Below are 57,671 nucleotides of genomic sequence, written 5' to 3'. Positions count from 1 at the left end.
AAAGCCCGTCAGTCGCCGGTTAAGCCGCACGATGGAGAGCAGTTCCGGGGCCAACGCTGGGTCGGGGGCGTCTGGAACGTCGGCCTGGACGTCCTCGATCATTGCGTCCGCTTGCTGCTGGATGCGGTGGCGTCGCTGGTTGATATACGGCGAGCCCATGAGCAGGAAGAGCGGCAGGCCCACGAACGGGAGCAAGAGAATGGCCAGCAGCCACGCGGTGGAGCTGGAGGGGCGGCGGCCTTCCGGCACGAAGCCCACGGCGATGACCTTGATCAAAAAGTCCAGCGCGCCGAGGAAGAACTGCCACCATGTGACATCCACCGAGAAGATCATGGGGTCCTACCGCACGGAGTCGAAGTCAAAGACGTTGTAGTCAGCCACCAGGGGAGCATGGTCCGAGGTTTTCTCGCCGCCGCGTTCGGTGAGATCGATGAACGCCCCCGTCGCCTGCGCTGCCAGTGGTGCGGAGGCGAGCTGGAAGTCAATGCGCATGCCCTGGCCCTTGTTGAAGCGGAAGCCTTTGTAGTCGAAGTAGGTGTATTGCTGGTCGGCGGTGAATTGCCGCGTGACCTCCCGCAATCCGGACTCCTCCAGCATCTGGAATGCCGCGCGCTCTGGCTCGGTGACGTGCGTCTTGCCCTCGAAGAAGCCACGGTCCCACACGTCCTCGTCGCGCGGTGCGATGTTGAAATCGCCGGTGATGAGGAATTTGTCCTGCGCGCGGGTCTCGGCATAGCGCGCCAGGGCGTAGAGGTACTGCAACTTGTAGTCGTAGTGGCGGTCGGTGATCTCGCGGCCGTTGGGGATGTAGAGTGACCAGATTTCCACGCCGGAGATCTCAGCACCGATGGCGCGGGATTCCAACGCCTGCTCTGCCTCGGGGTCTTTGGCAAAGCCGGGCTGTTCCGGGAAGGACGTCCGCACGTTGTCCGGCTCCACTGTGGACACGATGGCCACGCCGTTCCACTGGTTCGTGCCGTTGTGCGCCACGTGGTAGCCGGCCGCCTCAAACTCGGCGTAGGGGAACTTCGCGTCGGCGGTTTTGGTTTCCTGCAGGCACAGTACGTCGATGTCGTGGGCCTTGAGCAGGTCGATGACGCGGTGGACGCGGGTGCGTACGGAGTTGATGTTCCAGCAGGCGATGCGCATGGGCAATACAGTACTACTTTCCACTCGCGTTCGGGTTGTCACCTGCGGCGTCGCTGTGTCCGGCCTCGGGCACGGCGCCGACAAAGGTTAAGATAACCCGGCGGTGGTGCTCGAGGAAGTCGGCGAGCGCTCCGGTGAGCAGCTCGGGTGTTGCGTCATGCTTGTCGACGACCCGGGCCTCCGGCTCTGCTTCACCGCTGTCGGGCGCCGCGTGGGGTGCGGCGCGCTCGCCCACGTGGTCTGCGGGGACGAAGACCAGCTGTTCTCTTCCGGCTTGCCAGCGCCCGGAGTTTAGCAGCCGCTCGGCGGGCTTGCCGATGCGCTCCGGCATGACGAGCGCCGGCGTGAGGCCCTGTGCTACGTAGTGGGCGATGATTTCGTCCTCGGGCACGGGCTCGAAGCCCGCGGCCCGGCCGAGCGGAACCGCGGCGTGCGGGCCGAGCAGCCATTGGCCGTTGGCGGTCCACTCCGCCGCGTCCACACCATCGGCCGCGGCGGGCACGCCGGACTCCCGCACGGCGGCGTCGGCAAGCGCCTGCTCCACACGTCGGATATCGGAGTTGCGGATCATGCGCGGGCTGAGCTTTTTGATGATCTGCACCTGCTCGGCGGGGATGGCCACCTCCTCGAGTGCGGAGGGGTAGCCGCCGACTTCCTGCGGACGGATGGTCAGTGGCGCGAGCGCGGTGACGTGGCCGATGACGTCGGAATGCGTGACGTTGGGTGGGGCGCCGAAGCTGCGGCGGCACACCACGCGGTCGCCGATGGCCACCTCGTCGGAGCGGAAAATGCGGCTCATGGTGCGACGCTATTCGGCGGCGGAGGCGTCGTCGTGGCCGAAGGGATCGGCGGTGTCGCCCGGTAACCAGGTCAGGCCTGCCTCGGTCCACCCGTTGGCTTTGATGGTCTTCTTGGCCTGGCGCTTGTAGCGGCCGATGAGCGTGTCGGTGTAGACGAAGCCGTCGAGGTGGCCCACCTCGTGCTGGAGCATACGGGCGAAGAAGCCGTAGCCTTCGATGGTGATCTCGTTGCCCTCTTCGTCCAGGCCGGTCACGCGCGCCCAGTCGGCGCGGCCGGTGGGGAAGCCCTCGCCCGGTACAGAGAGGCAGCCCTCGTCCTCGGTGCCGTCGTCCGCCGGCATGGTTTCCGGGATCTCACTGGTCTCCAGTACCGGGTTGATGACGCAGCCGCGACGCATGCCGCCGTCTTCCTTGTCGGTGCCGCCGGGGCCGTCGGTGTCGGGGCAGTGGTAGACGAAGAGTCGTTTGCTCACTCCTACCTGGTTGGCGGCGAGGCCGACGCCGTGGGCGGCCTCCATCGTCTCGTACATATCCGCGATGAGCGTGTGCAGCTCGTGGGAGTCGATGGGCTCGGTGACGACGTCGGTGGGGTTGTGCAGCACGGGGTCGCCGTGGATCACGATGGGGCGAATGGTCATGGCCTACAGTGTAGTTATGTCCGAGCTGAGTGAAGAAGATGCCCGCATTTTGGATGTGGAATCCACCCCGGTGCGCTCGGTGGCGGCGAAGGAGGAGCTCATTAGGGCGCGGTTGCAAATGACTCCGGTGCGTTATTACCAGCGCCTCAATCAGCTTCTGGACGTTCCGGCGGCCCAGGCAGCCTATCCGGTTCTGGTGGGGCGCCTGCGGCGGATTCGGGATTCGCGCGAGGCGGAACGCCACGCCGGGAGGGCGCTGCGCCGATCCGAGTAGCGGACACATTAGAGTGACCGTTGTGACTAATGTGAATCCTGATAAACCGAACCGTACCTCGTCCTCGGGCTCCGGCGCCCACGCCGTCCGGGGCTCCGGCGCCGCCGGTGCCTCCGGCCTCCCGTTGCGCGGTTTTGCCCTGGTCCTGCTTGCCGTCGCGGTGGGCTTCGGTCTCTGGGCCCTGTATTCCTTTACCCAGGGCGACAAGGCGGGCAACGACGCTATTAACGCCGCTAATAACTCTTCCGAGCAGGCCCAGGCGCAGGACGCCGCCAACGGTAGCGACGGCGCGCCGGCCAACGATGCCGCCGGCCAGGGCGATGACGCTCAGGGCAGTGGTGCCGACGGCGCGGCATCCGGCGCGAACGGCGGTGCCAAGGCCTCAGGCGGCGCCGACGCTGCCGCCGCCCCGGCGGAGGCCGGCGCCCCAGAGGCCGCGCCGGGCGAGTCCGGTGGTGCTTCTGCCGGTGCCGGCAGTGCAGCTGCAGGTGTGGCGGGCGCGGACGCTGCGTCCGTGGCCGATTACAAGCTCATCGTGTTGAACAACTCCACCGTCAAGGGGCTGGCGGCCAAGAAAGCCGATGAGTTCATGGATAAGGGCTACAAGGTCACCGAGGTGGGCAACCTAGCCGACACCATCCTGCCGGAGACCACCGTGTTCTTCCCCGAGGGTGACTCCGCCGCAGAGTCCGCGGCCAAGACCTTGGCTTCCGAGGTGTCCGGCGTCGCGCGCTCCACCGCTGACGAGCTGCCAGAAGGAGTGGAGGAGACCGACGGCCTCATTGTCGTACTCACCGCGCAGTAGAGCCGTAGCTCGACGCTGTAGCTCGACCACGACGGGCGGAAAGCTTCAGGGAAGGAACCCCTGGGCTTTCCGCTCCTTTTTTATTCAGTGACAACGTGCCCGGGGATTCAAGCTCAGCTCGCTTTGCTAGGTAATTCTATGCATTTTCCCTTTATTTTTGCAGCGTGCACGCAATAGACTTTCCTTGTGAAATCAGTAGACCTCGACTTTGACCGTTCCCCTGAGCCCACCCTCGGGGTGGAATGGGAGGTCGCCCTAGTAGATCCTGAAAACTGGAACTTGGTGTCGCGCGCAGAGGAGGTCATCGACGAGGTCCGAACGCGGCACCCCGAAATCCACGTGGACAAAGAATTCCTGCGCAACACCGTGGAGATGGTCACCGACGTCTGCACCACAGTTCCGGAAGCCATTTCCCAACTGGAGGTCGCCCACCACGCGATCAAGGAGGTCGCGGAGGAAAAGGGGATGCGCTTGTGGTCCGCAGGGGCGCACCCGTTCGCGGACTTCCGCGAGGACCTGGTGGCGGACAAGGAAAGCTACCGCGAAATCATTGAACGCACCCAGATCTGGGGCAAGCACATGCTGATCTGGGGCACCCATGTCCACGTCGGCATCAGCCACGAGGATCGGGTCTGGCCCATCATCAACGCCCTGATGACCAAATTCCCGCACCTACTGGCACTGTCCGCGAGTTCGCCGGGCTGGGATGGGATGGACACCGGCTATGCGTCGCAACGCACGATGCTCTACCAACAGCTGCCCACCGCGGGCATGCCGTACCAGTTTGAGACGTGGGAGCAGTGGCAGGGGTTTTTGAAAGATCAAGCCACCTCCGGAGTCATCAACCACACTGGCTCGATGCACTTGGACATCCGCCCGGCGGCCACATTAGGCACCATCGAGGTGCGCGTATGCGATTCCAGTTCGAACTTGCGGGAAATCTCCGCGCTCGTCGCCTTGGTGCACTGCCTGGTGGTGTATTTCGACCGCATGGTGGACGCCGGCGAGGAGCTCCCTATTCTGCAGCAGTGGCACGTGGCGGAAAACAAGTGGCGGGCCGCGCGCTACGGTCTGGATGCGCTGATCATCACCACCCGCGACACCGAGGAACGGTGGGTGACCGACGAGATTCGGGATCTGGTGGCCACGCTTGCCGACGTCGCGGGGGACATCGGTTGTGCGCGCGAGCTCGCGCTCGTGGAGGAAATCCTCGACCGCGGCGCCAGCTACCAACGGCAGCGCGAGTGGTTCGCAGACAACGGTGGGGATTGGTGCGACGTTGTGGCGCGTACCGCTGCCGAGATGGACGAGCTGCGCCCGCTGGACGCCGAATAACGGGGCGCGTCCGCGGCGGCCTGCAGCTAGTGCCTAGCTTGCCGACGTCCCGGCAGCTCGCCGCTTCCGGGATGTGGTGAGGTACGACAACCCGCCGCCGAGGCCATAGGCGGCGATAAATGCCACACCAGCGCCTGTAAACAGCAACTCGCCCCATGGAGCGAGGGCATCAATTTTGTGCAGTTCTGAATAAGACAGGCTCTCAAACACCGGCTCGGAGACGAAGGGGAACAGCACCGCGGCCGATGCCAGCAGCGAGAGTGCTCCCGCCACCTGGCTGCCCAAGACACCGTGCAGACGGGCGCCGAGCCTTCGGTTGAGCTCGATGAGCACCACGAGCGCCAGAGGCATGACCCACACCCAGTGGTGGTACCAGGAAAACGGCGAGATCAAGCAGGATGAAATGCCCGTCAGCGCCATGGCCAGCGAACGGTTGCCGCGGCGCTGCGCCACGTACACCGCCAGGACCGTCAGCACCACCACGACGCCCGCGCACACAATCCACACGGGGCCGGACGTGATACCGAGAACGCGCTCCAGCACGGAGCGGAGGTCCTGCGCGCCGGGATTGGTGTGTTCGCCCACGCGGGAGGAATTGAAAATCGCGTCAGTCCAAAAGCTGCTGGCGTCTTTGACCACGAGGAAGCCGATGCCCACCGTCACCGCGAAGGTGAGGGCTGCGCCAAGTACCGCGGACCACCGGCGCTCAGCGAGAAAAGCGAGCCCCAGGTACGCCGGGGTCAGCTTTAACCCAGCGGCCACACCGACGCCGATGCCGGGCAGGCGCCGCTTGGCCGGCAGGAAGTCCAGGGCTACCAGCAGCATGAGGAAGACATTAATTTGCCCGAAGTACAAGGTGCCGTGGGCGGGTTCGGTGGCCAGCATGGCCACAGTGAACAGGGCAGTGAGCAGGACGGAGCCGACGCCGCGGAGGCCGTGCTCGCGGGCCACCATGAGCAGCACCGCCCACAGCGCCACGGCCATGCCGCACTGCCACACGACGATGAGCCAGTTCTTGCTCAAGTAGGTCAGCCCCTGGAATACCGCGCCGGCGAACGGCGGGTAAGTAAACGGCAGACGACCGTAGAGCGAGTCATCGTATAAGGCTTCGCCGCGGCGCACCTCTGCCCCGCCGAGTTGGTAGATCTTTAAATCGATGGGGACCCGCCAGCCTAGGGCGCTGTGGCCGTCGAAGATGGAGAAGCGGTAGAACACGACGACCAGGAAGGCGCACAGCAGCACCAGGATTGTAGGCGTGCCGGCTAGTTTCTTCACGAGGCTAAAGTGTACGCCCAGTGCCTTAAAATTATCGAGAATTACCCCTGCGCATAGACTTGCCCGCCGGGCGGTCGTTGCGGCTCATGTTCTCATCTGCGGCGTAGAGACCCTCGCGGCGGGCAATACGGGACAGGCGTTGCGCCGTCACTGGCGTGGTCATGGCCGCGAAGATGCCCAAGACCACCAGAATTCCTAGGTCGCTGCGGTGGGAGACCTCGAATTCTGGTGACCCCACGACGCGGATGAAGGAGCCGACGAGGGTCAGCAGCAGGCCGGTGGTCTGTGGCTTGGTGACCGCGTGGACGCGCGACATGGTGTCTTTGAAACGCACCACGCCAACCGCCGCGGAGAAGATCAACAGCGAGCCCACCAGGATCAAGGTCAGCGAGGTGATGTCTGCGATGAGGTTCCAGTTCACTGGTTATCCCTCCTGCGGAAGCGAGTGACGGAGACGGTGGAGATAAATCCCAGCAGGGCCACCACCAGCATGGCGTTGACCACCGTGGTCTCCAGCGTCCAGCAGATATAGGTGGCCAGGGCACACTGGAAGATGGCCACGAAACCGTCCATGCCCACCATGCGATCCAGCGAGTTGGGGCCCACGATGATGCGCCACGCCATCACAAAGATGGAGATGGTGATGAGCGCCGCGGCAATCGTCAGCCCCAGGTTGTAGATGTCCGGGTTCATACTCCACGCTTCCTTTCAAAGATCTCGATCATGCGGCGCTCCAGCGTGGCGACGGCCGCGATCTCGCGCTCGATGGCGTCCTCGTTGGGGGCATCAAGCACGTGGATGGTAAGCATGCGGTTGGCGATGTCGATGTCTGTGACCGAGCCTCCGGGCTGGAGGTTGTACAACAAGACCGCGTAGCTGAGCACCAGCTCGCTTTCCACGCGCATCGGCACGGCCAGGATGGCGGTCTTCGGCGGTGCCTCCGGGCGCAGCGCCAGCCACGCCACCTTGACGGAGGCCTGCAGCAGCTCGACCACCCACACCACCTGGTGCAGAACCAGCTTGCCCCAACTGATGTGGGTTTCGGTCACCGGCATGGCGGGCAGGGGCAAGAACAGCACGATAGCCAGCGCCACCGCGAGGCCGCCGACGACGTTCGCCACGGAGATCTCGCCCATGAGCAATAACCAAAGCAGGGTGATCCACACGACGAAGCTCGGGTGCAGGCGGTTACGCGCGCCGTCGATGCGGCGCCCGATGTGGCTGTTACTCATCGCTGCTCCTCTCCGACGTCCCCGACGGCTCCGACGCGTACTGCGGCGCAGTCGTCTCCGGCGCAGTCGTCTCCGGTGCAGTTGTCGCCGGGGCGGAGGTCGCCGGGGCGTCGTCACGCACCTCGCGGGAGTCGGCGCCGCCGTGGTAGCGCAACTTCTGATCCAGGTGGCGGGTGGGGTTGTCCGAATGGATGCCCAGCACCGCATACTGGTAAATGGAATTATCCTGGGCGGACTCCGCCGCGCGGCTGGTCACACCCGAGATAGGGCCAGCCAGGAAAGTGATGGAAACCGAGGCTGCGACCAGAGCAGCGGTGGAGGCCACCATGCCGAAGGGCAAACGGCCCACGTCCTCGCGTTCGGAGAATTCAACGGTGTCCGTAACCTCCGTGAGCGGCGCCGGGCGAGCCATGGCCACGTGCCCCTCCGGGGCGTCCTTACGGTCGCGCAGGAAGCCCTTAGACCACACCAGAACCATGACATAGAGGGTGAGCAGTGAAGTGATCACCGCGCCGCCGGCCAAGACCCAGCTGAGCCAGGAATCCTCATTGGCCGCGGCCTCCAGCAAGATGATCTTGCCCAGGAACCCGGAGAACGGCGGGATGCCGCCCAGGTTGATGGCGGGGATGAAGTACAGCAGCGCGATGACCGGCGCGGTGTACAGCAGCGAACCCAGGCGGCGCAGCGAGGACGTGCCCGCCTGGCGTTCGATGAGGCCGACCACAAGGAACAGTGCGGTCTGCACCAGAATGTGGTGCACCGCGTAGAAGATGGCGCCGCTCAAGCCCTGGGACGTACCCAACGCCACGCCAAAGATCATGTAGCCGATGTGGCTGACCAGAGTAAAGGACAGCAGACGCTTGATGTCCGACTGCGCCATCGCTCCCAAAATACCCACGAGCATCGTGGCCAACGCCACCCACATGAGCATCCCGTCGAGTGAGCCATCAGTGAACACCGAGGTGCGCATGCGGATGATGGAGTACACGCCCACCTTGGTAAGCAAGCCCGCGAACACGGCAGTGACCAGCGACGGCGCGGTGGGGTAGGAGTCTGGCAGCCAGGCGTCCAGCGGCACCACGGCCGCCTTGATGCCGAAGGCCACCAGCAGCGTGCCAAAAATCGCGGTTCGGGTGCCCTCGGGCACGTCGGCCATGCGGATGCCGATGTGCGCCATATTCATTGTGCCCACCGAGGCGTACACCATGGCCAAGCCAAAGAGGAACACCATGGACGAGGCCATGGACACCATGACGTAGCCCACGCCTGCGCGCACACGCGCCGGGGATGCTCCCAGGGTCAACAGCACGTAGGAGGCCACGAGGAAGATCTCAAAGCCCACGTAGAGGTTAAACAGGTCGCCGGCCAAGAAGGAGACGTTCACGCCCATGGTCAGCAGCATGTAGTTCGGGGAGAACACCGCCACCGGTTCGTCCTTCGAGCCGTCGCGTACGCCCTGCGAGATGGCGTACCACATCACGCAGAACAACACCACGGAGGAAGTGAAGAGCATGACTGTGGATAGCCGGTCGGCCACCAGAGTGATGCCCACCGGGGCGTCCCAACCGCCGACCTGGAGGGTCTGAATGCCCTCGATGTCGGCGACGATAACCAAGCAGGCGTCGACAAGCGCCACCAGCAGCAGCGACGTGATGGCCAGGAGGCGCTGCATCTCCGGGCGCCGGGCGAACAGCAGCGACGACGCCGCGCCGATAGCCGGGATGAGCACAGGCAGTGCAATGAGGTAGTTGATGTACGGGAGCAGCGCTGCGGACAGTGGGCCAAAGAACTCACTCATTGGCTGCTCCCTTCACTGGTTCCTCGAAAGATTCTGGGCCGAAGGCGTCACCCTTCGGCGTGGCCCGACCGGTGTCCGGGTCATCGGAGGCGTCGTGGTCCGGCTGCGCCGACGCGGTGGTCGGGCGCGCCGCCACTGCTGCGTCCTCGATGTCGTCCTCGATGACGTCATCGGTGCGGTAGCGGTACTGCCGGTACGCCAGGGTGAGGATGAAACCGGTCATGGCCATCGAAATCACGATGGCAGTGAGGATCATGCCCTGGGAGAGCGGGTCCGCTATTTGTTCGCCGTATTGCTGCGACTCACGGCCGTCAATCGGCGGTGAGCCGGAGCGCCCGCCGGACAGGAGGATGAGCAGGTTCGCGCCGTTGCCCAACAGCAGCGTGCCCAGCAGGATCTTGGTCATCGCGCGGTCCAGCATGAGGTACACGCCCGCGGCGATGAGCGTGCCGGCGGCTAAGAGGAGGAAGAGGTTGGCTTCCATGACTATTTCTCGCCTCCCTTGCTGGCGGTGTTGGCTGTGCTCGTCGTGCTGGCTGCGGTGGACGTGCTGGTCGCCGCAGCCTTGCTCCTGCGCAGGGCGTCGCGGCGCTTCTTCTGGCGCGCCAGGTTGCGGGCGCGGTCGCGAGCGCGCTGCTTACGCATCTCCTCCTCGCGGTCCAACTGGCCGCCCAAGGACGTAAGAATCAACAACGTCAGGCCCACGACGATGAGGTAGACGCCCAGGTCAAAGACCAACGCCGACGGCAACGAGACGTCGCCGATGAGTGGCACAGAAACCTTCTCGTAGGCCGTCGACAACACGGGGCGTTCGAAGAACAGCGGGATGACCGCCATGGACGTGGAGATGAACAGCCCGGCGCCGAGGATCCGCGAGGCGTCGATAGGCAATGCCTCCTCCAGCTCCGCGCGTCCGCCCGCCAGGTAGCGCAGGGTAAACGCCAGGGAGGCTACGAGTCCGCCCGCGAAGCCGCCGCCGGGGGCGTTGTGCCCGGCGAAGAAGAAGTAGGCGCTCAGCGCCATCATGCAGGGGAAGAGCAGTCGGGTGGCCACGTCCACCATGAGGGAGCGGTTCTGCGCCGTCTCTGATTCCACGCCGGTGGCCAGCCAGCGGCGGCCCGTGACCCGGAGGGTCGGGCGGCGCGAGGACCGGCTGAAGGACTGGGTGCGGTAGATGAGCGACGCGATGCCGGTGGCGGCGATGACGAGCACGGAAATCTCGCCGAGGGTATCCCAGGCGCGCAGGTCCACGAGTAACACGTTGACGGCGTTGTCGCCGTGGCCGATGTTCTTGGCCAGCTCCGGCATGTGCTCAGAGATAGGGGAGGCCGAGCGCGCGTTCATCGCGAACATCGCCACCGTGGTGACCGACAACCCCACGCCGATGCTGAGCCAGGCGCGGAGCCGCTTGAGCTTCGGGTCTTGGCGCCATTCGGTATTCGCCGGCATTTTGCGGAGCACGAGCATGAACAGCACCATGATGATGGTCTCCACCAGTAGCTGCGTCAGCGCGAGATCCGTGGCACCGTACAGCGCGAAGATGAAGGCCAGGCTGTAGCCGGTGATGCCCACCACGATGACGGCGGACAGGCGGTTATCCAGCACCGTGGAGGCGATCGCGGCGGCGATGATGACCAGGGCCGCGATGGCCTGCCAGGGGTTGTCCGCCAGGATCATGCGGATGTCATTGCGCTGCCCGGAGATGAGCGCGATCGTCGGCAGCAGGATGAGCACGCCGAAGATGATGGCCAGGTTGACCTGCAGCGAACCGCGCTGCGTCGACGCGGTGATGCGCAGCGACAGGTTGCGCAGGTGCATGAGCACCGCGTCGTAGGCATCGTCCGCGGAGCCGAGCGCTGGGTAGTCGAACTGCGCCTTGTATACCAGGTGGCGCTGCCAGTGCATGAGGACACCGGCGGCGATGATGATGGCGCTGAGCCCCAGTGGAATGGTGAAACCGTGCCAGAGTGCGAGTTCGGCGACCTTCTCGGAAGCATCCTGCCCCGCGCCGTCGACGCCGCGAGCCAAAGGGAATGTGGCGTTGAGGTGCTGGGTAATCCCGGCGGACAGTAATTCGGGGAAGATGCCGAAGAACACCGTCAGTGCGGTGGCCACGCCCGGCGGGAGCCAGAGCAGCGGGCTCACGCGGTGCATGGCTTGCACGGCGGGGGAGACCCCGCCGCCGGAGACGTGCTCAGGCTTCTTCACGGAAAACGCGCCCCACATGAAGCGCAGGGAATAGGCCATGGTGAGGATAGAGCCCACCACGATGGCCACCGTCATCATGGCACGCGGCATGCCCACCAGCAGGTCCTCGTGCAGCACCGCTTCCAGCACCGCCTCCTTGGACACGAAGCCAAACAGTGGCGGCACGCCGGCCATCGATGCGGTGGACAGTGCGGCGATGATAAACAGCAATGGCTCCTTCCGGCGCAGACCAGAGAGCTTGTCGATGTCGCGGGTGCCAGTCGAGTGGTCGATGGCGCCGGTGACCATGAACAGCGCGGACTTAAACAGCGCGTGCGCGAAGGTCATGGCTAGCCCCGCCTGCATCGCCTCCCGGGAGCCGATGGCCATGACGGAAGTAATGAAACCCAGCTGGGACACCGTGCCGTAGGCGAGGATGAGCTTGAGGTCCTTTTGCTTGAGCGCCATCCAGCCACCCAGCAGCATCGTGAACAGACCCAGCGGAATGACCACGAGGTGCCAGCTGGTGACCACCTGGAAGTACGGCGCCAGCACGGCGACGAGGAAGATGCCAGCTTTAACCATGGCGGCGGAGTGCAGGTATGCGGACACCGGGGTGGGCGCGGCCATCGCACCCGGCAGCCAGAAGTGCGCCGGTGCGATGGCGGACTTGGACAGCGCGCCCGCCAGGATAAGGATGATGGCGATGGTGACGTACGGGGTCTGCGCCACGTTGGTAAACGAGTCCACCTGGGAGAAATCCCAGATGCCCGATTGCCGGCCGAACAAGATGATACCCAGCAGCATGGCCAGGCCACCCAGGGTGGTGACCATGAGCGCCTGCCCGGCAGAGCGGCGAGAAGAGGCGCGCTCACCGTAGTAGCTCACCAACAAGAAAGACAGTACTGAGGTGATCTCCCAGAACACGTACATGAGCAGGAGGTTGTCGGAAATCACCAGGCCGTACATGGCGGTGGCAAATCCCGCCATCTCCGCGGCGAAGGCACCGGATCGGTTGCGCAGGGAGGAGAAGTAGCCCCAGCAGTACACCATCACCAGCGTGCCGATACCTAGGATGATGAGGCTGAACAGGCCCGCGAGTGGATCCAGGCGGAAGTTGAGGGCCAGGTGTGCAGACGGCATCCATTCAATCTTCTCGGACAGGTACTGGCCGTCCTTAAATGCTCCGGTGGTAAACAGCTGCAGCACCCAGAAGAACCCCACTGCGTTGGGGATGGCCAACGCGCCGAAGGCGGGTCTGCCCAGGACCTTAATGAGTAGTGGGGCGAGGCAGGTGGCAGCAATAAGCACACCGAGCAGGATCAGCACGAGCTAGGAAGCACACTCCTTAAGGTCTTGGCCATATACCGTTTTCAACCACGTGTATTCGTGGCTATTTTAGCGACTCACTCACAGTGGTGTGGACAACTATTCGCCAACTAGCGCCCGAACCGCGCCAAGAACTCCGCTTCTGCTGCGGCGATGTGCACGATCTCCGATGGATCCACGGACTCGGTGGGGGAATGAATATCCGCCGCCGCGTCTTGGACACCAAACAAAGCAATGTCCGCTCCCGGATAAGCCTGGCTCAGTTCCACCGTGAGCGGGATGGAACCGCCCGTGCCTACCAGCCCGGTCTCTCTGCCATAGGAATTAGTCAGCGTTTCCTCAAGCAAGGTCAGGGCGTCACCATGAACGTCCGCGGTGAAGAACTGGCTCGCGCTGAGGATGTCCGCTGTCACACGTGCTCCCCAGGGTACGTGATTTTCGATGTGTCGTACCAGCACTTCTGCGGCTTCCCTGGTATTAAGGCCAAGTTCTGGGGGCACCCGGAGATTAAGTTGTGCTTCTGCGTGCGCGGGCACGGCGTTGACGGCCCGCTCCACTGGTGCGGAGCTAAACCCCGTCACAGTCACCGCGGGGCGCGCCCACACCAGATCTGCCACGGAGTCCTCGTCCCCGCCAAGCGTTTCGACGCCCCCGAGTACCCCGGCGTCGGCACGGAAGCGCTCCTTGGGGTAGGGCTGGCCTGTCCATTGCGCGCGGCAGTCCAGGCCGTCGATAGTGGTGCGCCCTTCCTCATCACGCAGGGAGTCCAGCGCCCGGATGAGCGCGGCCACCGCGTCCGGGGCGGCGCCGCCGAACTTTCCGGAGTGGGCCGGGGAGTGCAGGGTCTCCACCCGCACGCGCACCTGCGCCGAGCCGCGCAGCATGGTGATCAGGGAGGGCTGGCCCACCTCGGCGTTGCCCGTATCCGCGATGAAGATGGCGTCTGCCTCCAGCAGGTCCGGCTGTTCGCGCACCAGTTCCCGCAGGCCGGCGCCCCCGTTTTCCTCCGAACCTTCCACGATCACTTTGATGCCGCAGGCATGCTCGCTTTCCGACGTCCCCAGGTCCCTCAGCGCCCGCAGGGCCGCCAGGTGCATGACCACCGCGCCTTTGCAGTCCGCGGCGCCGCGCGCCGCCCAGCGCCCGTCTACCTCGGTGAGCTGGAAGGGCGGGTGATCCCACTCGGTCTCGTCGCCGGGCGAGACGACGTCGAAGTGGCTATAGAGCAGCACTGTGGGCGCGCCAGTAGCGCCGAGCTTTTCCGCGAACACCGCCTGGGATTTGTCCGCGCAGTGGATGGTCTTGGCGTCAAACCCGAGCTCGGTGAGCTTTCCTTCCACCCACGCCGCCGCGGCGTCGTAAGACTCCACGTACTCCTTGTGCTTCGGGTGCGCAGCGTGACCCTCTTGGGTCTTGGCGAGCACCTCCGCGTGTACGGAGCGGAAGGAGACCAGCTCGCTGAGGTCGGCGAAGATCTGCTCGCGCTGCGCGTGCACCGCCGCGGCGCAGCGAGCGGCGAGGGAGTCGGGAGAAACAGAAAAGGCGGGGCGCATGGATTCCATGCGCCCCACCTTAGCGTGGGGTAGGCGGTGCTACTTGGTGTAGCGCTGGAGGAACAGGGCCTCCGCGATGGCGATGTGCTCGATCTCTGTAGGATCCACGGACTCGTTGGCGGAGTGGATGGTGCACAGCGGTTCTTCCACGCCGAACAGTGCGATCTCGGCGTTCGGGTGTGCCTCCTGCAGCTCCACGGTCAGCGGGATGGATCCGCCCATGCCGGACTGGATAGTCTCCTTACCGTAGGCCTCGGCCAGGCAGTCGCCCAGAGTCTTGGCGGCCGGCTTGTTCGGATCGGTGGAGAAGCCGCGGTTGACCTCCAAGATGGTCACCTTGATATGGGCGTTCCACGGCACGTGGTTCTCCAGGTGCGCCTTGACGGCCTCCGCGACCTCGGCGGAGTCCATGTCCGCAGGGACGCGGACGTTCAGGTTGGCCTGCGCGGTGTGCGCCACGGCATTGACGGCCTCGGCCACTGGGGTCGAGGTGAAACCGGTGACGGACACGGCTGGGCGGGACCACACCATGTCCGCGATGGCGTCGTCCTCGGTGCCCATGATGTCCACGCCGTCGAGAAGCAAAGCATCGCCGCGGAAGTCCTCGCGTGGGTACGGTGCGCCGTCCCACGTGCGGGCGCAGTCCACGCCGTCGATCACGGTGCGGCCGTACTCATCGGTAAGGGAATCCAGGGTGCGCATGAGCGCCTTCGCCGCGTCCGGGGCGGCGCCGCCGAAGCTGCCGGAGTGCACGCCTGCAGCCAGGGTGTCCACCTGGACGTTGATTTGCGCGCCGCCGCGCAGTGAGGTCAGCAGCGTGGGCTGGCCCACCTTGGTGTTTCCGCCATCGGCGATGAGGATGGCGTCCGCCGCGAAGAGCTCCGGGCGGTCCTCGATGAGCTGGGACAGGCCGTTGCCGCCGCGCTCCTCGGAGCCCTCGATGAGCACCTTGAGGTTGAGGTCGGTACCGCCGGCCTGCTCCAGGGCGCGCAGGGCGGCCAGGTGCATCACCACGTTGCCCTTGCAGTCCGCGGCGCCGCGGCCGTACCAGCGGCCGTTGCGCTCGGTCAGGGTCAGTGGGTCGGACTCCCATGCTTCAACGTTGCCCACGGGAACCACGTCATAGTGGGAGTACAGCAGAACGGTGGGCTTCGCGGCGTCGCCAGGCTTGCTGCCCACAATCGCGGTGGAGCCGTCCGCGGTCTCGATGGCCTTGATGTCGAAGCCCGCTTCGGTAAACGCGGCCTGCACCCACTGGGCGGCCTTCTTCGGTTCTTCTTCCAAGCCGGGCTCGTTGTGTACGGAGTTGAAAGCAACGAGTTCGCTCAGCTGGGAGAAGATGCGGTCACGATCGTTGGAGATGAAGTCAGAAATTGTGGTCATGCTTACCAATCTACTCGGGTTGTGGCCTGGATATTTTTAGCGCCATTATGTCTCATGCACACGGGAGGTTTAGAATTTAAAAACAATCTGCCCATATTACTGACATTTTTTAAGAAAGGACCTGACATGGCGGACACAACGACCCGCGCCACAGGTTCCGCCACCCCGTTGCGCGAGCTCACGCTTCGCGGCATCATCATCGGTGGCCTTATCACCCTGATCTTCACCGCAGCAAACGTCTACCTCGGTCTCAAAGTGGGCCTGACCTTTGCCACCTCTATTCCTGCTGCTGTCATCTCGATGGCCGTGCTGCGCCGCTTCGCAGGCCACAACATTAAGGAAAACAACATCGTGCAGACCATCGCGTCTGCTGCGGGTACGTTGTCCGCCATCATCTTCGTTCTGCCTGGTCTGGTCATGGTGGGCTACTGGTCCGGCTTCCCGTTCTGGACCACCACGGCCGTCACCGCCATCGGCGGCATCCTCGGCGTGATGTACTCCATCCCGCTGCGCCGTGCGCTGATCACCGGCTCTGACCTGCCGTACCCGGAGGGCGTCGCTGCCGCCGAGGTGCTCAAGGTAGGCGACGATAACAAGGACGCCGCGGGCCATGAGGAAAACTCCAAGGGCTTGCGCGTGATCGTAGGTGGCGCGCTGAGCTCTGCCGGCCTGGCACTGCTGGCCGCCACGAAGGGTATTGCCTCGTCCGTGTCCACCACGTTCCGCTTGGGTGCCGGCGGCACCATGCTGGGCACCTCCCTGTCCGCTGCGCTCATCGGCGTGGGCCACTTGGTGGGCATCTCGGTGGGCATCGCGATGCTCGTGGGCGTGTTCATCTCCTTCATCGTCCTGTTGCCGATGCGCACCGCGGGGCAGCTGGACGGCTTGGCCGACATCTCAGAGATTGTGCAGACCACCTTCTCCGACGAGATCCGCTTCATCGGTGTGGGTGCCATGTCCGTCGCTGCACTGTGGACCTTGGTCAAGATCATCGGCCCCGTGATCAAGGGCGTCGCAGAGTCCCTCGCTGCTTCCCGTAAGCGCAAGTCCGGCGAGACCATGGACGTCACCGAGCAGGACATCCCGTTCAACGTGGTGGCCGGCGTCATCGTGGCGCTGATGCTGCCAGTGGGCCTGCTGCTGTACTCCTTCCTCTCGCAGTCCACCATCCACGAGCACATGGTGCTGCTGATTACCGTCTCCGTGGTGTTCATCCTCGTCGTCGGCCTGGTCATCGCGTCCGTCTGTGGTTACATGGCGGGTCTGATTGGCGCGTCGAACTCGCCGATTTCCTCTGTGGGCATCATCGCCATCATCTCCGCCTCTCTGTTGATCGCGGCGCTGACCGCCTCCACGGACGCGGACCCGGCCTCGCTGATCGCCTACACGCTGTTTACCACCGCCATCGTCTTCGGTATTGCGACGATTTCCAACGACAACCTGCAGGATCTTAAGACCGGTCAGCTTGTGGGCGCGACCCCGTGGAAGCAGCAGGTGGCGCTGGTTATCGGTGTTATCTTCGGTTCGATCGTCATCCCGCCAATCCTGCAGCTGATGCTCACCGCCTTCGGCTTCCAGGGTATGGAGGGCGCCGGCCCGGACGCGCTGGCCGCTCCGCAGGCTGCACTGATGTCCTCGGTGGCTACCGGCATCTTCGACAGCACCCTTGATTGGTCCCTCATTTGGCTTGGCGCTGGCATTGGTGTGGCAGTCATCATCGTGGACGAGGTCCTCAAAGCCACGACGAAGAAGCTGTCGCTCCCGCCGCTGGCCGTGGGTATGGGCATGTACCTGCCGTCGACCCTCACCATCATCATTTCGATTGGTGGCTGCCTGGGTTTGTTCTACGACAAGTGGGCAGAAAAGCAGGCCAACGGCGAAGCGAAGAAGCGCCTTGGTGTCCTCCTGTCCACCGGCCTCATCGTGGGCGAGTCCCTGTTCGGCGTGCTCAACGCCGCCATCATCGCGGCCTCCGGCGGCGACTCCCCGCTGGAGATCTTCGAGGGCGGCATCACCGCCAACATCCTGGGCATCATCCTGGTCGTGGCTGTGGTGGCAGGTCTGTACACCTGGGTGAAGTCCGTGGCAAAGAAGGCAGCTCTGGATCCGGCCGAACCCGCCACGGTCACCGACGCCAAATAATAAGGTGGCTCCATAGTCCTTTAAAGGCTTTTCGACGCCAACGACGCCCCGTGCGCCCGTCCTCACAACGCTGAGGGTGGTGCGAGCGGGGCTTTCGCGTCACTTCTTGCACTCGCGGGCGTCGAGTGCCAGAATGGTGCCTAGCACTTTCACAACCCGAGTGCTAGATAAACGATCAGTGTCGTGGGTGAGGTTGGTTTACACTCGCCAGCCGTGCCGTCGCGGGCGCCCACGATTGTCGGTGACGTGAGTGTCGTCCTCAAACAAAAATCAAGGAGCACAAACACATGGCTAAGATCATCGCGTTTGACGAGGAGGCCCGCCGCGGTCTCGAGCGCGGCCTGAACACCCTGGCTGACGCCGTCAAGGTCACCCTGGGCCCGAAGGGCCGCAACGTTGTCCTGGAGAAGTCCTGGGGCGCACCGACCATTACCAACGACGGCGTGTCGATCGCTCGCGAAATTGAGCTCGAAGATCCTTACGAGAAGATCGGCGCCGAGCTGGTCAAGGAAGTAGCGAAGAAGACTGACGACGTCGCGGGTGACGGCACCACCACCGCCACCGTTCTGGCCCAGGCGCTTGTGCGCGAGGGCCTGCGCAACGTGGCTGCCGGCTCCAACCCGATGGGCATCAAGCGCGGCATCGAGACCGCCACCAAGGCCGTCGTCGATCAGCTGCTCTCCTCCGCGAAGGAAGTGGAGACTCAGGAGCAGATCGCTACCACTGCCGGTATCTCCGCTGCAGACCCAGCCATCGGCGAAAAGATCGCCGAGGCGATGTACACCGTGGGCAACGGCTCGGTGAACAAGGACTCCGTCATCACCGTGGAAGAGTCCAACACCTTCGGCGTGGATCTCGAGGTGACCGAGGGTATGCGCTTCGACAAGGGCTACATCTCCGGCTACTTCGCCACCGACATGGAGCGCCAGGAGGCAGTCCTGGAGGATCCGTACATCCTGCTGGTGTCCTCCAAGATCTCCAACATCAAGGACCTCGTTCCTGTCCTGGAGAAGGTCATGCAGTCCGGCAAGCCGTTGCTGATCATCGCCGAGGACGTTGAGGGCGAGGCCCTGTCCACCCTGGTTGTGAACAAGATCCGCGGCACCTTCAAGTCCGTGGCCGTCAAGGCGCCGGGCTTCGGCGACCGCCGTAAGGCCACCCTGCAGGACATGGCTATCCTCACCGGCGGCCAGGTCATCTCCGAGGAGGTCGGCTTGTCCCTCGAGACCGCTGACCTGCCGATGCTGGGCCAGGCCCGCAAGGTTGTGGTGACCAAGGACGAGACCACCATCGTTCAGGGTGCCGGCTCTCAGGAACAGATCGACGGCCGCATCAAGCAGATCCGTTCCGAGATCGAGAACTCTGACTCTGACTACGACCGCGAGAAGCTGCAGGAGCGCCTGGCTAAGCTGTCCGGCGGCGTGGCCGTCCTCAAGGTCGGCGCTGCTACCGAAGTGGAGCTTAAAGAGCGCAAGCACCGCATCGAGGACGCCGTGCGTAACGCGAAGGCCGCTGTGGAAGAGGGCATCGTGGCCGGCGGCGGCGTGGCGCTGCTGCAGGCAGCTTCTGCTCTCGACGCCCTGTCTGACCTCACCGGCGACGAAGCTACCGGCGTGAAGATCGTCCGCGAGGCGCTGTCCGCACCGCTGAAGCAGATTGCGCAGAACGCGGGCCTGGAGCCGGGCGTGGTGGCCGACAAGGTTGCCTCCCTGCCTGCTGGCCAGGGCCTGAACGCTGCTACCGGCGAGTACGTGGACCTCATGGGCGCTGGCATCAACGACCCGGTCAAGGTGACCCGCTCCGCATTGCAGAACGCTGCCTCCATTGCGGCTCTGTTCCTCACCACTGAGGCGGTTGTGGCCGACAAGCCGCAGCCGGAGGGTACCCCGGACCCAGCCGCTGCTGCTGGCATGGACGGAATGGGCGGCATGGGCTTCTAAGCTCGCCCCACCCTCGTGGTTCCCCGAACCGCAATCTCAAGGCCGTGGGCCCACCAGAACTTATCTGGTGGGCCCACGGCCTTATGTATTAGTGATGCAAATTCGGAAGCACGGTGTAAGCTTTCCGCGGCTCAAACCCTTATAGCATCCTGAGAGCCTTCTTTGGGTTCAAGACACGCCCATCGTCGCCTTGAAATTGCGAGTAGTGGCACTTGAGTTTGTATCTTATTGCCGGAAGTGTACAAAGCGTTACAGACCATGTGCACCATAATGGTGTGAAGTTATCGGAATGTAATCAACCGCATGACGCGCCTCGTGGCGCCGCGGTCGAACTGCTGGGGCGTGCGAACGCCCCCGGATTGGGGTAAAAAGCACCCTCAAATTTTCCTGCATCGGATCTGGGTGTGGCCCGAAAATGCAAATTGACGCGAGTGACTAGAGTGAAAATTAGTTTTCACTTTATGCATTTGTAAAGAAACGGGCAGGTTATCGCCATAAACCGAATTGCGGGAAAAATTTAGTGACTTCGATCACAGAATATTAAGTGCTGCGAAGGCGGCAAGGCCACACAACATTTTTTGAGCATCCGGGTTGACGGGTGGGGAATCTGTGACAAAATAGTCTCCTGTGACGCCCTCGGGTGTCTGCAAACTGTACACACTCCGACGGCGTAAGAAATTACCCGCGGACTTCTCGAAGGAGAATCACAATGGATCTTTCCGTAATCCAGCTGCACCTCGACAACTTCAAGACCACCTGGGAGGGCTGGGCTGACGTATTCTTCGGCCTGAACTCCTTCTTCGACGGCCTGGCTGGCAACGACGAGACCAACGGCGGCGTTGGCAAGCTTGTCGAGGCTTTCGCAGGTTCCTCCAAGTAAACCTGTTTCGGGCTTCGGCCTGACTCAATCCATCTACATCTTTCACTTCATAGGAGATAACATGTCTGAGTTCCTGACCGGTTCTTCCGAGTTCGCTGCAAAGCTCGAGGGCTTTGAGTTCATCACCACCATCGGTGCTTTCGTTACCCCGCTCTTCGAGCTGATGAAGCCACTGGCTAAGGCTGCTGGCGGCGCTTCCGACCTGATCGGTCTGATTGCTTAAGTAAAGCCCTGCTACGCAAGTAGCTAGCTTTCTTGAAAGGCCCCAACCTTCTGGTTGGGGCCTTTTGCATGCCTGGGGTAGGTCCGTTCCATGGCCCGGAAGTGATATGGCTGTTCACCGCGCCCGAGTTCCCGGTAGGGGCTAAACTTGTAGTTATGGCTGACAAAAAAGACGACGAACTGCCGGAGATTGACCTGGCGCAAACCGACGGCTACGTAGTCGACGACTCTGATGAGGACGATCCCGCCCTGCTCAAGCCGGACGGTTCCCCTATCGAAACGTGGCGTGAGAACTACCCGTACGAGGAACGCATGACGCGCGACGAGTACGAAAAGACCAAGCGCTCCCTGCAGATTGAGCTGCTGAAGTGGCAGAACTGGACCAAGGAAACCGGCCAGCGCCACATCATCTTGTTCGAGGGCCGCGACGCCGCAGGTAAGGGCGGCACCATCAAGCGCTTCAACGAGCACCTCAACCCGCGTGGTGCCCGCACCGTGGCGTTGGAGAAGCCCTCCCCGCGCGAGTCCACCTCCTGGTACTTCCAGCGCTACATCCAGCACTTCCCGGCCGGCGGCGAGATCGTGTTCTTCGACCGCTCCTGGTACAACCGCTCCGGCGTCGAACGCGTCATGGGCTTCTGCACCGAATCCCAGCACGCCGAGTTCCTCCGTGAGGTTCCCATGCTGGAGAACATGATCCTGGGCTCCGGTATTTCTTTGACCAAGCTGTGGTTCTCCGTGACCCGCAAGGAGCAGCGCACCCGCTTCGCCATCCGCCAGATCGATCCCGTGCGCCAGTGGAAGCTTTCTCCGATGGACTTGGCCTCCCTGGACAAGTGGGATGACTACACCCGTGCCAAGGAAGAGCAGTTCCGCTACACGGACACCGAAGAGTCCCCGTGGATCACCATCAAATCCAATGACAAGAAGCGCGCCCGTATCAACGCGATGCGCTACGTCCTGTCCAAGTTTGAATACACCAACAAGGACCACGACGTCGTTGGCGAGCCGGATGACAAGATCGTCATGCGCGGCCGCGACCAAATCGGCGACTAGTTGCAGGTTTAGCTCCTAGCTTCCGTACTAAACACTGCGCGAAGCCCTCGTTGCGTGAAGCAGCGGGGGGGGCTTCTGCTGTCCCCAAACGCTAATTGTTAAACAAATCTTAATTTAACGTTGATTTGGGTTTTCCCCTTAGTGGGCAAAGTAAAACCCATGAAACATATCCCTAATTCGCGCTCGTTTGCGCTGCTCGCCTCTGCCCTTGTTGTCACCACTGCTGTTGCCCCGACGGCCGGCGCGCAGTCGTCGCTGTCCTCTTCTCTGCCAACGTCGCTTCTTGGTTCCTCTAGCGGTTCCTCGAACTCGTCCGGGTCTTCGCGTCCTGGTGACGACGCTCCAGCAGGTACCGGTGATGCGGGCGAGACGCTGTGGTCCGAGTCGTTTGATGAGGTGCCTAACCCGGTGCATTTCACCCACAAGGTTCCAGAAGGCTGGGCCAGCGAGGATACCGGCGTGACCTCCGGTGAAGCGCGGTGGAAGGGGTGGACTCTCACGGACATTCGCCACTGGACGTGGGCCGCTGGCACGGACATGCGGCACTGGTTCACCGGGGCGCACGACCAGATCGCGGTCATCGACTCCAAGCAGCAGCGACTCAACGCCACCGACTCCATGGACGCCGGACTCATCACCCCCGACATTCCCGTGGCCGCGCAAGACCGCGTGGCGCTGACATTTGACCACCACTACCGCCAAGGCTCCCCGGACCAGAAGGCCACCGTGACGGTGTCCTTCGACGGTGGGGAAGGGGACGTCGTCAAGCAGTACACCGCTGATGAATTCTCCGCCCACGAGAACCTCAACGTGGAGGTCCCCGCTGGGGCGCAGGACATGAAGGTGCGCTTTGACTATCTGGGTGGGAACGACGACTGGTGGTGGGCCATCGATAACGTTGCCGTTTCCGAGCCGTTGGGCGAGCTCCCGGGCGAGCCAGAATCAATCGTGGACGTGCTGTCCGATATTCAGGGCGATACCAAGGAATACCAGCAGGCGATTCGCCATCTCAACGCCATGGAAGACAAGGCCGACGCACTGGTGCTCAACGGCGACTTGGTGAACACGGGCGAGCAGCACTTGTGGGACGAGTTCCTGGCTGCGCACCGTGCTGAGCCGCATGATGCCGAGGCGGAACTGTGGACCATCGGTAATCATGAAATGTACGGGCCGGACGGCTCGGAGAAGAACCTGGAGCGCTTCCTCAAGTACTCCGGCCAGGACAAGCCGTACACGGAGAAGATGGCTGGCGGCGTTCCGCTCATCTCTATTAACACCGAGTACTACTCTGACGTGGACCGCGACGGCAAGGAGCCCTTCCAGCGCCTTTCCGAGGAGCAGCTCAACTGGTTGGACGAGCGCGTCGGCTACTGGACGTCCCGCGGCGTGACCCCGCTGGTGTTTACTCACCCGGTGCTGCCACAGACGGTGTCCATGACGCACTCGGCGTGGTACCAAAACGACTTTGAGGATCTTGAGGCGCTATCCAACGTACTGAACAAGTACAACAACATCGTGGCGTTTACCAGCCACACTCATTCCAGCCTGCAGCAGAACGACTGGTGGGGGATGCGCCGCTACGACGGCACCGGTGAAGCCGGCAAGAAGGGCTTCCCGGTGGTCAACACCGGCGCCATCACCAACGAGTACCGCCCGGGCGGCGACCACGATGAGACCATCGTGGACGAGGGATCGATCACGGGCTTGCGCGTGAAGACCTACTCGGACCGCGTCCGCGTAGAGGCCTGGGACTTCCGCAAGAACGAGATGATCAAGTACCAGGACTTCGCGCGCTAACGCGGCTCGATGGGGTTGCCCTGCCAGTAGGACTGGGCGGGCACTTGGTCGCCGCGCATGACCAGCGAGCCGGGGCCGACGGTGGCGGCGTCGCCGATGCGGGAGGCCGGCAGTGCGACGGAGTGCGGGGCGAGGGTCGCGCCGTCGGCAAGCGTCACCGTGTCTAGGGACATGACGCGGTCCTGGAACAGGTGGGTTTGCACCACCGTGCCCGGGCCCACCGTGGCGCCGCGGCCCACGAAGCACAGGTCTGTCTCTGGGAACCAGTAGGACTCGATCCATGCGCCGCGGCCGATGTGCACGCCCAGGGCGCGCAGACCCATGTTCAGCGCGCCGGTACCCATGGTGTGCTGGAAGAACCAGGGCCCCGCCACGGACTCGACGAAGGCGTCCTGCAGCTCATTGAGCCACACGAAGGAGCTCCACAGCGGGTGGTCGGCCGCGCGGTGGCGGCCCACACAAATCCACTTCACCGCCACCGTGATGCCCATGGCCAGCGCGCCCGCCGCCATGAGAACCACACCGGACAATGCCCACGCGACGGCTAGGCCGTAGTCCTTGTACAGCACCAGGAGGGTGCCTGCCACCAGCGCGAGCAGGATCGCGGACGTCATGGGAGCCAGCAGGCGCAGCGTCTCGACGATCGCGCGCAGCACCTTCAAGCGCAGCGGCGGGGCGTAGGTAAGGGCCTCGGCGTTGGTGGCGTCATCGCCGTCGGTGGCAGCAAACGTGGCCTCGACGCGGCGCATGCGCTCCGGCGGGGAGCCCCACCAGTTCGAGCCGGCCTTGGACTTCTTCGGAGTGGAAGACAGTACGGCCACCAGCGAGTTCTTGCCCAGCTTGCGGCCGGGGCCGGTGATGCCGGAGTTGCCCACGAAGGAGCGCTTGCCCACCTTGGACTCGCCGGTGAGCACCCAGCCGCCGCCGAGCTCGTAGCCGCCGATCATGGTGTCGTCGGCCAGGAAGGAGCCTTCCTTGATGTCCGCGAACTTCGGGATCATCACGGCCGTGGAGATCTCCGCATCCGCGCCCACCTTGGCGCCCAGCGAGCGGAACCACCACGGGGTCAGCTGCGAGGCGTACAGCGGGAAGAGCTGCGTGCGCGCATCATCCATGAGGCGTTCAATGAACCACACGCGCCAGCCGTTCAGGGAGCGGACCGGGGTCACGCCCGGCTTCAGGCCCAGCGAGAGCAGGCGCACGCCCACCCAGGTCATAGCCATGTAGGCCGCGAACGCCACCAGGGCGCCGAGCGGGGCGAAGAACAGTCCGCCCGCGAAGGCATTGCCGCCCAGGAGCTCGACCAGCGCGACCACCACGACCGCGCCCAGGCCGATGGCTACGGCCGGCTGCAGCGCGAGCGCCAGGGAGCTCAGGCCGTAGATGGGAACCCACCACGGGCGGCGCTTCGGGTGCTCGTCCGGGAAGCGGTGCTTGGAGCGACCCACCTTCTTGGCGGGGGAGCCGGACCAGCGCGAACCCTTTTTGATCTTCTTCTCGCCCGTGACGGTGGAGCCGGCCTCCACGTGCGCGTCGTTGCCCACCACGGTGCCCGGAAGCAGCGTGGTGCGGGCGCCGATGCGCGCGTTCGGGCCGATCTGAATGGCGCCCAGGTGCAGGATGTCGCCGTCGAGCCAGTAGCCCGTCAGATCCACCTCGGGCTCCACGGCGGCGTGGTCGCCCAGTGTGAGCAGGCCGGTGACCGGCGGCAGGGAGTGCAAGTCCACTCCGCGGCCCACCTTCACGCCCAACGCGCGGGCGTAGTTGTTCACCCAGGTAGCGCCAGCAATCGAGCGCGAACCAGAAGCATCTGCCCAGCGCTCCGCGGCCCAGATACGCAGGTGCACCGAGCCGCCGCGCGGGTAGTCACCCGGCGTGATACCGGCGGTGAGCAGTCGCGCGCCGAAGCCGCCAATGGGGATGCGACCCAGCGGGGTCAGGAACACCAGGAACATCGCCAGGACGATCCACCAGTTGGTCAGCGGCGCCCACTCCACGCCCGCAAGATGTGCAGCGTTGGAGCCCAGCAGCAGCCAGGTCAGCACGGACGTGCCGGACAGCGTCATGGCCGGGAGCTGCCACATAAATTGCGCCAGGCGCACCCCGGCGCCCACCGGCTTCACCACGCGCTTCTCGACGTCCCGTGGGCGCTCCTCCGCACCCGCCAACTGCTCGGCCAGGGAGCCAAGGCGGGGGTGATCGTAGAGGTCGCGCACCGCGACCGTCGGGAAGCGCTCGCGGATGCGGCCCACCAACGTGGCCGCGGCCAGCGAGGTGCCGCCCAAGGAGAAGAAGTCGGCGTTCTCGTCCTCCACGGACACGCCCAAGACGTCGACCCACAGCTCGGCGAGCCAGGACTCGGTCGGGGTCAGACCCTGTGCCTCCACGCCGACGCCGGGCAGCGGCCACGGCAGCGCCTTCTTGTCCACCTTGCCGGAGGTACGCACGGGCAGCTCGTCCATGACGCAGATGCGCGGCACGAGCGCCGCGGGCATGGTCTCCGCCATGCGCTGGTGCGCGGCCTCGTGGTCGAAGCCGCGGTCCGGGTCCTCCAAGGACACGTAGCCAACGAGCACCTTCTCGCCGCCCGCGGTGGACTGCACCGCCACGGCGGAGTTGTACACGTTATCCAGCGCGGCGACGTTCGCCTCGACCTCACCGAGCTCGATGCGGCGGCCGCCGATCTTCACCTGATCGTCCACGCGGCCCACGAAGTACAGGCCGTCTTCCTCCAAGCGCACGTGGTCGCCGGTGCGGTAAGCGTGATCCCAGCCCACGGACTCCAACGGCGCATACTTCTCGGCGTCCTTGGCCGGGTCCAGGTAGCGGGCCAAACCAACGCCGCCGATGACCAGTTCGCCCACCTCGCCGAGACCAACCGGCTGGCCCTGGCCGTCCACGACCACCAGGTCCCAGCCGTTGAGCGGCAGGCCGATGGACACCGGGCGGCCCGGGTGCAGCTGATCGGCACACGCCACGACGGTCGCCTCGGTGGGGCCGTACGTGTTCCACATTTCGCGCTCAGGGGTGGCCAGGCGATCGACGAGCTCCTGGGAGCAGGCCTCGCCGCCGACGATGAGCAGACGGATATTATCCAGCGCCTCGGCGGGCCACAGGCCGGCCAAGGTCGGCACCGTGGAGACCACGGTGATGTCCCGGCGGATCAGCCACGGGCCCAGGTCCATGCCGGAGCGCACCAGCGAACGCGGCGCGGGCACCAGGCAGGCGCCGTGGCCCCACGCCAGCCACATCTCCTCGCAGGAGGCGTCGAAGGCGACGGACAGGCCCGCGAGCACGCGGTCGTCCGGGCCGAGCGGACCGCCAGGGTGGTTGACCAGGAACAAAGCGGCCTCCGCGTCCACGAAAGCGGCCGCGGAACGGTGACTGACGGCCACGCCCTTCGGCTTGCCGGTGGAACCGGAGGTGAAGATGATCCAGGCGTCGTCCTCCGGGCGCGGGTAAAACTCATCCGGCGGCGGCCCGGCGGCCCGGCGGCCGGTGGTCTCGCGCAGCATGCGGAAGCCCTCGTCGGTGAAAAGGCCGTCGATGTCGGCCTCGCCGAAAACCATTTCGGCGCGCTCGTCAGGGTCATCCGCGTCCACGGGCACGTACGCCGCGCCGGCGGCGATGGTAGCTAGGATGGCCAGGTACAAATCGCGGGAACCCGACGACATGCGCACGCCAATGCGGTCGCCGCGGCGCACGCCGCCGCGACGGAGCTCGGCGGCCCAACTCTCGACGTCGGCAAGCAACTCGGAGTACGTCAGCACCTCGCCGTCATCGATGGCGGCGGCCTCCGGGTAGAGCTCCGCGGTGGTACGCAGGACGTCGTAGAGCGTGCGGGTGCGCGGGGCGAGGTTGCCCGCGAGGTACTGCGGGGGAACGGTCTCTAATGCGCTGCGCGCAGGCTGTGGGGCCTGCGCGCGAAGACTGTCTGGCTGGTCAGAATCCAACTCGTGGGGCATTTAAGACTCCTTCTCCGTGCCGTCGGCATCGGGTTCGACGTCGGCGGCGATGATGGACTTGGCCAGCTTGCGCAGGTGCTTGAGCTGCTTGTCAGTGGACGGATCCAGGGCCTCGTTCTCGGCGTCCAGGACGAGGGTGGCCAGTTCCTTTTGTGTCTTGGCACCACGCTTGGTGGCAGCCACGATTTGACGGCGGCGATCCTTGGGATCGCGCTCGCGCTTGGCCCAGTTGCGCTCCTCGAGGGCGTCGATGAGGCGCACCATGTCGGAGGCGTCGATGGCCAGGATTTCGGAGAGGTAAGACTGGGACGCGGCGTCGGCGTGTACGAGGCAGGTCAGGACCCAGAATTCGCGCAGGGTGGTCTTTTGGGTGGCGAGTGCGGCTTCGACGCCGTCGCGGGTGCGGCGGCGGAGGCGCTCCAGCTGGAATGACGGGGATTCCAGCAGTTCGGTGGGGATAGCGGAGTTATTGCTCAGAGACATACCACCATAGTATGCCTCCTACGGTTACAAACTCAAATGATGGGCTGAAGCCCACTATTTGTTGGTGTGTGCGGGCCGGGGTGTGGGGCGGGTCCGTGGCAAAACCCGAGAGACAAACCTCTGCTTGGCCCTGATGCGGGCCCTAGCGGCGGGTCAACCAGAGGTTTGTCGCTCGGCTTGTGGGGTGGCGCTAGTTTTCGGGCGTCTCCATCGGCAGGCCCGCTTCGCGCCACGCGTCGGTACCGCCCGCGACGTTGATGGCCTCCCAGCCGCGCGCCTGCTCCAGGTACTGCGCGGCACGCGCGCTGCGCCCGCCGGACTTGCAGATGATGTAAATGTCGCGGTCCGGGGCAATCTCGCCCGCGCGCTCCGGGACCTCGCCCAGCGGGATGTGCACGGCGCCCGCGGCGTGGTCCGCGGCCCACTCCTCGGGCTCGCGCACGTCAATCAGTTGAGCGTCGGATGGAACTTCAGAAACGTTGACTTCTTTCATGGCCGCCAGTGTACGCATGCGGCTAGCAGCGTCGTGCGCAGTTGGCAAGGGGTCCGGCGCCTCGCCGCCGAATCTGTGGATAAACCTTCCGCGGTGGAGCGGGTTCTCCACAGCCCGGTTCACTGCGCCTGGGTGCCTTTCGCGTGACTGTGCACGATAAGGGCATGAACACGACTATGACCGCTGACAATGAATACGGACTTGTCCACCTCAACCGCTTGGGCCACGATGCTCTGCATGTGTGGGAGCGCGACTACCTCAAGCTGGCAGGTTGGTGGGCCGTGCCCCGCGAACTGTATGAGAATCTCCCGCCGTGGGAGAAGGCCCGGGCGCACGCTGTGGCGCGCGGGCGGTCTGCGCGAAAAGCGGTGGTCACAGGTGTTGCCGCCGCGCGGATTTGGCGCCTGCCCGTCTTGACTCAGGACCCAACAGTTGAACTGCTCATGCCTGGAACCAAGGTGTCCGGAGCTACCAAAACCCCACCCGGGGCGGTGTTCCGTGCAGCCAAGCTCGCGGTAGATAGTCCTGAAATCCGCATCGTTGAGGGAGCTCGAGTTGTTCACCCGCTCCGCGCGATGCGTGACATCGTGGCGTACGGCGATGAGCTGGAGGCGCTAGTGGTCTGTGATGCTATGCGACGCCGCTGGCCTTCCTGCTCCCGCGACTCACTGTTGGCCCAGGTGGAAGCGATGCCGCGGTTCAGGGGGAAAGGACGTCTCCGCAAGGTGATTATGCGGTCGGTGGATTGCGCGGACTCGCCGCTGGAGACGAAAGCGCGCGTCATCCTGGAGGCGATGCTGGCGGAGGGTGAGCTGCAATCGTTGGTGCCACAGACGTTGCTGGTTGTGCGGAAGGGGGACGTGGAGCGCCGATTTCGCGTGGACTTTCTGGTCAACGGTCGGCTCGTGGTTGAGGTAGACGGTCGCGTGAAATACGACGGGCAGTCGTATGGAGAGGATGTCAACGCGGTGGTGCGCGAGGAACATGGGCGTGAGTACGCGATCCGCGGCGCGGGCTATCGGGTGCTGCGCGTGCGGGCGGAGGACCTGACGGTGGGAGGGCCGCGGTCAAGCCAGCTTGCTGAGTGGGTGCGTCGAGAGCTACGCGACCTTTAGTGTGAAAAGCCAAAGGCCGGGATCCAAAAGTCGGGAAGAGCTTCTCGAAGGGGTGTATCCGACCTTTGGATCCCGACCTTAAGTACAACGGCCGAGGATCAGGCCGCGGAACGGCCCGCAGCCGACAGCGGGCCGCGGGAAGCGCCCGGGTTAGGCCTTGTAGCGCGCGATGGCCTCGTCGAGGATGCGCTGCGCCTCAGCCTTGTCGCCCCAGCCAGAGCCGGTGACTTCCTTGTTTGGCTCGAGGTCCTTGTAGCGGGTGAAGAAGTGCTCGATCTCGTCCTTGACGTGCTGCTCCACGTCCGCGATGTCCTGGTAGCGCTCCCAGCGAACGTCGTCGACGATGCAGAGCAGCTTGTCGTCGCCGCCGGCCTCGTCGGTCATCTTGAACACGCCGAGCGGGCGCGCGTTGACGATGACGCCCGGGAAGACCGGCTCCGGCAGGATGACCAGCGCGTCCAGCGGGTCGCCGTCCTCGCCGAGGGTGTGGTCGATGAAGCCGTAGTCAGCCGGGTAGGCCATCGGGGTGAACAGGTAGCGGTCCAGGAAGACCTTGCCGGTCTCGTGGTCCACCTCGTACTTGTTACGGGAGCCCTTTGGGATCTCGATGGTCACTTCGATGCTCATGTTGCCTCCAGTTGGGTGCGCGAAATTTTTACCGCCTCCCATCTTAGCGGGCGGGGGCTTGCACCCCGCCCGGTGGCAACCGACTAGGGTATGAGGCGATGAAAGCGAAGCATGTGTGGTGGTCCGTGGCCGCGTTGCTGACCGCGGGCGCGGTGGCGGCGACGGCCGGTGTCGGCGTGGCTGTACACAACGAGTACAAGGACTTAAGCCATGGCGAGCCGCTGACCGTAGCCGAGCCCACCGCCCCGCTTGCCCCGCTGCAGGCGCCCGAGGGTGAGGCGGACGCCGCCGCCATCGCCGCGCGCCTGGATGGCGTGCTCGCCGACGCCGACCTTGGCGAGTTCAGCGCGCGGGTCACCGACACGACCACCGGCGACGTAGTCTGGGACCACGCCGCCGACCGCGCCCTGCTGCCCGCCAGCGCCACGAAGGTGCTCACCACCGCCGCCGCCACGCTAGAGCTGGGGGAGGACCACCGCATCACTACCGAGGTGGTCGCTGGGAAGGTCGAGGGCAACGTGGTCATCAAGGCCGCCGGTGACGTCTGGCTGACCGATAAGCAAATCGAGGACCTGGCCAAGGAGCTGGAAGGCCAGCAGGTCGACGGCGTCTTCGTGGACACCAGCGCGTGGGGCGGCAAGGACTTCAACCCCGGCTGGGAGCGCGCGGACATCGACGGCGGCTTTATCGCCCCGATGCAGCCGGTCATGCGCTTCGGCGCCCGCCTCGGCGAGCCGGGCCGCTCCGGCGAGCTGACCGGCGACATGCCGCGTAGTCACACCCCGGCCCTGGACGTCGCGCAGCGCCTCGCCCAGCGTCTGGGCGCGGAGTCCTCCGGCTTCGCCCCCGCGTCTGCGGACGCGAAGGTCCTGGCCAGTACCCGTTCCGCGCGCCTGGACGAGCGGACCCAGGACATGGTGAAGCACTCCGACAACATCGCCGCCGAGGCCATCGCCCGCGAGCTGGCCACCACCCGTGGCGAGGACGCGAGCTTCGAGGGTGCCACCGCCGCCACGCTCGCGGTGCTCGAGGAGCACGGTATCCCCACCGACGGCGTGCGGCTGACCGACAACTGCGGCCTGTCCAAGAACAACCGCATCCCCGCCGCCACGCTGGACGCCGTCGTCGCGGCCGCCGTCGAGCAGCCCGAGCTGCGCCCCCTGCTGGGCTACCTGCCCGTGGCCGGCGGGGAGGGCACGCTCGCGGAACGCTACGACGATCGCGCCGGGCTGGGGTATGTCCGCGCTAAGACCGGCACCCTGACCGGCACGTCCGCGCTCACGGGCACCGCGGTCGGAAAGTCGGGCCGCGTGTATTCCTTCGGCATGGTCAGCAACGATTCCGACGTCCTCGCCGCCCGGGCCGGCCTCGACGATCTGGCCAGTGCCCTGCGCGAGTTCTAGGCCGGAGCAACCTCGTGGAACCATTCTGGCCGCGCGTCTCCCCGCACTTTCTTGCTTGTCGACGCCCCGTGGCCGTCGCCCTGCGCGAGCGTCGCGGCGCGGTCGCGGTGGGGCTGTCCGGCGGCGCGGATTCGCTGGCGCTCGTGGCCGCGCTGGCCGCGGAGCTGCGCGGAAAGGACTCGAGCTTCCTCACCGTCGTGTGTGTCAACCACCAGCTCCAGCCCGGTTCCCGCGTCGTCGCGGAGCGCGCCGCCACCCACGCCCGGGCCTGGGGGTTACAGGCGACGGTGGTGGATGTGGACGTCGATAAGCACCCGGGGGAGTCCCTGGAGGCCGCCGCGCGCCGGGTGCGCTACGCCGCGCTGGCAGAACACGGCGACGAAACGTGGGTGGCGCACACCGCGGAGGACCAGGCGGAGACGTTGCTGCTGGGGTTGTTGCGCGGGCACGCCACGGCGATGCTGCCGCGTTCGGGGTCCGTGGTGCGGCCGCTGTTGCAGGTGCGCCGCGAGGACACCGCAGGCGCCTGCGCGGAGCTCGGGGTGGAGCCCTGGCAGGACCCGCACAACGACCGGGAAGATTTTCGGAGGGTGGCGCTGCGTAAGGATATTATTCCGCGGCTCGGGGAAATCATCGGCGGCGATGCCGTGGCGCCGCTGGCGCAGGCGGCCGACGCGGTCGCGGAGGACAACGCTGAGCTCGAGCCGGAGACACTGACCGCGAACTGCGCGGAGCTGGCTGCGCTGCCGGCCCCGCGGCGGCGCCGGGCCATCCGAGCGCTCCTGCACGCACACGACGCCCCGGTGACTAAAGAAGCGCTGAGAGAGATCGAGGCCCTCTGTACGCACTGGCGGGGACAAGGTGCCGTTACAATCGGCAGAAGGTTGGAAGTTGTCCGCGTTGGTGGCACACTGTCTGTACAGAATGTGAGCTAGCGGGCAGCTAGAAGCAGCACAAACACCGAAGAAAGGCTTGGCCGCGACCATGACCGAGATGTACGACAAGAAGAACACAGACGTCCCCGCACACTGCTACGACGACGGTGACGTCGAGGCGGTCCTCATTGATGAGGTGACCTTGCAAAACCGCATCCAAGAGCTGGCGGACATGGTGTCGGAGAAGTATAAGGATGCGGACGAGGACCTCGTGTTGGTCTGCGTGCTCAAGGGCGCGGTCTTCTTCCTTACTGATTTCGCACGCAAGCTGTCCATCCCGGCGCAGCTGGAGTTCATGGCGGTGTCCTCCTACGGCAACGCCACGACGTCGTCCGGCGTCGTGCGCATTTTGAAGGACCTGGACCGCGATGTGGAGGGGCGCGACGTGCTCATCGTCGAGGACATCATCGACTCCGGCCTGACCCTGTCCTGGCTGCTGCGCAACCTGAAGAACCGCCACCCGCGTTCGCTGGAGGTGGTGACCTTGCTGCGGAAGCCGGAGGTTGTCACCGCTGATATTGATCTGCTGGACGTGGGCTTTGACATCCCCAACGAATTCGTTATCGGCTACGGTCTGGACTACGCGGAGCGCTACCGCGATTTGCCGTACGTGGGTACCCTGCACCCTAATGTCTACGGCAACAACTAGAGTTACCTCCTAATGAACAACAAGAAAATCCTTCAATGGGGTGGCGCGGCGGCCGTTGTTTTGGTGACGCTGTTTGCCATCACCTTCCTGCTTGATGACACCCGCGGGATGATGCGCGTGGACACCTCGGTGGCCATGGAGCAGCTGTCTAAGAAGAACATCAAGGAAGCCCAGATCGACGACCGCGAGCAGCAGGTGCGCCTGAAGCTCAAGGAACCCATCACGGTGGAAGAGCGCGACGGCATCGAAGAGGTCATCGCGCAGTACCCGGCCCGGACCTCCCCGGAGATCTTCGACGCGGTGAAGAAGTCGAAGCCGGAGAAGTACACCACGCACGTGAGCCAGGATTCCTTCTTAGGCTCCATGCTGAGCTTCATGCTGCCCATGCTCATCATGTTCGGCTTGCTGTTCTGGCTGATGTCGCGCATGCAGACTGGCGGGATGTTCGGCTTCGGCGGCAACAAGGCCAAGGAGCTGACCAAGGACATGCCCACCAACACGTTCGCGGACGTGGCTGGTGCGGACGAGGCCGTGGACGAGCTGCAGGAAATCAAGGACTTCTTGGAAGACCCCACTCGCTACCACGAGCTGGGCGCGAAGATTCCGCGCGGCGTGCTGCTGTACGGCCCTCCGGGTACCGGTAAGACGCTGCTGGCCCGCGCCGTGGCTGGCGAGGCCGGTGTGCCGTTCTTCAGTATCTCCGGTTCGGACTTCGTGGAGATGTTCGTGGGTGTGGGCGCCTCCCGCGTGCGCGACCTGTTTAAGCAGGCGAAGGAAAACTCGCCGTGCATCATCTTCGTGGACGAGATTGACGCCGTGGGCCGCCAGCGCGGCTCCGGCATGGGCGGCGGCCACGACGAGCGCGAGCAGACGCTGAACCAGCTCCTCGTGGAGATGGACGGCTTTGGTGACCGCGAGGGCGTCATCTTGATGGCGGCCACCAACCGCCCGGACATCCTGGACCCGGCGTTGTTGCGCCCGGGCCGCTTCGACCGCCAGATCCCGGTGACCAACCCGGATCTCAAGGGCCGCGAGCAGATCCTCAAGGTGCATGCCAAGGGCAAGCCGTTGGGCCCCGACGCGGACCTGTCTATGCTGGCCAAGCGCACCGCCGGCATGTCCGGCGCGGATTTGGCCAACGTGCTCAACGAGGCCGCACTGCTCACCGCCCGTATCGGCGGCACCGTGATTACCGCGGATGCGTTGGAAGAGGCCACGGACCGCGTCATCGGCGGCCCGCGCCGCTCCTCCAAGTTGATCTCCGAGCTGGAGAAGAAGATTACCGCGTACCACGAGGGCGGCCACACCTTGGCCGCCTGGGCACAGAAGCACATTGAGCGCGTGTACAAGGTGACGATCCTGGCCCGCGGCCGCACCGGCGGCCACGCCATGACGGCGCAGGAAGACGATAAGGGCATGTACACCCGCGATGAGATGTACGCCCAGCTGGTCTTCGCCATGGGCGGCCGCGCAGCGGAGGAGCTGGTGTTCGGTTCGCCGACCACGGGCGCGTCCTCCGATATTGAGCAGGCCACCAAGATCGCGCGCGCCATGCTGACCGAGTACGGCTTCTCTCCGGAGCTGGGCACGGTGAAGTACGGCAAGGAGCAGGGCGATCCGTTCGCAGGCTACGGCGGCGGTGGTGGCAGCATCGAGTATTCGGACAAGGTGGCCGCCACCATCGACGAGCAGATGGCGTACCTGTTGGACCGCGCGCACGAGCAGGCCTACAAGATCCTGGAGTCCCACCGTGATTACCTGGACACCCTGGCTGAGCAGCTCCTGGAGAAGGAGACCCTGCGCCGCCCGGATCTGGAGGTCATCTTCGAGGGCATCGACCCGGCGGAGCCGGACGATGTGTTCCCGAACGAAAACGTGCGCTTCCCCAAGCAGGCCGGCCGGGAGCCTATCAAGACCCCGACCGAGCTTGCCATTGAGCGTGGCGAGGAGCCGCCGAAGCGTCGCACGCTTCTCGACGCCTCGAAGGAGGCCCGCGAGCGTCGCTTGGCGGAGAAGGCGCTGGAGCAGGACAAGCTCGACACCGACTCGAAGGAGTCGAAGCAGCCCGGCCAACCAAGCCAGCCGAGCCAGCGCGAGGAGCACGGGTTCAGCCTGGAAAAGCATGCCGGGGACAACGTCAGCCCCTGGGACGCGCCGCGTCCGAGCGAGGACGACACCGCGCAGATCCCGCGCGTGCGCGAGTCCGGCGGCCGCCACGCGCAGCCCGCTCCGCAGCAGCCTGCCCCGGACAACTGGAATGGCAAGCAGGAGCTGAATAACCCCTACGCGCCCAAGCCGGACAAGGCCCCCGAGCAGCCTGCGCAGCCACAGCAGCCCGAGCAGGGCGACGACGGCGGCCAGCACCCGGGCTGGAAGAACTACGGAGACAACGAATGACCGATAGCAAGGGCGCGGTAGCCCGCCGGGAGTTTGACCAGGAGCGCGCCGAGGCCGCGGTCCGCGAGCTGCTGCTGGCCGTCGGCGAAGACCCGGACCGCGAGGGTCTCAAGGATACCCCGGCCCGCGTGGCCAAGGCGTATGCCGAGGTCTTCGCCGGGCTACACGTGGACCCGCGCGAGGTGCTGCATAAGACCTTCGCGGAGGAGCACCAGGAGCTCGTCCTCGTGCGCGACATCCCGATTTATTCCACGTGCGAGCATCACCTCGTGCCGTTCTACGGCACCGCGCACATCGGCTACATCCCCGGCAAGGACGGGCACGTCACCGGCCTGTCCAAGCTCGCGCGCCTGGCTGGTATGTACGCCAAGCGCCCCCAGGTCCAAGAGCGTCTCACTACCCAGATCGCGGACGCGCTCGTGGAGGTTCTTGGCGCGCAGTCCGTCATCGTGGTCATTGAGTGCGAGCACCTGTGCATGGCCATGCGCGGCATCCGCAAGCCGGGCGCCACCACCACGACGTCTGCCGTGCGCGGCGGGTTTAAAAACAGCGCCGCCTCCCGCGCGGAGGTCTTGAGCCTCATCCGCGGCTAGTAGTATCGAGGCATGCGAGTTTCTGAGCTTTCCACTCCCGGCCGCACCCTGGTGATGGGCATCGTGAACGTCACTGAGGATTCCTTCTCCGACGGCGGGAAGTGGTTAGCCACCGACGCCGCCATCGAGCACGCGCGCGAGCTCGTGCGGCTCGGCGCCGACATGATCGACGTGGGCGGGGAGTCCACCCGCCCCGGCGCCACCCGTGTGCCTGCCGACGTCGAGGCGCAGCGCGTCGCGCCCGTCATCGCGGCTTTGCATGAGGAAGGCATCCGTACCTCCGTGGACACGATGCGTGCCGCCACCGCCCGCGCCGCCGCGGAAGCCGGCGTGGATCTCATCAACGACGTCTCCGGCGGCCTGGCCGATCCGGACATGTATCGCGTCATGGCGGAAGCCGAGCTGCCCGTGTGCCTCATGCATTGGCGCACCGTCCGCTTCGGCGATGCCGCCGGCGCGGCCGACCACGGCGGCGACGTCGTCCGCGACGTGCATGAGACCCTCGGCCGCCTGGTAGACAACGCGTTGGCCGCCGGCGTCGTCACAGACAACATCGTGCTCGACCCCGGCCTCGGCTTCGCCAAAACCCCGCAGGACAACTGGGCGCTGCTCAAGGCGCTGCCGGAGTTCATCGCGGGTGAATTCCCCGTGCTCGTCGGTGCTTCCCGTAAGCGCTTCCTCGCGGGCATCCGGGCGGACCGCGGCTTGGAAGCTGGCCCGCAGTTCGCTGATCCGGCCACCGCCGCGGTGACCGCTTTGTCCGCGCAGCAGGGCGCGTGGGGCGTGCGCGTGCACGACGTCGCCGTGTCCCGCGACGCCGTCGACGTTGCGGCCGCCACCGCGTTGGGCGCGGACTACATGAGTGCTCATGACAGCGCACAAGCAAAAGAAGAGGCTAACTAACCATGGCTGATCGCATCCACCTCACCGGCCTCGAGCTATACGGCTACCACGGCGTCTTCGCCGAGGAAAAGCGCGAGGGGCAGCCCTTCATTGTGGATCTGACGTGCTGGCTGGACTATTCCGCGGCCGCCGCGGAGGACGACCTCACCAAGACCGTAAACTACGCCGAGCTCGCCGAGGTTGCCGCCGCGGTTGTCGAGGGCCCCGCCCGGGACCTCATCGAGACCGTCGCCACCGAGATCGCCGAGTCCGCCATGGCCCAGTTCCCCGAACTGTTCGCCGTCGAGGTCACCGTGCACAAACCACAAGCACCCATCCCGCGCACCTTCGCGGACGTCGCGGTGGTGGCACGGCGCTCCCGGAAGGCGGTGCGCTCATGACTAGCAGGCCAGCCACCGCCAGCACGCGCGCGGTGTTATCCATCGGCTCGAACATGGACGATCGCCTGGCCCTGCTGCGCACCGTCGTGGACGAGTTCGCCGCCGAGCTTGTAGCCGTCTCCCCGGTGTATGCCACCCCGCCGTGGGGCGTGGAAGACCAGGCCGAGTTCTATAACGCCGTGCTCATCGTGGACGTGGCCGAGGATCCTTACGAGCTGCTCGCCCGCGCCCAGCGCCTAGAACAGGCCGCCGATCGCGTCCGCGTGCGCAAGTGGGGCCCGCGCACCCTCGATGTCGACCTCATTCAGGTCCACCGCGGCGGCGTGGAGGTGCTTTCCGACGACCCCGTGCTCACCCTTCCGCACCCGTTCGCCCACGAGCGCGCGTTCGTGCTCTTGCCGTGGTCGCGCATCGATCCGGAAGCGCGCCTGGGGGATCAGTTGGTCATTGACCTTCTCGCCGGCCTCAAGCATTCTGAGGTGGACAGCATCCGTGAGGTCGGTGCCTTGGAAGGAGACGCGGAATGAAGCGGACGTCGATAGTCGCCCTGGTGTTCACCGCGCTGTTTTGCGCGGCCGCCATGGCGATTGTGACCTGGGGGTTCTACGGCTCCCTGGTGGCGATCCCCGTGAGCGTGTCGGCCACCTTGTGGCTCATGGCCGCGGTCTGCGCCGGGTGCACATGGAAGGTGCGCAGTGCCAAGGATGAGGATGCGCATGGCATCGGCCTGGATCGCTCGCAGCTCAACCCCATGACTATCGCGCGCTTCGCGCTGGTGGGCAAGGCGTCGGCGTGGACGGGCGCCATCGTTGGCGGCGGCTACGCGGGCATGGCGACGTTCGTGATCCCTAAGGCCAGCACCCTCGTCGCGGCCGGCAATGACACCGCCGGTGTGATCGCCTGCGTGCTTGGCGGGCTGGCCATGGCCGTCGCCGGCGTGGTGTTGGAGCGAAACTGCGAAGTACCTCCCGGCTCTTCCGCCAGCGTGGTTTAAGGTAGGGGATATGGATGCCGCGATGAACAACACCGCTGATAACTCAAGCGACGCTGACAAGAAGGTCGACGCTGCGCAGACCGCCGACACGACGGGCACCGCCGACGCACCCGCGGGTATGGACAAAGGCCAGATTGGGCTCATCGCGCTGGTGGTCCTCGCGGTCCTCGCCAGCATCATCATGCTGGTCACCGGAAGCGCCGGGGCACAGAAGATCGCACTTTTGGCCGCGCTGTGGGCCGCGGTGCTCGGTTTCTTCCTGGTGACGCACTACCGCCGCAAGGCAGAGGAAAAGAGCGAGGAGCTGCGCCTACGCGAGGAGCTGCACGCCTCCGAGGTCAAGCGGCTGGAGGCCGAGCGCAAGGCAGAGCGGGCCACCTCTCGCGTCGCGTTGGGTTCCGGTGACGGCGACGCGGACATGGAGTTGCTGCAGGACATCAAGAAGGAGCTTGAGGCACTGCGGGAGCAACTCGATGAGCTCGCCGGCCGCGAGTACACCTACGTCCCGGCGTCCTTGCGCGCAGAGGCCCGCCGCATCATGGAGCTGGAGGAGCAGACCAGCTTCTCCCAGCAGTCCTCCGGTGCGCCGTCCCCGGACGCCATCGCCGGCCGCCTGGGCACCCAGCCGCGCAACGACGACGCCAATCCGCTGGCCGATCTCATCCGCGATAAGGAAGCCGATAAGACAACCGCTAAGGAATCTGGTGCGGAGACCAGCACGGCGGAGGAGAAGTCCAAGACCAAGGACAAGAAGTCCGAGAAGAAGGCAGAGAAGAAGGCCGAGAAAAAGGCCCAGCCTGCTTCCCCGGCCTCCACTTTTGACACCGGCAGCTTCCAGGCGGTGCGCTGGGACGCCGGCGGCGATGACGCGGTGAAGAAGCACGACGCCACCACGCGAGACGCAGCGAAGGATGACACCAACGCCACCCTGGAGACCCAAGTGGACGGCACGCCGGTCACCGAGGCGGACACCACTGAGGAGACCCGCCGCGGCCGCCGCCGCAGCGACGCCCACCGCGAGGGCGCTTTGACCGTGGCGGACCTGCTGGCTTCCATGAAGAAGGACAAGTAAATGACAGCACCCCGCATGCGTGTCGGGGTGGTGGGCAACGAGCCCGTCGGGCATCTGATGGCCGACGGGCTTTCCGCTACCGGACACACCGTCGTGCCACTGCGCAGCCTTGCCGATGCCGCCGGCGTGGAACTTGTGATCCTCGCTGTCAGCACGCCCCAGCTCCCGCGCGTCGTGGAGCAGCTTGCGCCCCATATTCGGCGCAGCCAGATCGTCTGGCACACCGTGCTGGGTAAAGGTGCGCAGGCGCTTGACGACGTCGAGACGCGCGGCGCCGTCGTCATCGCGGGTGCCCCGGTCACCGGCATGAATACCGGGTTAGTGCCGGGGATGTCCGTTTCCGAGGAGCCAGTGCCCGAGCGTTGGGTGGTGACGGCGCTGGACGAGCTTGGGGAGACCATCGCGGGCCTGGTCGTCGGTGAGCTGGGTGGCATGGTGACGGTCCGCACCGACGCCGAGCGGCCGGTGCTGGCCGCGTACGTCAACTACGCCTGGATGAGCGCCCGCGTCGCCGCCCACGCGCACGCCGCGATGGCCGAACTAGGTTTGCTAGAGGATGCACCCGCCCTCGACACCGGCCTGGTGGAGCCCAGCGCCAGCGATATCATCGCCGGCCACGCCGTGCTGGAGGACCCGGGCATGCGCCGGGCCTACCTGGACGTCACCCGTCGCTACGCCGAGGTCACGGCGGAGACCGGGGAGCCGGGAGCAGAAGAACTTGAAATGTGGGCACTACAGGAGGAAACGCGATGAGCTTCGAACTTGGCCAGGCGACTCGGGTGGAGGACGCCCGCCACATCGGCATGGTGGCAAGCGCCTTCAAGAAGAAGGGCAAGCCAGTAGCGCTCGTGCCGCTGCGCGCCGGGGTGCACGCGGGGCATCTGAGCCTTATCGCCGCCGCGAAGCGCATCCGCGGTGCCGTCGTCATCGTTGCCTATTCCGGCGCGGACGAGGACGACTACGCGGTCTTCGCGCGCTCCGGGGTGGACGCGGTGTTTGCCTATTCCGAGGACACCCTGTGGCCGCGTGGCCTGCGCACCACGGTGTTGCCTGTAGATCACGGCCTGGAGGAGCCGGCTGTCATCGGTCGTGAGGTGGCGTGGCACCTGGCGTTGCTTGGCGTGGTCAAGCCCTCGGACGTCGTGGTGGGGGAGAAGGACTTTGAGGTGCTGCTGGGGCTGCAGCGCGCCGTGAAGGACTTCCACCTCGGCGTGCGCGTGCAGGGCGTGCCTACTGTGCGGATGGCCGACGGCGTGCCCATGAGTTTGCGCAACACGCAGGTGCCTGCCGATGCCCGAGAACAGGCCAGCGCCCTGTCCGCGGCGCTGACGGCAGGGGCGCACGCCGCCGAGGGCGGGGAGAGGGCAGTCCGCGAGGTTGTGGACGCCGTGCTGCAGGCCGCGGGTATTACCCCGGAGTACGTTCAGCTGCGCGCTCTCGACGGCGGCCCCGCCCCCGAACAAGGCGACGCCCGGCTGTTCGTCGCCGCCACCATCGGCGGCGTGCGCCTGCTCGACAACGTCGGCCTGCCATTGGGCATCGGGTTTAAGAATATCGGCGAGGACGGTCGGAACTCAGCGAGAGGTATGGGTGAAGGGGTGTAGCTATAGTGGTCATATTCATAACAGGCTGGTCCTGCAGGCACGCTTTGCGGTGCTAAAATGAGGTGATGAACGCCTTGCTTCCTTCGCCTCAATGCAACGACTTTGCTTACCGGCACATCGTTATCATGGGAGTGTCGGGATCTGGTAAGTCAACTGTGGGGGAGATGCTGTCGCCAGTGGTCGGACTGGCTTATCGAGATGGCGATGATCTTCATCCGCAGGAAAATATCGCCAAGATGGCGCGCGGTGTTCCACTAACTGATGAGGATCGGTGGCCATGGTTGCGCGAAATCGGGGCCTGGTTGGCGGCTGCCGATAACGGGGCGATGGTGGGGTGCAGTGCCTTGAAACGTTCGTACAGAGACCTCATCAGGGAGTATGTTCCGGAAGTAGCCTTTTTGCACCTTGATGGTGAGTTTTCTGTTTTGTTCGAGAGGATGAACCACCGGCCGGGGCACTTTATGCCAGCGTCTTTGCTGCACTCCCAAGTAGAGACCTTGGAATCGTTGGGCCCCGATGAGTCAGGAAAGTTATTCGATATCTCGGAGCCGTTGGAGACCATTGTAGGTAAGGCAGCAAGGTGGATTCGTACTGGCGATCAGCTATCGGAACATTAGGCTCGCACCGTAGAGCGCGCCAACAAAGGTGAAACCAATAACCGAGATGAGCGCCTGATTTACCGTCCACGTTCGCAGGGTGGTGGCGACGTCGAGGTTCATCAGCCGTCCGACCAGCCAAAAACCGGAGTCGTTGACGTGGCTGCCAAATACCGAGCCCGCGGCTGTGGCCAAGACGATGAGTGCCAATTGAACAGCTGTGAAGCCGCCAGCTTCGACTGCCGGAACCATGAGTGCCGCAGCAGTGGTCAACGCGACCGTTGCAGAACCCTGCGCGAGGCGCAGTGCAACGGCGATGATGTAGGCGGCGATAATGACGGGGATGCCTAAGCCAGCCATCGAGTCTGCCAGCGCATCCCCAATGCCCGAGGCGCGGAGAACCCCGCCAAACATGCCACCTGCACCAGTGATGAGAACGACTGAGCAAATTGGTCCTAGTGCCGATTCCATGGTCTTTTCAATTGCGGTTTTATCTATCCCACGGTGAAGGCCGAGGAGTAGCATCGCAGCAGCTGTGGTGATGAGAAGTGCAATGGGGGTTTGTCCGAGAAATACCAGGAACTGGACCCACGTGGCGTCTCCATCGGCCGCACCAGTTGTCTGCAAAGTGGAAAGTCCGGTGTTACCGAAGATGAGAAGCATAGGGATGAGCAGGATGCCGATAACCTTTAGTGGAGACGCGGGAGAAGTGGGCAGCTGTCCATCATCGACTATGGGGCCCGTTAGTGAGTCGACCATTCGGTCAGGGAATTTCTTGCCGAGGAATAGTCCGAGGCGGTAACCCGAAAGGTACCAGGTAGGGAGGGCTACCAGCAGGCCGAAAAGGAGGATGAGGCCAATATCCGCATGGAAGAACTCGGCTGCTGCCACTGGGCCGGGGTGTGGTGGCAGGAACACGTGGGTGACGGAAAAGGCGCCGGCAGCTGGGATGCCGTACGTGAGCACCGACCCCTTGAGGCGTCGTGCAACGGCAAAAATAACTGGCAGCATCACGATGAGACCCGCATCAAAGAAAATGGGGAAACCCATGATTAGTGAAGCCACACCGAGTGCGAGAGGGGCCTTTTGCTCGCCGAAGGTTGAAACGAGTAGCTCTGCAAGGGACTTGGCACCGCCGGAGGTTTCGACAAGCCGACCGATCATCGCTCCAAGACCGACCAATAGTGCCACCGATCCGAGCGTTTTACCGAAACCTTCTGTCATTGTAGGGACAATGCTGTCGAGTGGTATTCCTGCCATGAGAGCAGTAAGCGCCGACACGGTGGTTAAGGTGACGAATGCATGAACCTTAAAGAAGATGACCATCGCGAGGATGAGAGCGATGGACAAGGCCGCGATAGCGAGGAGAGGTCCGGCGGACAGAGTTGGTTCCCAAGTATCCATGGGACTCCTTTCTAAGAAAGTTATTATTCTTAGACTGCCATAGTCGCTACTCCGGAAGAAGAATTGTAGGTGGGTGATGTTTCACACGCGGCGGAACAGTTTGTCAGTCTACTGAGTGAAATTGCTGTTCATATAGTGATTGGTGCGCTTGATGGAGGGGGAAGGGGTGAAAAATGAAACCGGGCCCGCGACGCTGCGGGCCCGGTTCGGGGGTAGTTACTACTTAGCCCTCGATGCCGATCTTGCCGTCCTTCTTCCAGACCACAACGCAGGCTGGGCGCGGGATGGAGTCGCCGCCCTCAGGCCAGTGGGAGGTCTGGTTCTCGTAGGTGGCCTCGTCGGTCTCGCCTGGGTGCTGAACGTTGACCATCACGCGGTCGTCGTCAACGATAGGACCACAGGTCTCAGCGCCAGCCGGAACGGTGAGGAAGCACTTGAGCTCGCCGCGGTTGTCGCCCTCGGTGGTCACGGCGTACAGGCCGTCGTTGGAGTCCAGGGCGTTGCCGTCGGTGGAGACCCACAGCAGGCCGTGGTTGTCGAACGCGAGGTTGTCCGGGCAGGAAATCGGGGAGACCTTCTCCTTGTCGAAGCCGCCGAAGTAGGTGGACGCTTCCTTCGGGTCACCACAGACCAGCATGAGGTTCCAGGTGAACTCCTCGCCAGCGTGGTCGTCGTCCATCTCCATGACCAGGCCGTTCTTGTTCTCCTTGATTGGAGCGTATTCCTTGACGTCCTCCAGGCGGCCGTTCTCGCCCTCGGCAGCGCCGCGGTACTTGTTGTTGGTCAGCGCGATGTAGACCTTGTTGTTGGTCGGGGAGACCTCAACGTCCTCCGGGCGGTCCAGCATGGTGGCCTTAACCTTGTCGGCAGCCTCACGGGTGAACACTGCGACCTCTTCGGCGGACATGCCGTCCACGTGGGACTCGAACTTGTTCTCGTCGGTGTTGGAGGTCAGCAGCTTAACCCACTTACCCTTGCCGTCGAATGCGCCGTCCTCCGGCAGAGCGCCGGAGCCGTCGATCTCGTCATCCTTGGAGTTGCCCTCGAAGGTAGCGACGTAGAGGGTGCCGTTGTCCAGGATGGTCATGTTGTGCTTCTTGTCGCCTTCCTTGTACTTCTTGGAGGAGACGAACTTGTACAGGTACTCGAAGCGGGAGTCATCGCCGGAGTAGCAGACCACGGTGTTGTCATCGAGGACGTGGACGTTGCCAGCCTCGTGCTTGAAGCGGCCGTTAGCGGTGTGCTTGACCGGGGTGGACTCCGGGTCGAACGGATCCAGCTCTACCAGCCAGCCGAAGCGGTTCGGCTCGTTCGGGGTCTTGGACACGTCGAAGCGGTCGTCGAACTTCTCCCACTTACGTGCGGAAGGCTCGTCCTTGAAGCCGAAGCGCTCGAGGGACTTCTGAGCCTTCTTGTCGTCCACCTTGGCGTTGCCGAAGTACTGGTCGAAGTTCTCCTCGCCGGAGAGGATGGTGCCCCACGGGGTCACGCCGCCGGAGCAGTTGTTCAGGGTGCCCTTGACGAGCTCGCCCTTCTTGTCCTTCTCGGTCTTCACCAAGTCGGTACCGGCAGCCGGGCCGACGAGCTTGAAGTCAGAGGTCGCGGTGAGGCGGCGGTTCAGCGGGCCGAACTCGCGCTTGAGCTCGCCGGAGCCCTCCACCTTGGACACCTCGAGGACGGTGAGGCCGTGGCCAGCCCAGCCGATCTTGACCTGGTCCTCGGTCGGGTTCTCGGCGTCGTAGTCCGGGAACATCTGCGGCTCGGTGGTGTACTCGTGGGAGCAGACGTAGACCATGCGGTTCTCATCGTCCGGGTGCTCCAGCAGACCAGCGAAGTCGTTGTTGAAGCCGAACTGCTTCTCAGCGTCCTCCGGCTTCTGGTTCTCCGGGTCGAATTCCGGTGCACCCTCGATGACCGGGTCGCCCCAGGCGATGAGCACTGCCTGCTCGTAGCCCTCAGGGATGACGACCTCGTCCTTGGTGTTCGGCTCAACCGGCTTGAACTGCATGCCCTCGTTGGACACGTGCTCGGTCTTGACCTCGGAGGTCTTCTGGGAAGAACCGGCGGAAGAGGAGGAGCCAGCAGCGTTGTCGGACCCCTCGGAGGAGCAGGCTGCCAGTGCAGCGCCGCCGCCGACGGTGACGACGGTCAGGCCGCCAGCGCGCAGAGCGGCGCGGCGGGACATCAGGTCACCGAAGTAGGTGTTGCCGGAGGTGTTCTCGCAGTCACCGAAGCAGCCGTTACCGCACTTGTAGGTGCAGGTCAGCTTGGAACGGGAGGAAGCAAACAGGTTAGAGAGAAGGTTACGGCCCTTGAGTGCCATGGTCATGCTCCAAATGGATAGAAATTTCGTTGGACTACGCAAGCATAAAATCACCACGTGGCCGCCCGGCTAGATCCAGGTGACAAGTTGTTGAACGTTGCGTAAACTCGCCTAAATTTGTCACAACAAAACTGGGGATTTTACCCCCATCGGGGTTGTTCATCCCGCGCATGGGAACAGCAATCAAACACAAACAATTACGCAACAATAATGTTTCCTAAATGGAGGGTGTCCGGAGGGGGTACTACTGAGCGGCACCCGGATCCCGTGCCCGCTCCTGCGTCTTTATCCGCTACCCTTAAGGGCGTGACTGAGCAGAAGACGACTGACAACAACCCCACCGCCGAACTCCCGGAGCAGCTGCGCATTCGCCGCGACAAGCGCGAGCGCCTCATCGCTTCCGGCACCGACGCCTACCCCGTGGCCGTCCCGCGCGATCTCTCCCTGCGCGAGCTGCGCGAGCAGTTCCAGGCCGTCCCGGAGGACTACGACGGAGAGAAGGTCGACGGTGTCACCTACCTGACCCCGGGCGAGGAAACCGACGTCGTCAAGTCCATCGCCGGGCGCCTTATCTTCATGCGCAACACCGGCAAGCTTTGCTTTGCGACGCTCCAGGATGGTGACGGCACCCAGGTTCAGGCCATGCTGTCCTTGGCTGAGGTGGGCGAGGACGCCCTGGCTGCCTGGAAGTCGGACGTCGACCTCGGTGACTTCATCTCCGTGACCGGCCGCGTCATCTCCTCCCGCCGCGGTGAGCTGTCCATCATGGCCACGAGCTGGACCATGGCGTCTAAGGCTGTCCGCCCGCTGCCCGTCTCCTTCGCCGACCTGGCGGAGGACACCCGCGTGCGCCAGCGCTACAACGACCTCATCGTCCGCGAGGATGCCCGCAAGAACGCCATGACCCGCATCAAGGTTATGCGCGCCCTGCGCCACTACCTCGAGGACCGGGGCTTCCTGGAAATCGAGACCCCGATGCTGCAGACCCTGCACGGCGGCGCCGCCGCGCGCCCGTTTGTCACGCATTCCAACGCGCTCGACATCGATCTCTACCTGCGCATCGCCCCGGAGCTGTACCTCAAGCGCGCCGTCGTCGGCGGCATTGACAAGGTCTTCGAGGTCAACCGCAACTTCCGCAACGAGGGCGTGGACTCCTCGCACTCCCCGGAGTTCGCCATGCTCGAGTTCTACGAGGCCTGGGGCGACTACAACACCGGCGCCGACACCACCCGCGAGCTCATCCAGTCCGTGGCGCGTGCGGTCTTCGGTTCCACCACGGTCACGCTTTCCGACGGCACCGAGTACGACCTCGGTGGCGACTCCTGGCCGGAGCTCGACATGTACGAGTCCCTCAACGAGGCCCTGGCGCGCAAGTTCCCGGGCCAGCCGGAAGTCACCATCGAGTCCACCGTGGACGAGCTCAAGGGCATCGCCGACGCCATCGGCCTCAAGGTCCCGGAGAAAGGCGGCTGGGGCCACGGCAAGCTCGTCGAGGAAATCTGGGAGCTGCTCTGCGAGGACCAGCTCGAGGGCCCGATCTTTGTCAAGAACTTCCCCGTGGAGACCTCCCCGCTGACCCGCGACCACCGCGAGAAGCCCGGCGTGACCGAGAAGTGGGACCTCTACGTCCGCGGCTTTGAGCTGGCCACCGGCTACTCGGAGCTCGTTGACCCCGTCATCCAGCGCGAGCGCTTCGAGGACCAGGCCCGCCTGGCCGCCAACGGCGACGACGAGGCCATGGTGCTTGATGAGGACTTCCTCGCCGCCATGGAGCAGGGCATGCCCCCGAGCGCCGGTGTGGGCATGGGCATCGACCGCCTCCTCATGGCGCTCACCGGCCTCGGCATCCGGGAGACCGTCCTCTTCCCAATGGTCAAGCCTGAGCCGAAGGCCTAACCGCCCTACAACAGCCACCACAAGCCGCGCGCCCGCGCGGCTTTTTCGGCATAGTAAGAGTTATGTTTACTGCTCTCTCTTACTCTCGCCGCACCCTCGGCGCGGCCGCGGCGGTCCTGACCACCGCGGCCATGCTGACCGCCTGCTCCAGCAGCGACGACCAGGCCGCGCCCACCACCGTGGTCACCGTCACGGCTGACACCCCGACCACCACCAGTAAAGCGGCGCCGTCCATGAGCGCGAAACCCGCCACGTCCAGCGCCAAGACTACGGCCGCCGCAACCACCGCCACCGACGCCGCGCCCGCCTCCGGCTCTTGCGACCTCTCCGAGTTCCAGGCCATCAATTCGCACATCAATCACGTGACCACTTGCAACGGTAAGTTTGCCGACGCCGGCCGCATGCAAACGGACATGGTGCTCTACTTCGAGTTCGTTGATGGCGCCTGGCAGCAAATCCCCGCCGCCGGCGAGAACCTCGACGGTATGTCCATGGCTTGCTACGACGTCGATGCTCTTAAGCAGCGCGGCCTGCCCACCAGCATCGCGGAGCGCATGGCGCAGTGCGACCCGAATGAGTACTACGACCCCGCCGCGCACGAGGCGTCAGCAAGCGAGAATGGCTCCTGCACCTCCAGCGATGGCTACGACGTCACTCTCTCCGGAGACATCGATTGCGCTGAAGCCCACAAGGCGTTTGATTACTATGCCAACCACCTGAGCGAAGGCGGTGGTAACACGTTATACCTGACTTTTGATGATTGGACCTGTAACTCCCCAACGGTGATGCGGGCGCAGGAGCTTAACGCCGGAACGGTGTGCTGGAGTAGCGGGGGCCAGGCCCTGTTGCACAACCTCTGATGTTGGTTGCGGGAACTGGGGTCGATGAGGAGGTGCGGGGGCAGCGTGCTCAGTGTAACGGCACACCACTTTCCGGGGCAGCGTGACGTGCATTGCAGCGATGCAGGTGGGGAAATAAAACAGGCGTAGTATCGCGTTGTTTGGACAGCTGAAAGAAACGGCTGCAATGAAACGAAAGATGAGGAAATCTCCATGGCGGAGCAAACAAAGAAGATGACCCCAGAGGTCACCATGAGCCTGGTGGTGCTCGTGGCGGCGGCCACCGTCATGATCTTGAACGAGACGTCCCTGTCTGTGGCGCTGCCTGCCGTCATGGCGGACTTTGGTATTCCGGCAACGTCCGCGCAGTGGCTGACCACCGGCTTCATGCTGACGATGGCAGTGGTTATCCCGACCACGGGCTTTCTTATTGAGCGCTTTAGCACCCGCCAGATTTTCGTGGCGTCGGTCCTGCTGTTTATGGCGGGCACGACGCTGGCGGCGCTGGCGCCGACGTTCCTCGTGCTCTTGGCCGGGCGCGTCATTCAGGCGTCCGGCACGGCGCTGGCCATGCCGCTGCTGATGACGGTGACCATGACCCTGGTGCCGCCGCAGCGGCGCGGCACCATCATGGGCATTATCTCCGTGGTGATTTCCGTGGCCCCGGCGTTGGGACCGACAGTTGGCGGACTGATTCTGGATAGGTTTAGCTGGCACTTCATCTTTTGGTTCATGCTGCCGCTGGGGCTGCTGATCCTGGCGTTGGGAGTGGCCAAGCTACCCAACGTAGGTGAGACCCGCGAGACCCCGCTGGACGTGCCGTCCGTGGTGCTGTCCGTGTTCGCTTTCGGCGGCCTGGTGTATGGCCTGTCGTCGATTGAGCAGATGCTGGCGGGCAACGCCACCGTCCCGGTCGTCGTGACCGTGGTCGGCGTGGTGTCGCTGGTGTTCTTCGTGCGCCGCCAACTGGCCCTGGCCAAGGACAGCCGCGCGCTGTTGGACCTGCGGCCATTTACCATCCGCAACTACACCATCGCGGTAGTCATTATGCTGCTGGCCATGGGCTTGCTGCTCGGTTCCGTGACGGTGCTGCCCATCTACCTGCAAACCTCCTTGGGCGTGACGGCCATGACTGCCGGCCTCGTGGTGATGCCCGGTGGCCTGTTGCAGGGCCTGCTCTCGCCGATTATCGGCCGCATCTTCGACTCCGTGGGACCGCGTCCGCTGATGATCCCGGGTGCCCTGGCTATGGCCGTCTCCATCTGGCTGTTGTCCCTCCTGGGGGAGGACGCTGCACTGTGGAAGGTGGTAGCAATCTACATGCTCTTCGCGGTGAGCGTGGGCTTCATGATGACCCCGCTGATGACCACGTCCCTGGCATCGCTCCCGCAGGAGCTCTACTCACACGGCTCCGCGATCCTGACCACCCTGCAGCAGCTGGCCGGCGCGACCGGCACGGCGCTGCTTATCGTGGTGCTCACCCGCGGTACCCAGCTGGGCGAAGAGTCCGGCCTCGGCGAAGCCGCCGCCACGGCGCAGGGCGCGAGCTGGGCGTTCATGGTCGGCGGCACGCTGGCCGTGGTGGCCGCGGCGATGACCCCGCTGGTCAAGCGCGTGCGCGTCGACGCAGAGGAGACTGCGCCGGTCGCACCGGGTGACGCCTAGCGAGCGGCTTGTGGCCGCTGCGCTGTAGGTCGGGATCTAAAGGTCGGGAAGAGCTCGTTGGGGGTTGGAGAAAACTGCTCCTACCGTTGGCACGCGATGGCTAGTTTGTTTAGGGCGCCACATTCCTGAACTGGGAAAGCAACGGTGCCCCCAACATCTCGCAAATGAATTGAGGCCTACTTCTTCTTGTTCTTAAGAGACAAGATAAGAAGAACGACTATGGCAATCAATAAAGCTGGAATGAGGATAGCGATGCTGAAACTGCCAAGTATAGTTAGGGACTCTAACATGTAGCCTCCTTAAGGTTTAGTGGTCATGCAAGCTCAGTTCCCGGCCTACTCCTACTCATCAGCTTCATTTGAGGTTACTCGAGTGACTACCGGAGCAAGTCCCATCCATCCCGCTGCGTAGAGTCTCAACAATGCCGTAGGCCCTCGCAACCTTGACACCGACCCGCTAGATCCGACCTTCGGCTTTTCCGCCCTAGCGCGCGGCGGCGGCGAGCAACTCCAGCACGTGGCGGTAGGGCTTGCCGGTGGCGCGGGTCAGCCCGATCTCGCACGTGCGGTTGCAGGAGGCGTGCGCGTCCGCGTCGAGCGCCTGGGCCTCCGCCGCCTCTTCCTTCGTCGAGGACGCGGTGAGCTCCGGGTGGAGCATGCCGCGGTCGCCCGCGAAGCCACAGCAGTGCCAGTCCAGCGGCACGTGCACCTCGTGCGCGCAGGCTTCCGCCAGCGCGGTGAGGTGGCCGTTGATGCCCATCTGCGTCGAGGAACAGGTGGGGTGCAGGGTCACCGAGTCGTAGGCCTTGGCCACGTCCAGCTTGTCGACGATCTCTTCCGCCACGAACCGCACCGCGTCCATGACTGTGGCATCGCCGCTCACGCTATCGTCGCCGGTGAGCATGTCCGCAAATCCGTCGGTGCAGCTTGACGCGTCGGAGATGATCGGCAGCCCGCGCAGCTCCGGGTGGCTCTCGAGCGCCTGGCGTACACTCGCTGCGACCTTGCCGGACATCGTGGCGTGGCCGTCCGCCATGCCCTTCGACGACCAGGGCGTGCCGCAGCACAGCGAGTCGATGTTGTCCGACACGAACAGCTTCAGTCCCGCCTTGGCGAGCAGTTCCTGGAAGGCCCGCGGGGCGCCGTCGCCGCCGCGGACAGGTCCGAACATCGTGTTCACGCATGCCGGCAGGTACATGCCGGCGAGCGTGCCGTCCGCCGCGCCGACGAACTGCCCTCCGCGCTCCCCGCGGCCCCGACCCGTGCCGCCACGTGCGGTGCCACCGCGGGGGAGATCCTTGGTATACAGCGGAATCGTGTCCGGGTCCACGACCACACGCCCGATGCCGGTCACTCCCTGAACCAGGGCGGGCGGCAGCGCACTCGCCGCGGTCAACGCGGCGGCTGCGCCCTTGGTCGCCGGTGCCCACGCCTTCGCCGCCGCGTTCCACACCTTCTGTTCCGCTGGGCTGGCGTCCGTGCGGCGCAGGGACTTGATGAACTTACCCGTATCGATATTCACCGGGCACGCCGTGGCGCACATGGAATCCACCGCGCAGGTCTGCACGCCGGGGTAGAGGTGGTTGTCGTCGATCTCCTTGACCGCCGCGGTATCGCCGAGCGCCTCCGCCTTGGCGCGGGCGCGGCGCACCACGATGCGCTGGCGCGGGGTGAGCGTGAGATCCCGCGACGGACACACGGCCTCGCAGAAGCCGCACTCCACGCAGTTGTTGATCTCGTCCTCCACCTCTTCCGGGTGCTTGAGGTTCTTCAGGTGGATCTCCGGGTCGTCGGTGATGATGACGTCCGGGTTCATCCAGTTCTGCGGGTCCACCGCGAATTTCAGCTCGCGGGCCACCTCGTAGAGCTCGTCGCCGTACTGGCGGCGCACGAACGGTGCCATCACGCGGCCCGTGCCGTGCTCGGCCTTGAGGTTGCCCTCAAATCCCAAGACCAGGTCCACCAGGTCATCCGTGAACTCTTGGTAGCGCTTGAGGTTCGCGTCGCCGTAGAAATCGTCGGTCATGGTGAAGTGTAGGTTGCCGTCGCCCGCGTGGCCTAGGATCAGCGCGTCGCGGTAGGAGTACTTGGCAAACAGCTCGCCCATGGAGTTCACGGCGTCGGTAAGGCGCGCGACGGGCACCGCGATATCCTCGATGAGCGCCATCGTTCCGGTGGGGCGGGACTCGGCCATGATGGGGTACAGCGACTTGCGGAACTTCCAGGCCCCGGCGCGCCGGGCCTCGTCCGTGAAGAACTCCGCCGGCGTGAACAGGTTGTGCTCGGCCATGATTCTGCCGCCGATGCGCTCGAGCTCGCGCAGCTCCTCGAGGGTATCGGTGTGGTACTCCACGATCATCGCGGTCTGCCCCTGCGGGTCGAAGCCGTGAATCTCCTGCGGCGTACCCGGGATTTTTTGACCTTCAATGATCGACTTGTCGTCGAGAAGCTCCAACGTGGCCGCGCCCGATTCCTTGAGCGCGGGCAGGGCGTCGGTGGCCGAGGTGAGGTTGGAAAACACCGCCATCGCGGTCGTCGCGAAGCGCCGCAGCGGGATGGTGTGGAAGGTGGCCTCCGCGATGAACGCCAGCGTGCCCTCCGAACCCACGAGGAGGTGAATGAACTGTTCTACCGGGGAGTCGTAGTCCAGGAAAGAGTTGAGCGTGTAACCAATGGAATTCTTGATGGCGAAATGCCGCTCGATAATCGCCACGGACTCCGGGTTGGAGCGCACACGGCGCGTCAGTCGCTGCAGGGTGTCCACCAGCTCCGGCTCCGCCTCCGCGAAGCGACGGTCCGCGTCCGGGTCCGCCGAGTTGATTGTGGTGCCGGACGGCAGCACGAAGGTCATCGACTCGATCGTCTTATACGAGTTGAACTCGGTGCCACACGCCATGCCGGAGGAGTTGTTGGCAATCACGCCGCCGATGGTGGCCACGGATGTCGATGCCGGGTCTGGCCCCAGCTTGTAGCCATAAGGTGCCAGCCGCAGGTTGACGTCATCGATGGTCAGGCCCGGCTGCACGCGCACACGCTTGCCACCATCCAGGATGTCCATGCCGCGGAAGTGCTTGCGCACGTCCACCATCACGCTATCCGACGCCGCCTGGCCCGACAACGACGAACCACCCGAGCGCAGCGTCACCGGGATGCCCCGTTCGCGCGCCGCGGCGAAGATCCGGCCAACCTCCTCCGCAGAGGTGGCCTCCACGACGGCGGCCGGGGTGTAATCGTAGTGCGACGTATTCGAGCCGTAGGCTGCGCGGTAGACCAAATCCGTCTTGACCTGGTGCGCGTCGCCCACAGCGTGCTCGAAGCAGCCACGGTAATCAATGCTGCCGTCAACGGGGAATGCGGACGTGTGTGAGGTGGTGTGTGTCGGTGCGGTCATGGTGCACAGGGTAGTGGCTTGCCGACGCCCCCGCTGGGCTTTCGGGGATTGAATTCTTCCGCTCCGCAGGGCCGGCGGCGCGGTGTTCGCTATGGGCGTACATGGACGATGAGCTGCGTAAAGGGCGCGAACTCACGTTGCGGATCAGGAAACGGTGGATGGGTTCGCGGGGCCGGGCGTTATGGTGGGTATAAGCGAAAAACATCTTTAGTATCTAGGGGACAGCGAAACATGTTTGAACGGTTTACAGACCGCGCCCGCCGCGTCATCGTTTTGGCGCAAGAAGAGGCGCGCATGCTCAACCACAACTACATCGGCACCGAGCACATCCTGCTGGGCCTGATTAGCGAGGGCGAAGGCGTGGCCGCCAAGGCCCTGGAGTCCATGGGCATCCAGCTCGAGGACGTCCGCCGCGAGGTGGAAGAGATTATCGGCCACGGCAACCAGCCGCCGACGGGCCACATCCCGTTCACCCCGCGCGCCAAGAAGGTCTTGGAGCTCTCCCTGCGCGAGGGTCTGCAGATGGGCCACAAGTACATCGGTACTGAGTTCCTGCTGCTCGGCCTCATCCGCGAGGGCGAGGGCGTAGCCGCACAGGTCCTGACCAAGCTCGGCGCTGACCTGCCGCGCGTGCGGCAGACCGTTATTCAGCTGCTGTCCGGTTACGAGGGTAACCAGGAAGAGGGCGGGAACGGCATGGCTGGCGCAGGCCCGGTGGGGGCAGGCGCGGCGTCGGCAGGCTCCCTGGGGCGCTCCATGTCCGGCAACCAGAACCAGGGCGGGGACCGCTCCAACTCGCTGGTGCTGGACCAGTTCGGCCGCAACCTGACCAAGGCGGCGAAGGAAGGCAAGCTGGACCCCGTGGTGGGCCGCGCTTCCGAAATTGAGCGCATCATGCAGGTGCTCTCGCGCCGCACCAAGAACAACCCGGTGCTCATCGGTGAACCTGGCGTGGGTAAGACCGCCGTGGTCGAGGGCCTCGCCCTGGACATTGTCAACGGCAAGGTCCCAGAGACCCTGAAGGACAAGCAGGTGTACTCCCTGGACCTGGGTTCCCTTATCGCCGGCTCCCGCTACCGCGGTGACTTCGAGGAGCGACTGAAGAAGGTCCTCAAGGAAATTAACCAGCGCGGCGACATCATCTTGTTCATCGACGAGATTCACTCCCTCGTAGGCGCCGGCGCGGCCGAGGGGGCCATCGACGCTGCCAGCTTGCTCAAGCCGAAGCTGGCCCGCGGCGAGCTGCAGACCATCGGCGCGACCACGCTCGAGGAGTACCGCAAGCACATCGAGAAGGACGCTGCCCTGGAGCGCCGCTTCCAGCCGGTGCAGGTGGGCGAGCCTTCCCTCGAGGACACCGTGGAGATCCTCAAGGGCCTGCGCGACCGCTACGAGGCGCACCACCGCGTCTCCTACACCGACGAGGCGCTGCGCGCCGCCGCCAGCCTGTCGGACCGCTACATTAATGACCGCTTCCTGCCGGACAAGGCCGTCGACCTGCTCGACGAGGCCGGCGCTCGCATGCGCATCAAGCGCATGACCGCGCCGAAGGGCCTGCAGGAGGTCGACGACCGCATCGCTGCCCTGCGCGCCGAGAAGGAAGCGGCCATCGACGCCCAGGACTTCGAGAAGGCAGCCGACCTGCGCGAGCAGGAGCGCCAGCTCACCGAGGAGCGCTCCGAGAAGGAACAGGAGTGGCGCTCCGGCGACCTCCAGGACATCGCCGAGGTGGGCGAGGACCAGATCGCCGAGGTGCTCGCACACTGGACCGGCATCCCGGTCTTCAAGCTCACCGAGTCCGAGACCTCGCGCCTGCTCAACATGGAAGACGTACTGCATAAGCGCATCATCGGCCAGGACGAGGCGGTCAAGTCCGTCTCCCGTGCTATCCGACGCACCCGCGCCGGCCTCAAGGACCCGAAGCGCCCGTCCGGTTCCTTCATCTTCGCCGGCCCGTCCGGTGTGGGTAAGACGGAGCTGTCCAAGGCGCTCGCAGAGTTCCTGTTCGGCGACGAGGACTCCCTGATTTCCATCGACATGGGCGAGTTCCACGATCGCTTTACCGCCTCCCGTCTCTTCGGTGCCCCTCCGGGCTACGTCGGCCACGAGGATGGTGGCCAGCTCACCGAGAAGGTGCGCCGCAAGCCGTTCTCCGTGGTGCTCTTCGACGAGATTGAGAAGGCTCACAAGGAGATTTACAACACCCTGCTCCAGGTGCTGGAGGAAGGCCGCTTGACCGACGGCCAGGGCCGCGTGGTGGACTTCAAGAACACCGTGCTCATCTTCACCTCCAACCTGGGCACCCAGGACATCTCCAAGGCCGTGGGCCTGGGCTTCACCTCGGACAACGAGACGGATTCCACTGCGCAGTACGAGCGGATGAAGAACAAGGTCAACGACGAGCTGAAGAAGCACTTCCGCCCCGAGTTCCTCAACCGTATCGACGACGTGGTGGTCTTCCACCAGCTCACTCGCGAGGACATCGTCAAGATGGTGGACCTGCTCATCGCGCGCACCGACAAGCAGCTGGCCGAGAAGGATATGGGCATCGAGCTCACCGAGAAGGCCCGCAACCTGCTGGCGCAGCGCGGCTTTGACCCGGTGCTCGGCGCGCGTCCGCTGCGTCGTACCATTCAGCGCGAAATCGAGGACACCCTGTCGGAGAAGATCCTCTTCGGCGAGTTGGGTGCCGGCGAAATCGTGACGGTGGACGTCGAGGGCTGGGACGGCGAGTCCAAGGACGACAAGGGCGCGACCTTCACGTTCACCCCGCGTCCGCGCCCGCTGCCGCAGGACACCTTCGGCACCGACGGCGATACCGAGACCCGCGACTCCGACGGCGAGTCCGATCAGGTGCTCGTCCCCGGCGGTTCCGTGCAGAAGGACATCGTGGGCCCCGGCTCCTCCAAGCCTGAGGGTGGCGCCGCCACCGAGTAGCGCTCACGCAGCCCGGCCCGCTTAGCCAAAACCCGAGCGACGCTAACCCAGCAGCCGCGCGCAGTTACTGTGCGCGGCTTTGCCGTTGAAGCGGTCTAGGAGGAAGTCCACGCCCTGCGGTGCGGAGAGCAGGTAGCCGGTGGCGTGGTTGGCCGCGGTCTTGCGCACCGGGCCGCCGGTGTGCACGGGCAGGAACGTGATGTTCTCACCCGCCGCACAGTGGCGCTGGCCCAGCTGGCGCGCCTGGCGGTAGGGGACCGTCTGGTCCGTCGGTGTCGCGCCAATGAGCATCGGCGCGTTGAGCCGGCGATACCCCAGCTTCTGCTCGCGCAGCACGCGGCGCAGGCCGTCGTTGCGGTCCATCAGGTCGCCGAAGGACTCGCCCGTCTTAGTCAGCGAGCGCGAATCCGTAAAGCCCCACGTCGCAATCGAGTCGCCCACGCACGCGAACGCCGCCGAACGCAGAAAGCGTTTACCGCGCGCGTTGAGGTTGCGGAAAATCTCCGCGCGGAATTCCGCATCGCGCGACGCGAAGCCGTTAATCCCGTAGCCCATGACGTGGGCGATGTCGCCGCCGTCCACCGCGTGCATCACCGCGGAGAGGTCGGCCACTGGGGCGCCCGCGTAGGTGCCCTTGACGTTGAGGTCCGGCGCGTAGGTCGCGGCGTGTTCGGCTGCCGCCGCCGCGGAACCGCCGCCCTGCGAGTAGCCGAAGAAGCCCACCGGCGCATCGGCACCCGCGCCCGCCAGCTTGAGGCCCGCCCGCGCCGCATCCAGCACCGCGTGCGCGGACTCAATGTTGTTGACGTACGTGTGGTGCCCCGGCGTGCCCAGCCCGATGTAGTCGGTGACAATCACCCGCACGCCGTGCTCCACGAATGGCACCTGCGTGCCGTATTCGTAGTTGGCATTGAGGTGCCCGCGCTCGAAGCTGCCGATGAGGAAGTGCGATCGCGACGGCGCGCACGTGTCGCCCGCCCCGCGCGTCCCCGGCGCCATGATGACGGTGGGGCGCTCGCCGCGCCCGCGCCACGGAACGGACGGCTCGAACAGCATTCCGGTCACTTGTGCCGCGTCGCCGTGTTGCGTGGTGGACAGATAGCGGAACTTTGTGGCCCGCACGCGGTTGCCGCTGGAACCGTACTCCACCAGGTGGCTAGCCGGGCGCGAACCCAGCACGGTCCCCGGCACTGTGCCCGCCGTGCCCGCCGAC

The 57,671-nt window shown here is 64.7% G+C and carries 48 protein-coding genes (2 of these 48 only partly in view); 27 read left to right on the top strand and 21 right to left on the bottom strand.

Annotated elements, in window-relative coordinates; all coding sequences use genetic code 11:
* The 4 genes in view from H0194_RS04240 to H0194_RS04225 are tightly spaced (at most 13 nt apart) and all read right to left on the bottom strand, a layout consistent with a single transcriptional unit that may run on beyond the window.
* Positions 1–333, bottom strand: partial view of a phospholipase D-like domain-containing protein gene (locus H0194_RS04240; RefSeq protein WP_185176573.1) — the 5' portion only. It extends 1,140 nt beyond the left edge of the window; the window shows 333 of its 1,473 coding nt (coding positions 1–333); it begins with the start codon at positions 331–333; its stop codon lies off the left edge, out of view.
* A gap of 6 nt (positions 334–339) precedes the next feature.
* Positions 340–1,149, bottom strand: a complete 810-nt coding sequence (locus tag H0194_RS04235) for an exodeoxyribonuclease III (RefSeq protein ID WP_185176572.1) — start codon at positions 1,147–1,149, stop codon at positions 340–342.
* A gap of 13 nt (positions 1,150–1,162) precedes the next feature.
* Complete coding sequence (locus tag H0194_RS04230; protein ID WP_185176571.1) at positions 1,163–1,948, bottom strand: GNAT family N-acetyltransferase; 786 nt, start codon at positions 1,946–1,948, stop codon at positions 1,163–1,165.
* 9 nt (positions 1,949–1,957) lie between these two features.
* Positions 1,958–2,587, bottom strand: coding sequence for a peptide deformylase (locus tag H0194_RS04225; RefSeq protein ID WP_185176570.1), 630 nt, complete (start codon positions 2,585–2,587; stop codon positions 1,958–1,960).
* Positions 2,588–2,603: 16 nt separating this feature from the next.
* On the opposite strand from H0194_RS04225, the gene H0194_RS04220 reads away from it, so the two are divergent.
* From H0194_RS04220 to H0194_RS04210, 3 genes are all read left to right on the top strand, one after another.
* Entirely contained in the window at positions 2,604–2,861 is a 258-nt protein-coding gene (locus H0194_RS04220) for a DUF3263 domain-containing protein (RefSeq protein WP_246389063.1), read from the top strand.
* Between the two features lie 22 nt (positions 2,862–2,883).
* Positions 2,884–3,666, top strand: a complete 783-nt coding sequence (locus H0194_RS04215) for a LytR C-terminal domain-containing protein (RefSeq protein WP_185176568.1) — start codon at positions 2,884–2,886, stop codon at positions 3,664–3,666.
* A gap of 186 nt (positions 3,667–3,852) precedes the next feature.
* Positions 3,853–5,001: a glutamate--cysteine ligase gene (locus H0194_RS04210; RefSeq protein ID WP_185176567.1), complete on the top strand. Its 1,149-nt coding sequence runs from the start codon at positions 3,853–3,855 to the stop codon at positions 4,999–5,001.
* A 33-nt stretch (positions 5,002–5,034) separates the two neighbouring features.
* On the opposite strand, the gene H0194_RS04205 is transcribed toward H0194_RS04210, so the two are convergent.
* From H0194_RS04205 to H0194_RS04165, 9 genes are all read right to left on the bottom strand, one after another.
* Positions 5,035–6,276: a glycosyltransferase 87 family protein gene (locus H0194_RS04205; protein ID WP_185176566.1), complete on the bottom strand. Its 1,242-nt coding sequence runs from the start codon at positions 6,274–6,276 to the stop codon at positions 5,035–5,037.
* Between the two features lie 31 nt (positions 6,277–6,307).
* On the bottom strand, positions 6,308–6,697 hold the full coding sequence (locus H0194_RS04200; RefSeq protein WP_185176565.1) for a monovalent cation/H(+) antiporter subunit G: 390 nt from the start codon (positions 6,695–6,697) through the stop codon (positions 6,308–6,310).
* Complete coding sequence (locus tag H0194_RS04195) at positions 6,694–6,969, bottom strand: monovalent cation/H+ antiporter complex subunit F (protein WP_185176564.1); 276 nt, start codon at positions 6,967–6,969, stop codon at positions 6,694–6,696. Before H0194_RS04195 ends, H0194_RS04200 begins: the two co-directional genes overlap by 4 nt.
* Positions 6,966–7,508: a Na+/H+ antiporter subunit E gene (locus tag H0194_RS04190; RefSeq protein ID WP_185176563.1), complete on the bottom strand. Its 543-nt coding sequence runs from the start codon at positions 7,506–7,508 to the stop codon at positions 6,966–6,968. Before H0194_RS04190 ends, H0194_RS04195 begins: the two co-directional genes overlap by 4 nt.
* Positions 7,501–9,306, bottom strand: a complete 1,806-nt coding sequence (locus H0194_RS04185; RefSeq protein ID WP_185176562.1) for a Na+/H+ antiporter subunit D — start codon at positions 9,304–9,306, stop codon at positions 7,501–7,503. Before H0194_RS04185 ends, H0194_RS04190 begins: the two co-directional genes overlap by 8 nt.
* Positions 9,299–9,790, bottom strand: coding sequence for a Na(+)/H(+) antiporter subunit C (locus H0194_RS04180; protein ID WP_185176561.1), 492 nt, complete (start codon positions 9,788–9,790; stop codon positions 9,299–9,301). The genes H0194_RS04185 and H0194_RS04180 overlap by 8 nt, the downstream gene beginning before the upstream one ends.
* 2 nt (positions 9,791–9,792) lie before the next feature.
* Positions 9,793–12,822: a Na+/H+ antiporter subunit A gene (locus H0194_RS04175; protein ID WP_185176560.1), complete on the bottom strand. Its 3,030-nt coding sequence runs from the start codon at positions 12,820–12,822 to the stop codon at positions 9,793–9,795.
* Positions 12,823–12,932: 110 nt separating this feature from the next.
* The gene (locus H0194_RS04170) at positions 12,933–14,375 is read right to left on the bottom strand and encodes a M20/M25/M40 family metallo-hydrolase (protein WP_185176881.1); all 1,443 of its coding nucleotides are present in this window, start codon (positions 14,373–14,375) and stop codon (positions 12,933–12,935) included.
* A 39-nt stretch (positions 14,376–14,414) separates the two neighbouring features.
* Positions 14,415–15,758, bottom strand: a complete 1,344-nt coding sequence (locus H0194_RS04165) for a dipeptidase (protein ID WP_185176559.1) — start codon at positions 15,756–15,758, stop codon at positions 14,415–14,417.
* Positions 15,759–15,884: 126 nt separating this feature from the next.
* On the opposite strand from H0194_RS04165, the gene H0194_RS04160 reads away from it, so the two are divergent.
* The 6 genes from H0194_RS04160 (at position 15,885) to H0194_RS04135 (ending at position 23,795) form a co-directional block, all read left to right on the top strand.
* Positions 15,885–17,900 carry an OPT family oligopeptide transporter gene (locus H0194_RS04160; protein ID WP_185176558.1) on the top strand — a complete coding sequence of 672 codons (2,016 nt, stop codon included), beginning with the start codon at positions 15,885–15,887 and terminating at the stop codon, positions 17,898–17,900.
* A 287-nt stretch (positions 17,901–18,187) separates the two neighbouring features.
* Positions 18,188–19,840 (top strand): chaperonin GroEL, encoded by a 1,653-nt coding sequence (gene groL, locus H0194_RS04155; protein ID WP_185176557.1) that lies wholly within the window; start codon positions 18,188–18,190, stop codon positions 19,838–19,840.
* A gap of 709 nt (positions 19,841–20,549) precedes the next feature.
* Positions 20,550–20,720 carry a hypothetical protein gene (locus H0194_RS04150; RefSeq protein ID WP_185176556.1) on the top strand — a complete coding sequence of 57 codons (171 nt, stop codon included), beginning with the start codon at positions 20,550–20,552 and terminating at the stop codon, positions 20,718–20,720.
* 61 nt (positions 20,721–20,781) lie between these two features.
* The gene (locus H0194_RS04145; RefSeq protein WP_185176555.1) at positions 20,782–20,943 is read left to right on the top strand and encodes a hypothetical protein; all 162 of its coding nucleotides are present in this window, start codon (positions 20,782–20,784) and stop codon (positions 20,941–20,943) included.
* A gap of 155 nt (positions 20,944–21,098) precedes the next feature.
* Positions 21,099–21,998: a polyphosphate kinase 2 gene (ppk2, locus tag H0194_RS04140; RefSeq protein WP_185176554.1), complete on the top strand. Its 900-nt coding sequence runs from the start codon at positions 21,099–21,101 to the stop codon at positions 21,996–21,998.
* A 159-nt stretch (positions 21,999–22,157) separates the two neighbouring features.
* Positions 22,158–23,795 (top strand): metallophosphoesterase, encoded by a 1,638-nt coding sequence (locus H0194_RS04135; protein WP_185176553.1) that lies wholly within the window; start codon positions 22,158–22,160, stop codon positions 23,793–23,795.
* Here the strand turns inward: H0194_RS04135 and H0194_RS04130 are convergent.
* The 3 genes from H0194_RS04130 to H0194_RS04120 form a co-directional block, all read right to left on the bottom strand.
* A complete protein-coding gene (locus H0194_RS04130) occupies positions 23,792–27,760 on the bottom strand; it encodes a Pls/PosA family non-ribosomal peptide synthetase (protein WP_185176552.1) in 3,969 nt (1,322 codons plus the stop codon). The genes H0194_RS04135 and H0194_RS04130 overlap by 4 nt on opposite strands.
* The gene (locus H0194_RS04125) at positions 27,761–28,243 is read right to left on the bottom strand and encodes a MarR family winged helix-turn-helix transcriptional regulator (protein WP_185176551.1); all 483 of its coding nucleotides are present in this window, start codon (positions 28,241–28,243) and stop codon (positions 27,761–27,763) included.
* A 190-nt stretch (positions 28,244–28,433) separates the two neighbouring features.
* Entirely contained in the window at positions 28,434–28,736 is a 303-nt protein-coding gene (locus tag H0194_RS04120) for a rhodanese-like domain-containing protein (protein WP_185176550.1), read from the bottom strand.
* A 143-nt stretch (positions 28,737–28,879) separates the two neighbouring features.
* On the opposite strand from H0194_RS04120, the gene H0194_RS04115 reads away from it, so the two are divergent.
* Entirely contained in the window at positions 28,880–29,851 is a 972-nt protein-coding gene (locus H0194_RS04115) for a hypothetical protein (RefSeq protein WP_185176549.1), read from the top strand.
* A 150-nt stretch (positions 29,852–30,001) separates the two neighbouring features.
* Here the strand turns inward: H0194_RS04115 and H0194_RS04110 are convergent, their stop codons facing one another.
* On the bottom strand, positions 30,002–30,478 hold the full coding sequence (locus H0194_RS04110) for an inorganic diphosphatase (RefSeq protein WP_185176548.1): 477 nt from the start codon (positions 30,476–30,478) through the stop codon (positions 30,002–30,004).
* A gap of 98 nt (positions 30,479–30,576) precedes the next feature.
* Between H0194_RS04110 and dacB the strand changes: the two genes are divergently transcribed.
* From dacB to H0194_RS04045, 13 genes are all read left to right on the top strand, one after another.
* A complete protein-coding gene (gene dacB, locus H0194_RS04105; protein ID WP_185176547.1) occupies positions 30,577–31,881 on the top strand; it encodes a D-alanyl-D-alanine carboxypeptidase/D-alanyl-D-alanine endopeptidase in 1,305 nt (434 codons plus the stop codon).
* A gap of 14 nt (positions 31,882–31,895) precedes the next feature.
* A complete protein-coding gene (tilS, locus tag H0194_RS04100; RefSeq protein WP_185176546.1) occupies positions 31,896–32,816 on the top strand; it encodes a tRNA lysidine(34) synthetase TilS in 921 nt (306 codons plus the stop codon).
* 58 nt (positions 32,817–32,874) lie between these two features.
* Entirely contained in the window at positions 32,875–33,465 is a 591-nt protein-coding gene (hpt, locus tag H0194_RS04095; protein WP_185176880.1) for a hypoxanthine phosphoribosyltransferase, read from the top strand.
* Between the two features lie 12 nt (positions 33,466–33,477).
* Positions 33,478–35,862, top strand: coding sequence for an ATP-dependent zinc metalloprotease FtsH (gene ftsH / locus H0194_RS04090; RefSeq protein WP_185176545.1), 2,385 nt, complete (start codon positions 33,478–33,480; stop codon positions 35,860–35,862).
* Positions 35,859–36,455, top strand: coding sequence for a GTP cyclohydrolase I FolE (gene folE, locus H0194_RS04085; RefSeq protein ID WP_185176544.1), 597 nt, complete (start codon positions 35,859–35,861; stop codon positions 36,453–36,455). Before ftsH ends, folE begins: the two co-directional genes overlap by 4 nt.
* A 12-nt stretch (positions 36,456–36,467) precedes the next feature.
* Positions 36,468–37,358: a dihydropteroate synthase gene (gene folP, locus H0194_RS04080; RefSeq protein WP_185176543.1), complete on the top strand. Its 891-nt coding sequence runs from the start codon at positions 36,468–36,470 to the stop codon at positions 37,356–37,358.
* A 2-nt stretch (positions 37,359–37,360) separates the two neighbouring features.
* Complete coding sequence (folB, locus tag H0194_RS04075) at positions 37,361–37,738, top strand: dihydroneopterin aldolase (protein ID WP_185176542.1); 378 nt, start codon at positions 37,361–37,363, stop codon at positions 37,736–37,738.
* Positions 37,735–38,265, top strand: a complete 531-nt coding sequence (folK, locus tag H0194_RS04070) for a 2-amino-4-hydroxy-6-hydroxymethyldihydropteridine diphosphokinase (RefSeq protein ID WP_185176541.1) — start codon at positions 37,735–37,737, stop codon at positions 38,263–38,265. The genes folB and folK overlap by 4 nt, the downstream gene beginning before the upstream one ends.
* A complete protein-coding gene (locus H0194_RS04065) occupies positions 38,262–38,732 on the top strand; it encodes a DUF3180 domain-containing protein (protein WP_185176540.1) in 471 nt (156 codons plus the stop codon). Before folK ends, H0194_RS04065 begins: the two co-directional genes overlap by 4 nt.
* A 10-nt stretch (positions 38,733–38,742) precedes the next feature.
* A complete protein-coding gene (locus tag H0194_RS04060) occupies positions 38,743–39,804 on the top strand; it encodes a DUF6779 domain-containing protein (protein ID WP_246389062.1) in 1,062 nt (353 codons plus the stop codon).
* Positions 39,805–40,557, top strand: a complete 753-nt coding sequence (locus H0194_RS04055) for a Rossmann-fold NAD(P)-binding domain-containing protein (protein WP_185176539.1) — start codon at positions 39,805–39,807, stop codon at positions 40,555–40,557. It begins immediately after the preceding gene.
* Entirely contained in the window at positions 40,554–41,408 is an 855-nt protein-coding gene (locus H0194_RS04050; protein ID WP_185176538.1) for a pantoate--beta-alanine ligase, read from the top strand. The genes H0194_RS04055 and H0194_RS04050 overlap by 4 nt, the downstream gene beginning before the upstream one ends.
* A gap of 65 nt (positions 41,409–41,473) precedes the next feature.
* Positions 41,474–42,025: a gluconokinase gene (locus H0194_RS04045; RefSeq protein WP_185176537.1), complete on the top strand. Its 552-nt coding sequence runs from the start codon at positions 41,474–41,476 to the stop codon at positions 42,023–42,025.
* On the opposite strand, the gene H0194_RS04040 is transcribed toward H0194_RS04045, so the two are convergent.
* Both H0194_RS04040 and H0194_RS04035 read right to left on the bottom strand, forming a co-directional pair.
* Positions 42,011–43,408, bottom strand: coding sequence for a GntP family permease (locus tag H0194_RS04040; protein ID WP_185176536.1), 1,398 nt, complete (start codon positions 43,406–43,408; stop codon positions 42,011–42,013). The genes H0194_RS04045 and H0194_RS04040 overlap by 15 nt on opposite strands.
* Before the next feature lie 223 nt (positions 43,409–43,631).
* Complete coding sequence (locus tag H0194_RS04035; RefSeq protein ID WP_185176878.1) at positions 43,632–45,731, bottom strand: PhoX family protein; 2,100 nt, start codon at positions 45,729–45,731, stop codon at positions 43,632–43,634.
* A 306-nt stretch (positions 45,732–46,037) separates the two neighbouring features.
* On the opposite strand from H0194_RS04035, the gene lysS reads away from it, so the two are divergent.
* From lysS to H0194_RS04020, 3 genes are all read left to right on the top strand, one after another.
* Positions 46,038–47,627 (top strand): lysine--tRNA ligase, encoded by a 1,590-nt coding sequence (gene lysS, locus H0194_RS04030; protein WP_246389061.1) that lies wholly within the window; start codon positions 46,038–46,040, stop codon positions 47,625–47,627.
* 62 nt (positions 47,628–47,689) lie between these two features.
* Entirely contained in the window at positions 47,690–48,487 is a 798-nt protein-coding gene (locus H0194_RS04025; protein ID WP_185176534.1) for a hypothetical protein, read from the top strand.
* Positions 48,488–48,679: 192 nt separating this feature from the next.
* Positions 48,680–50,131, top strand: a complete 1,452-nt coding sequence (locus tag H0194_RS04020) for an MDR family MFS transporter (RefSeq protein WP_246389060.1) — start codon at positions 48,680–48,682, stop codon at positions 50,129–50,131.
* A gap of 483 nt (positions 50,132–50,614) precedes the next feature.
* On the opposite strand, the gene H0194_RS04015 is transcribed toward H0194_RS04020, so the two are convergent.
* Positions 50,615–53,521, bottom strand: coding sequence for an FAD-binding and (Fe-S)-binding domain-containing protein (locus tag H0194_RS04015; protein WP_185176533.1), 2,907 nt, complete (start codon positions 53,519–53,521; stop codon positions 50,615–50,617).
* A 231-nt stretch (positions 53,522–53,752) separates the two neighbouring features.
* Here H0194_RS04015 and H0194_RS04010 point away from each other — a divergent pair, with 231 nt between their 5' ends.
* Entirely contained in the window at positions 53,753–56,458 is a 2,706-nt protein-coding gene (locus H0194_RS04010; RefSeq protein ID WP_185176532.1) for an ATP-dependent Clp protease ATP-binding subunit, read from the top strand.
* A 42-nt stretch (positions 56,459–56,500) separates the two neighbouring features.
* On the opposite strand, the gene H0194_RS04005 is transcribed toward H0194_RS04010, so the two are convergent.
* On the bottom strand, positions 56,501–57,671 hold the 3' portion of the coding sequence (locus H0194_RS04005) for a lipase family protein (protein ID WP_246389059.1). It continues 92 nt past the right edge of the window; the window shows 1,171 of its 1,263 coding nt (coding positions 93–1,263); the start codon falls outside the window, past its right edge — the gene reads right to left on this strand; its stop codon occupies positions 56,501–56,503.

The sequence above is a fragment of the Corynebacterium incognita genome, assembly GCF_014217255.1.
In the GTDB taxonomy this organism is placed as follows: Bacteria; Actinomycetota; Actinomycetes; order Mycobacteriales; family Mycobacteriaceae; genus Corynebacterium; species Corynebacterium incognitum.
The sequence above is the reverse complement of the archived record's forward strand: the minus strand, read 5'-3'. Positions and strand labels throughout refer to the sequence as shown.

What these genes read in the sequence shown, in the direction of transcription:
- H0194_RS04050 (WP_185176538.1), top strand. Translation starts at nt 40,554, where the DNA reads ATGAGCTTCGAACTTGGCCAGGCGACTCGGGTGGAGGACGCCCGCCAC.
- ppk2 (WP_185176554.1), top strand. Translation starts at nt 21,099, where the DNA reads ATGGCTGACAAAAAAGACGACGAACTGCCGGAGATTGACCTGGCGCAA.
- H0194_RS04020 (WP_246389060.1), top strand. Translation starts at nt 48,680, where the DNA reads ATGGCGGAGCAAACAAAGAAGATGACCCCAGAGGTCACCATGAGCCTG.
- H0194_RS04015 (WP_185176533.1), bottom strand. Translation starts at nt 53,521, where the DNA reads ATGACCGCACCGACACACACCACCTCACACACGTCCGCATTCCCCGTT.
- H0194_RS04055 (WP_185176539.1), top strand. Translation starts at nt 39,805, where the DNA reads ATGACAGCACCCCGCATGCGTGTCGGGGTGGTGGGCAACGAGCCCGTC.
- H0194_RS04220 (WP_246389063.1), top strand. Translation starts at nt 2,604, where the DNA reads ATGTCCGAGCTGAGTGAAGAAGATGCCCGCATTTTGGATGTGGAATCC.
- H0194_RS04185 (WP_185176562.1), bottom strand. Translation starts at nt 9,306, where the DNA reads ATGAGTGAGTTCTTTGGCCCACTGTCCGCAGCGCTGCTCCCGTACATC.
- hpt (WP_185176880.1), top strand. Translation starts at nt 32,875, where the DNA reads ATGTACGACAAGAAGAACACAGACGTCCCCGCACACTGCTACGACGAC.
- folE (WP_185176544.1), top strand. Translation starts at nt 35,859, where the DNA reads ATGACCGATAGCAAGGGCGCGGTAGCCCGCCGGGAGTTTGACCAGGAG.
- dacB (WP_185176547.1), top strand. Translation starts at nt 30,577, where the DNA reads ATGAAAGCGAAGCATGTGTGGTGGTCCGTGGCCGCGTTGCTGACCGCG.
- H0194_RS04230 (WP_185176571.1), bottom strand. Translation starts at nt 1,948, where the DNA reads ATGAGCCGCATTTTCCGCTCCGACGAGGTGGCCATCGGCGACCGCGTG.
- H0194_RS04150 (WP_185176556.1), top strand. Translation starts at nt 20,550, where the DNA reads ATGGATCTTTCCGTAATCCAGCTGCACCTCGACAACTTCAAGACCACC.
- H0194_RS04130 (WP_185176552.1), bottom strand. Translation starts at nt 27,760, where the DNA reads ATGCCCCACGAGTTGGATTCTGACCAGCCAGACAGTCTTCGCGCGCAG.
- H0194_RS04145 (WP_185176555.1), top strand. Translation starts at nt 20,782, where the DNA reads ATGTCTGAGTTCCTGACCGGTTCTTCCGAGTTCGCTGCAAAGCTCGAG.
- H0194_RS04065 (WP_185176540.1), top strand. Translation starts at nt 38,262, where the DNA reads ATGAAGCGGACGTCGATAGTCGCCCTGGTGTTCACCGCGCTGTTTTGC.
- H0194_RS04040 (WP_185176536.1), bottom strand. Translation starts at nt 43,408, where the DNA reads ATGGATACTTGGGAACCAACTCTGTCCGCCGGACCTCTCCTCGCTATC.
- folB (WP_185176542.1), top strand. Translation starts at nt 37,361, where the DNA reads ATGGCTGATCGCATCCACCTCACCGGCCTCGAGCTATACGGCTACCAC.
- H0194_RS04195 (WP_185176564.1), bottom strand. Translation starts at nt 6,969, where the DNA reads ATGAACCCGGACATCTACAACCTGGGGCTGACGATTGCCGCGGCGCTC.
- H0194_RS04225 (WP_185176570.1), bottom strand. Translation starts at nt 2,587, where the DNA reads ATGACCATTCGCCCCATCGTGATCCACGGCGACCCCGTGCTGCACAAC.
- H0194_RS04045 (WP_185176537.1), top strand. Translation starts at nt 41,474, where the DNA reads ATGAACGCCTTGCTTCCTTCGCCTCAATGCAACGACTTTGCTTACCGG.
- H0194_RS04135 (WP_185176553.1), top strand. Translation starts at nt 22,158, where the DNA reads ATGAAACATATCCCTAATTCGCGCTCGTTTGCGCTGCTCGCCTCTGCC.
- H0194_RS04060 (WP_246389062.1), top strand. Translation starts at nt 38,743, where the DNA reads ATGGATGCCGCGATGAACAACACCGCTGATAACTCAAGCGACGCTGAC.
- H0194_RS04170 (WP_185176881.1), bottom strand. Translation starts at nt 14,375, where the DNA reads ATGCGCCCCGCCTTTTCTGTTTCTCCCGACTCCCTCGCCGCTCGCTGC.
- H0194_RS04120 (WP_185176550.1), bottom strand. Translation starts at nt 28,736, where the DNA reads ATGAAAGAAGTCAACGTTTCTGAAGTTCCATCCGACGCTCAACTGATT.
- H0194_RS04025 (WP_185176534.1), top strand. Translation starts at nt 47,690, where the DNA reads ATGTTTACTGCTCTCTCTTACTCTCGCCGCACCCTCGGCGCGGCCGCG.
- folK (WP_185176541.1), top strand. Translation starts at nt 37,735, where the DNA reads ATGACTAGCAGGCCAGCCACCGCCAGCACGCGCGCGGTGTTATCCATC.
- H0194_RS04165 (WP_185176559.1), bottom strand. Translation starts at nt 15,758, where the DNA reads ATGACCACAATTTCTGACTTCATCTCCAACGATCGTGACCGCATCTTC.
- groL (WP_185176557.1), top strand. Translation starts at nt 18,188, where the DNA reads ATGGCTAAGATCATCGCGTTTGACGAGGAGGCCCGCCGCGGTCTCGAG.
- H0194_RS04035 (WP_185176878.1), bottom strand. Translation starts at nt 45,731, where the DNA reads ATGGCACTCAAGGGCCGTAACCTTCTCTCTAACCTGTTTGCTTCCTCC.
- H0194_RS04010 (WP_185176532.1), top strand. Translation starts at nt 53,753, where the DNA reads ATGTTTGAACGGTTTACAGACCGCGCCCGCCGCGTCATCGTTTTGGCG.
- H0194_RS04160 (WP_185176558.1), top strand. Translation starts at nt 15,885, where the DNA reads ATGGCGGACACAACGACCCGCGCCACAGGTTCCGCCACCCCGTTGCGC.
- H0194_RS04235 (WP_185176572.1), bottom strand. Translation starts at nt 1,149, where the DNA reads ATGCGCATCGCCTGCTGGAACATCAACTCCGTACGCACCCGCGTCCAC.
- ftsH (WP_185176545.1), top strand. Translation starts at nt 33,478, where the DNA reads ATGAACAACAAGAAAATCCTTCAATGGGGTGGCGCGGCGGCCGTTGTT.
- H0194_RS04110 (WP_185176548.1), bottom strand. Translation starts at nt 30,478, where the DNA reads ATGAGCATCGAAGTGACCATCGAGATCCCAAAGGGCTCCCGTAACAAG.
- folP (WP_185176543.1), top strand. Translation starts at nt 36,468, where the DNA reads ATGCGAGTTTCTGAGCTTTCCACTCCCGGCCGCACCCTGGTGATGGGC.
- H0194_RS04125 (WP_185176551.1), bottom strand. Translation starts at nt 28,243, where the DNA reads ATGTCTCTGAGCAATAACTCCGCTATCCCCACCGAACTGCTGGAATCC.
- H0194_RS04190 (WP_185176563.1), bottom strand. Translation starts at nt 7,508, where the DNA reads ATGAGTAACAGCCACATCGGGCGCCGCATCGACGGCGCGCGTAACCGC.
- H0194_RS04180 (WP_185176561.1), bottom strand. Translation starts at nt 9,790, where the DNA reads ATGGAAGCCAACCTCTTCCTCCTCTTAGCCGCCGGCACGCTCATCGCC.